General features: G+C 49.4%; 45 protein-coding genes (2 of these 45 running past the window's edge). 7 read left to right on the forward strand and 38 right to left on the reverse strand.

The window, feature by feature from the left end:
* On the reverse strand, window positions 1–673 hold the 5' portion of the coding sequence (locus AC506A_RS18720; RefSeq protein WP_495462530.1) for an MDR family MFS transporter. It extends 878 nt beyond the left edge of the window; the window shows 673 of its 1,551 coding nt (coding positions 1–673); it begins with the start codon at window positions 671–673; its stop codon lies beyond the left edge, outside the window.
* A 157-nt stretch (window positions 674–830) separates the two neighbouring features.
* Window positions 831–1,661 carry a phytanoyl-CoA dioxygenase family protein gene (locus AC506A_RS18725; protein ID WP_495462531.1) on the reverse strand — a complete coding sequence of 277 codons (831 nt, stop codon included), beginning with the start codon at window positions 1,659–1,661 and terminating at the stop codon, window positions 831–833.
* 148 nt (window positions 1,662–1,809) lie between these two features.
* Between AC506A_RS18725 and AC506A_RS18730 the strand changes: the two genes are divergently transcribed.
* Entirely contained in the window at window positions 1,810–2,682 is an 873-nt protein-coding gene (locus AC506A_RS18730; protein WP_495462532.1) for a helix-turn-helix transcriptional regulator, read from the forward strand.
* A 127-nt stretch (window positions 2,683–2,809) separates the two neighbouring features.
* Window positions 2,810–4,057: an MFS transporter gene (locus tag AC506A_RS18735; RefSeq protein WP_495462533.1), complete on the forward strand. Its 1,248-nt coding sequence runs from the start codon at window positions 2,810–2,812 to the stop codon at window positions 4,055–4,057.
* 995 nt (window positions 4,058–5,052) lie between these two features.
* Here the strand turns inward: AC506A_RS18735 and AC506A_RS18740 are convergent.
* From AC506A_RS18740 to AC506A_RS18750, 3 genes are all read right to left on the reverse strand, one after another.
* Window positions 5,053–8,151 carry an efflux RND transporter permease subunit gene (locus AC506A_RS18740; RefSeq protein ID WP_495462534.1) on the reverse strand — a complete coding sequence of 1,033 codons (3,099 nt, stop codon included), beginning with the start codon at window positions 8,149–8,151 and terminating at the stop codon, window positions 5,053–5,055.
* Between the two features lie 81 nt (window positions 8,152–8,232).
* The gene (locus AC506A_RS18745; RefSeq protein WP_495462535.1) at window positions 8,233–9,642 is read right to left on the reverse strand and encodes a sensor histidine kinase; all 1,410 of its coding nucleotides are present in this window, start codon (window positions 9,640–9,642) and stop codon (window positions 8,233–8,235) included.
* Entirely contained in the window at window positions 9,635–10,318 is a 684-nt protein-coding gene (locus tag AC506A_RS18750) for a response regulator transcription factor (RefSeq protein ID WP_495462536.1), read from the reverse strand. Before AC506A_RS18750 ends, AC506A_RS18745 begins: the two co-directional genes overlap by 8 nt.
* Before the next feature lie 127 nt (window positions 10,319–10,445).
* Here AC506A_RS18750 and AC506A_RS18755 point away from each other — a divergent pair, with 127 nt between their 5' ends.
* Window positions 10,446–11,084 carry a phosphatase PAP2 family protein gene (locus tag AC506A_RS18755; protein WP_495462537.1) on the forward strand — a complete coding sequence of 213 codons (639 nt, stop codon included), beginning with the start codon at window positions 10,446–10,448 and terminating at the stop codon, window positions 11,082–11,084.
* Between the two features lie 85 nt (window positions 11,085–11,169).
* Here AC506A_RS18755 and AC506A_RS18760 read toward each other — a convergent pair whose 3' ends face one another.
* Window positions 11,170–12,642 carry a DHA2 family efflux MFS transporter permease subunit gene (locus AC506A_RS18760; RefSeq protein WP_495462538.1) on the reverse strand — a complete coding sequence of 491 codons (1,473 nt, stop codon included), beginning with the start codon at window positions 12,640–12,642 and terminating at the stop codon, window positions 11,170–11,172.
* 140 nt (window positions 12,643–12,782) lie between these two features.
* Between AC506A_RS18760 and AC506A_RS18765 the strand changes: the two genes are divergently transcribed.
* On the forward strand, window positions 12,783–13,688 hold the full coding sequence (locus tag AC506A_RS18765) for a TetR/AcrR family transcriptional regulator (protein WP_495462539.1): 906 nt from the start codon (window positions 12,783–12,785) through the stop codon (window positions 13,686–13,688).
* Here AC506A_RS18765 and AC506A_RS18770 read toward each other — a convergent pair.
* From AC506A_RS18770 to AC506A_RS18915, 30 genes are all read right to left on the reverse strand, one after another.
* The gene (locus AC506A_RS18770; RefSeq protein WP_495462540.1) at window positions 13,666–14,631 is read right to left on the reverse strand and encodes a D-2-hydroxyacid dehydrogenase; all 966 of its coding nucleotides are present in this window, start codon (window positions 14,629–14,631) and stop codon (window positions 13,666–13,668) included. The genes AC506A_RS18765 and AC506A_RS18770 overlap by 23 nt on opposite strands.
* Window positions 14,632–14,781: 150 nt before the next feature.
* Entirely contained in the window at window positions 14,782–15,849 is a 1,068-nt protein-coding gene (locus AC506A_RS18775; RefSeq protein ID WP_495462541.1) for a Gfo/Idh/MocA family protein, read from the reverse strand.
* Between the two features lie 69 nt (window positions 15,850–15,918).
* Window positions 15,919–17,838 (reverse strand): type 2 periplasmic-binding domain-containing protein, encoded by a 1,920-nt coding sequence (locus tag AC506A_RS18780; protein WP_495462542.1) that lies wholly within the window; start codon window positions 17,836–17,838, stop codon window positions 15,919–15,921.
* A gap of 58 nt (window positions 17,839–17,896) precedes the next feature.
* A complete protein-coding gene (locus AC506A_RS18785) occupies window positions 17,897–18,820 on the reverse strand; it encodes a carbohydrate ABC transporter permease (RefSeq protein WP_495462543.1) in 924 nt (307 codons plus the stop codon).
* Between the two features lie 21 nt (window positions 18,821–18,841).
* A complete protein-coding gene (locus tag AC506A_RS18790) occupies window positions 18,842–19,798 on the reverse strand; it encodes an ABC transporter permease (RefSeq protein ID WP_177186669.1) in 957 nt (318 codons plus the stop codon).
* Between the two features lie 442 nt (window positions 19,799–20,240).
* Window positions 20,241–22,652, reverse strand: coding sequence for a beta-galactosidase (locus AC506A_RS18795; RefSeq protein WP_495462544.1), 2,412 nt, complete (start codon window positions 22,650–22,652; stop codon window positions 20,241–20,243).
* A gap of 34 nt (window positions 22,653–22,686) precedes the next feature.
* Window positions 22,687–23,811, reverse strand: coding sequence for a Gfo/Idh/MocA family protein (locus tag AC506A_RS18800; protein WP_495462545.1), 1,125 nt, complete (start codon window positions 23,809–23,811; stop codon window positions 22,687–22,689).
* Entirely contained in the window at window positions 23,808–24,593 is a 786-nt protein-coding gene (locus tag AC506A_RS18805; protein ID WP_495462546.1) for a sugar phosphate isomerase/epimerase family protein, read from the reverse strand. Before AC506A_RS18805 ends, AC506A_RS18800 begins: the two co-directional genes overlap by 4 nt.
* A gap of 26 nt (window positions 24,594–24,619) precedes the next feature.
* Complete coding sequence (locus AC506A_RS18810; RefSeq protein WP_495462547.1) at window positions 24,620–25,849, reverse strand: glucoamylase family protein; 1,230 nt, start codon at window positions 25,847–25,849, stop codon at window positions 24,620–24,622.
* A gap of 106 nt (window positions 25,850–25,955) precedes the next feature.
* Window positions 25,956–27,023: a Gfo/Idh/MocA family protein gene (locus AC506A_RS18815; protein WP_495462548.1), complete on the reverse strand. Its 1,068-nt coding sequence runs from the start codon at window positions 27,021–27,023 to the stop codon at window positions 25,956–25,958.
* A gap of 39 nt (window positions 27,024–27,062) precedes the next feature.
* Window positions 27,063–28,046, reverse strand: a complete 984-nt coding sequence (locus tag AC506A_RS18820; RefSeq protein ID WP_495462549.1) for a carbohydrate ABC transporter permease — start codon at window positions 28,044–28,046, stop codon at window positions 27,063–27,065.
* Entirely contained in the window at window positions 28,046–28,936 is an 891-nt protein-coding gene (locus AC506A_RS18825; RefSeq protein ID WP_495462550.1) for a carbohydrate ABC transporter permease, read from the reverse strand. The genes AC506A_RS18820 and AC506A_RS18825 overlap by 1 nt, the downstream gene beginning before the upstream one ends.
* Window positions 28,929–31,235, reverse strand: coding sequence for a DUF5696 domain-containing protein (locus AC506A_RS18830; protein WP_495462551.1), 2,307 nt, complete (start codon window positions 31,233–31,235; stop codon window positions 28,929–28,931). Before AC506A_RS18830 ends, AC506A_RS18825 begins: the two co-directional genes overlap by 8 nt.
* Window positions 31,225–33,285 carry a YIP1 family protein gene (locus AC506A_RS18835; RefSeq protein ID WP_495462552.1) on the reverse strand — a complete coding sequence of 687 codons (2,061 nt, stop codon included), beginning with the start codon at window positions 33,283–33,285 and terminating at the stop codon, window positions 31,225–31,227. Before AC506A_RS18835 ends, AC506A_RS18830 begins: the two co-directional genes overlap by 11 nt.
* Window positions 33,286–33,296: 11 nt before the next feature.
* Window positions 33,297–34,178, reverse strand: coding sequence for a carbohydrate ABC transporter permease (locus AC506A_RS18840; protein ID WP_090981407.1), 882 nt, complete (start codon window positions 34,176–34,178; stop codon window positions 33,297–33,299).
* A 40-nt stretch (window positions 34,179–34,218) separates the two neighbouring features.
* Window positions 34,219–35,124, reverse strand: a complete 906-nt coding sequence (locus AC506A_RS18845) for a carbohydrate ABC transporter permease (protein ID WP_090981405.1) — start codon at window positions 35,122–35,124, stop codon at window positions 34,219–34,221.
* Entirely contained in the window at window positions 35,121–38,243 is a 3,123-nt protein-coding gene (locus AC506A_RS18850) for an extracellular solute-binding protein (RefSeq protein ID WP_495462553.1), read from the reverse strand. Before AC506A_RS18850 ends, AC506A_RS18845 begins: the two co-directional genes overlap by 4 nt.
* A gap of 67 nt (window positions 38,244–38,310) precedes the next feature.
* On the reverse strand, window positions 38,311–39,753 hold the full coding sequence (locus AC506A_RS18855; RefSeq protein ID WP_495462554.1) for an ABC transporter substrate-binding protein: 1,443 nt from the start codon (window positions 39,751–39,753) through the stop codon (window positions 38,311–38,313).
* Window positions 39,754–39,849: 96 nt separating this feature from the next.
* Entirely contained in the window at window positions 39,850–40,896 is a 1,047-nt protein-coding gene (locus tag AC506A_RS18860) for a LacI family DNA-binding transcriptional regulator (protein WP_495462555.1), read from the reverse strand.
* 349 nt (window positions 40,897–41,245) lie between these two features.
* Complete coding sequence (gene bglX, locus AC506A_RS18865; protein WP_495462556.1) at window positions 41,246–43,387, reverse strand: beta-glucosidase BglX; 2,142 nt, start codon at window positions 43,385–43,387, stop codon at window positions 41,246–41,248.
* 16 nt (window positions 43,388–43,403) lie between these two features.
* A complete protein-coding gene (locus AC506A_RS18870) occupies window positions 43,404–44,213 on the reverse strand; it encodes a sugar phosphate isomerase/epimerase family protein (protein ID WP_495462557.1) in 810 nt (269 codons plus the stop codon).
* Between the two features lie 2 nt (window positions 44,214–44,215).
* On the reverse strand, window positions 44,216–45,292 hold the full coding sequence (locus tag AC506A_RS18875; protein ID WP_091213959.1) for a Gfo/Idh/MocA family protein: 1,077 nt from the start codon (window positions 45,290–45,292) through the stop codon (window positions 44,216–44,218).
* Window positions 45,293–45,311: 19 nt separating this feature from the next.
* Window positions 45,312–46,145: a phytanoyl-CoA dioxygenase family protein gene (locus AC506A_RS18880; protein ID WP_495462558.1), complete on the reverse strand. Its 834-nt coding sequence runs from the start codon at window positions 46,143–46,145 to the stop codon at window positions 45,312–45,314.
* Window positions 46,146–46,978: 833 nt separating this feature from the next.
* The gene (locus tag AC506A_RS18885) at window positions 46,979–47,743 is read right to left on the reverse strand and encodes an SDR family NAD(P)-dependent oxidoreductase (protein ID WP_495462559.1); all 765 of its coding nucleotides are present in this window, start codon (window positions 47,741–47,743) and stop codon (window positions 46,979–46,981) included.
* On the reverse strand, window positions 47,740–48,030 hold the full coding sequence (locus AC506A_RS18890) for a hypothetical protein (protein ID WP_494820461.1): 291 nt from the start codon (window positions 48,028–48,030) through the stop codon (window positions 47,740–47,742). Before AC506A_RS18890 ends, AC506A_RS18885 begins: the two co-directional genes overlap by 4 nt.
* Before the next feature lie 154 nt (window positions 48,031–48,184).
* Entirely contained in the window at window positions 48,185–50,095 is a 1,911-nt protein-coding gene (locus AC506A_RS18895; protein WP_495462560.1) for a DUF8034 domain-containing protein, read from the reverse strand.
* A gap of 55 nt (window positions 50,096–50,150) precedes the next feature.
* On the reverse strand, window positions 50,151–50,927 hold the full coding sequence (locus AC506A_RS18900) for an SDR family NAD(P)-dependent oxidoreductase (protein ID WP_495462561.1): 777 nt from the start codon (window positions 50,925–50,927) through the stop codon (window positions 50,151–50,153).
* A 29-nt stretch (window positions 50,928–50,956) separates the two neighbouring features.
* Complete coding sequence (locus AC506A_RS18905) at window positions 50,957–51,670, reverse strand: GntR family transcriptional regulator (protein WP_495462562.1); 714 nt, start codon at window positions 51,668–51,670, stop codon at window positions 50,957–50,959.
* A 264-nt stretch (window positions 51,671–51,934) separates the two neighbouring features.
* Entirely contained in the window at window positions 51,935–52,975 is a 1,041-nt protein-coding gene (locus tag AC506A_RS18910) for a Gfo/Idh/MocA family protein (protein ID WP_495462563.1), read from the reverse strand.
* A gap of 29 nt (window positions 52,976–53,004) precedes the next feature.
* A complete protein-coding gene (locus tag AC506A_RS18915; protein WP_495462564.1) occupies window positions 53,005–53,871 on the reverse strand; it encodes a phosphogluconate dehydrogenase C-terminal domain-containing protein in 867 nt (288 codons plus the stop codon).
* Window positions 53,872–54,029: 158 nt separating this feature from the next.
* Here AC506A_RS18915 and AC506A_RS18920 point away from each other — a divergent pair, with 158 nt between their 5' ends.
* The 3 genes from AC506A_RS18920 to AC506A_RS18930 all read left to right on the forward strand — a co-directional run bounded on the left by AC506A_RS18920 (window position 54,030) and on the right by AC506A_RS18930 (window position 56,046).
* Complete coding sequence (locus tag AC506A_RS18920) at window positions 54,030–54,887, forward strand: sugar phosphate isomerase/epimerase family protein (RefSeq protein ID WP_495462565.1); 858 nt, start codon at window positions 54,030–54,032, stop codon at window positions 54,885–54,887.
* Window positions 54,847–55,488: a GntR family transcriptional regulator gene (locus AC506A_RS18925; RefSeq protein WP_495462566.1), complete on the forward strand. Its 642-nt coding sequence runs from the start codon at window positions 54,847–54,849 to the stop codon at window positions 55,486–55,488. Before AC506A_RS18920 ends, AC506A_RS18925 begins: the two co-directional genes overlap by 41 nt.
* Window positions 55,489–55,809: 321 nt before the next feature.
* Window positions 55,810–56,046 carry a hypothetical protein gene (locus AC506A_RS18930; RefSeq protein ID WP_495462567.1) on the forward strand — a complete coding sequence of 79 codons (237 nt, stop codon included), beginning with the start codon at window positions 55,810–55,812 and terminating at the stop codon, window positions 56,044–56,046.
* A 20-nt stretch (window positions 56,047–56,066) separates the two neighbouring features.
* Here the strand turns inward: AC506A_RS18930 and AC506A_RS18935 are convergent, their stop codons facing one another.
* Both AC506A_RS18935 and AC506A_RS18940 read right to left on the reverse strand, forming a co-directional pair.
* The gene (locus tag AC506A_RS18935) at window positions 56,067–57,053 is read right to left on the reverse strand and encodes a zinc-dependent alcohol dehydrogenase (protein WP_495462568.1); all 987 of its coding nucleotides are present in this window, start codon (window positions 57,051–57,053) and stop codon (window positions 56,067–56,069) included.
* A protein-coding gene (locus AC506A_RS18940; RefSeq protein WP_495462569.1) for a sugar phosphate isomerase/epimerase family protein crosses the window boundary here: on the reverse strand, window positions 57,050–57,671 show its 3' portion. The gene runs 212 nt beyond the window's last position; 622 of the gene's 834 nt are visible here — the last part of the coding sequence; the start codon falls outside the window, past its right edge — the gene reads right to left on this strand; its stop codon occupies window positions 57,050–57,052. Before AC506A_RS18940 ends, AC506A_RS18935 begins: the two co-directional genes overlap by 4 nt.

Here is a 57,671-nt window from a genome sequence, read left to right on the forward strand (position 1 = left end):
TCTGATGCAATACTGGTGTGAGCAGCAGACTGACTAACGCGGCAACAAGAAGGATCGCCCCGAACCAATCGACACTTACTTTGCGTTCCACTCTCGTCTCCTGGAGTCCGAGCGATAAGATGACTGCAGCCAGAATACCGACCGGAATATTCACAAGGAAGATCCAGTGCCATGAAATATGCTGGGCAAAATATCCGCCTACGAGCGGACCGAGCAGCTGTGGGATGAACATGACAGCTCCGAATATCCCTTGTATCTTAGCCCTTTGTTCAACTGGGAACGTATCTCCGAATATGACCATCGCAAGCGGCATTAGTCCCCCTGCGCCTATCCCTTGAATACCCCGACCAATGAGCAGCACCTCCATTGATGGTGCCAGACCGCTAATAATAGAGCCGCCAATGAACAAGCCCATAGAGAGCATGTAAATTTTCTTGCGTCCGTATAAATCGGCCAGCTTGCCGAGTACCGCCATAAATGAGGTCATCGCGAGCATATAGACCCCGCCAACCCAGCCATACAGCGCTAAGCCGCCTAGATCTCGGATAATCGTGGGCATCGCCGTCGAAACAACCGTTTCGTCAAGCTCTGCGAAGATGACCCCGATCATCAACCCGATCAAGATTAATGTTTTGTTGCTTTCTTTTTGCTTCAGGCCGTTATTTTGCTTCAAGCCGTTGAGCCCCCTTTTCTTGATGTTCAAGTCACATCATAATCCATCTTTGTGAACGGAGTATTAACAAAAGACACCAGCTCATTATACAACAAAGAAAGACCAGACTCCTCCTCCCTGCGAAGGATGTTCCGGTCTTTCTTTAGGATGGCTTTTATTACGATTTTGAGTAGAGTGTCGGGAAAAATTGTTCATTATCGAATTTCATTCCTGGAACCGGGCGAGCACTGAGGTGAATCAAATTAGGATGACGCTGGCTGTGCTCGCGGAAATACGTATTGCCAGGCATCAAATGAGCAACAACGGAGAGCCTTGGATCCGGACTGTAATTGGTGCCGGAGCCGTGGAAGGTTAGCGCGTGGTGGAAACTAGCCTGTCCAGCCTTCAGAATACAAGGCTCTTCAACCCAATCCCGCGTTGCAAACTTAGCCTTCAGCTTGCCCATGTCTTGCTCGAAGAACGTATCGCTGCCTTCTACCGCGCCCCACTTGTGCGAGCCGAGAATCGTCATCATCCCGCCGTTCGTCAGATCCGTATCTTGCAAAGCAATCCAGACCGTACACATATTGGCTGTGCTGCTGCAGCGCCAGTAACCGTAGTCTTGATGCCAGCCCACATTGCCCGCAGACGTTTCTTGACCCGAAGTTCCCGGTTTGTAAATCACTTGGTCATGCCACAAACGGATCGATTCCTCATCGAGCAGCTCGGCAGCCATTTTACCTAAATTACGATCGGTTACGACGGAGCGGACCTCATCATTAATCCACCAGCCATTGTCGAATTTCCGCAATGCAAACGGATTGTCCGTTGGGTGATAATGGTGCATCGGAAGGCCGAAGCCGTCATATTTGCGGTTCCAAACTCGCTCATGTGCATCACGCAGCCGTGCAATCGTATCATCATCGATCAGCTTTGGGCTGATCCAGTAGCCATCGGTATTAAAACGTTGTTTATCCTCTTCGGTTATGGTGTAATCAATAACTCCCATTACGTAAGACACCTCTTTCGCTCTCATCAATATAATTGTAACTGCATTCATTGTAGAGCATGGCTGCTGTCGTTGACTTCCGAAAACCTATCAAATAGGATTAGAAACACAAGAGATAATTAGACACGAATGGAGCTGCAGAGCAAAAATGGTCAAAGTTAGAAACGATGCGGTTCGCTGGGAGATTAACAGTCACGCCGGTCACCGGGTTGCGGACTTTCCTGAGCTCGTGATGCTGGGCTATGACCGCTTCCAAGAAGCCTCCCCACTCACAGACCATCAGCATGACGGCTGTTATGAATTTGTGTATGTCGACAACGGACGGGTGACATGGGAGGTTGACGGTGACTATTATCCCTCAATTACAGGGCAGATCTTCCATACGCGTCCTGGCGAGTGGCATCGCGCACGTTTGAATTTCATTGAGCCTTGCAGCATCTGGTGGTTCATTTTGCGTGATCCTGCAGCGTTCCCGGGCTGGCTGTCGTTCAATGATGAAGACCGGCTTCAGATTCATCATGCCTTGTTGCAACTGCCCCGTATTGTATCGGTAGACAGCCGCGTGCGAGAGCAATTCTACAAACTCCGCAGCCTGCTGGAAGCCGAAGAACGCAGCGCGGCATTCCGTGTGCGTCATCATCTCGTCGATATTCTGCTGCAGCTGCTTTATCCTCATACAGAAGCTCGTCAAATTCCGCTCGATTTGAAGGAGTCAATGCTCGCCCTCACGGCCCAAATCGACGCCGCACCTGAGCGGCGCTGGAGCAACAAAGAGCTGGCCGCCCTCGCAGGTGTCAGCGAGTCGCACTTCTATCGGTTGTTTCATAATCTGCACGGCCAGTCGCCTGCTAACTATATCGACCGGATACGGATTAACCGAGCCTGTGAGCTACTTCGTCAGCCCGGCGCCAATGTGACGGCGGTTGCGCTTGATCTCGGCTACAAGACGAGTCAGCATTTTGCGACGGTGTTTAAGAAGTATATGGGGGTTTCGCCCTCGAGCTGGCGTTCGTCTTCCTAATAAGTAGAGATGGGGACTCGTTATGCACGTGTGGAAAATTTCGGGCACTCCCTCGAACCGTCGCAATCTAGTATAATGAAAGCTTATTGAGTTTAATTCAACTGGAGAAAAACAGGAGATCACTTCTATGCGCATACTTAATCAATACCCGAAGGAAATCAAGGTTTTTCTCGCAGCTAGTTTGATCAATGCCATCGGAAGCGCGCTGATGTGGCCGCTTGTGACGATGTTTGTCTTCGATGAGCTCGGTCGCAGCATGACCGATGCCGGATTCGTTATTCTGATTCAATCGATCGGCGGTATCGCCGGACAGCTGCTCGGCGGCGCGCTTTATCACAAGGTTGGCGTGAAGAAACTGATTATCGGCGCACTCGCACTCAATGCGGCCGGCTTGCTGCTGCTGCCTGTTCTCAGCCATAATTGGCCGATTTTTATCGCGATGATGGGTCTGATCGGACTGTTTAACGCCTTGTCGATGCCGGCCATTCAAGCCTTCATCGGCTTTCGCTTCGCTGATCAGCGCGGTGAGCTGTTCAACATCGTCTATGTCGCCAACAATATCGGCGTAGCAATCGGAACAGCGCTTAGCGGCTTCCTTGCCGATATTTCCTATTCGCTCAGCTTCTCGATGAATGGCATAACGTCGGCCGTATTCGCCATCTTCTTCTTGTTTTACTTGAAGCAAGTGGGAACCGGCAGCGATACGGCAGCTGTGAAAATGAAACGACTATCGCCGCAAAATGAAAGTGCCTGGGCACTGCTGCTCGATGTGCGAGTATATCTGTTTATGGCCATAGGCGCCATGCTGCTCAATCTAGGCAACAGCATTTGGAATACCGGAGTCTCGCCGTTTATCATCAGCGAAGGACTTCCAAAGCAAATGTTCGGCTATCTGTGGACGCTGAACGGCGTGCTGATCTTCGTGGCACAGCCGCTTATCAGCTTGATCAAGCGCTTAGCGGCTCAAACGATTACTGCTCAGCTCACCGCCAGCGCATTGTTCTATCTATCCGGTTATGCTGCCATTCTCATGTTTCACAGCTTTCCGGGCATGGTGCTCGGAATGGTGCTCACCACGTTCGGTGAGATGCTGATCGCGCCTGCAATTCCCGCATTCCTCAGCGAGAACGGCGGCAAACAAGCACCGTTCTACCTCGGACTTGCCGGCGGTATCGGCTCAGCGGGACGCGTCCTCGGTCCATATATGATGGGCCATCTGTACGATATCGGCCAATTGACACCAGTGGCTTGGCTGGCTGTTATTACAGCATCAGCATCCGCGTTATTCTTCGTTATTCATTCGCTCGTCAATCAGCGATGGATGAAGAAACAAGCGACTGCAACTCAGAGAAACACTACCGCAGTAACTCATTAAGTGGTTGGAAGCAGAGAACACGGTTATCCGTGCTCTCTGCTTCTTTTATTCAGTCCGAAATCGATGCACCTATATACTCTCCCCCTTTCCACTCCGACGACCACAGAATAGCCGCTTTCGTCACTCAACCTAACCAAACCTAACCATCTCCAAAGCCTTTGCACCCCACTTAGCCCCGCTCACATGCACCAAAAGAAGTGCACCTAGTAAACCAACCCCATCACGTATTCCACACACACTACCCACATAAAGCATCGACTAACGGACCATAGGGGGATATAGCCGAGTTACAAGAACGGGGGGATTAGAGGTTAGTTGGACGCTGAGAGTGCGGAAATCGAACTCTCAGCCTTTAGTTGCGATTAGTTTTCGTGCTGAGCGTTCAATTTGGAGACTTTCAGCCGACGGATCGGTGATTCGAGGTTAGTTGGACGCTGAGAATTCCATTTCCGCACTCCCAGCCTTTAGTCGAGATTAGTTTGGTGCTGAGAGTTCCATTTGGAGACTTTCAGCTACCGGAACGGTAGATGAAGGTTAGTTTGGATGCTGAGAGTTCCATTTGGAGACTTTCAGCTACCGGAACGGTAGATGGAGGTTAGTTTGGATGCTGAGAGTTCGATTTGGAGACTTTCAGCCGACGGATCGGTGATTGGAGGAGACGCTGAAAGTTCGATCTAGCGGCTCTCAGCTGCATGCCTCGAAATCTAACGAACCGTAGGGGTCTTATTTACCCAAATTATGGAGCTCTGAGATTCTAACGAACCGTACGGGTCTTATCTTGGGTTTATCGGCTCCCAAACACGCAAAAACCTTCAAATAAGACCTCCACGGTTCGTTAGAATTTATCCGACGCTATTTTCGGGCAAATAAGACCTGTGCAGTTCGTTAGAGCATCCCGCGTGTGAACCGAAGGGACAGAGACGGTGATGGCGCAGGTCAACCGCGAACAAAAGCACAAAAAAACGGAGCAGTAGTAAAACCTGCTCCGTTCCCACTTATAGTTCCAATTCCTTCTCAATCTTGCGACGCTTGCCTGTCAATTCATAAATGACCGGCACCACAATCAGTGTAAGCAGCGTCGACGTGGTCAAACCGCCGATTACCGTAATCGCTAGTCCGCCTGAGATCAGGCTTGTTGTCGACTCCGAAAGAGCTAGCGGCACAAGCGCCAGAATCGTTGCACATGCCGTCATCAGAATCGGTCTCAACCTTGTTTTCGAAGCTTCAACAAGCGATTCACGAAGCGGAATGCCATCCTTGCGGTTCTTCTCTACGCGGTCAAGCAAGACGACTGCGTTCGTGACAACGATACCTACAAGCATCAGCATCCCGATCATCGAGCTCATGGATAACGATTGGCCTGTGATTAGAAGCGCACCCAAGGAACCAACCGGTACGAAGAGCAGCGAAGAGAGAATGATAAGCGGCGTCAACAATCCGCCGAAGGTCATGCTCATAACCAAGAACACAAGGCCGATCGCTGCTGCCATCGCAATACCGATGCTTTGGAAACCGCTGTTAATCATATCCTGGCCACCGCCGATTTTCATTTCCACATTGCTTGGCAGTGACAAGCCGTCGATATCGTCCGTGATCGTTTTCGTTACAGCTGCCGTCTTATCGGCTTCCTTCACGTTACCCGTTACTTTCGCGGACATTTTGCCATCCTCATGATTGATTGCGATTGGGGCAATCGTTTCATTCAGTTCAACGAGATCCTTCAGCGGCTTCATGCCGGCTGCTGTCGGAATCGTAATCGCTTCGAGCTGCGCCTTGGATGTAATTTGCTGCGCATAGGACATCGTAATATCCCAGTTCTTGCTGTCAAGCACGTAGCTGCCTACATCAGTCGGACGCAGCTGTTCATTAACGGCACCCATGATTTGGAACGCAGAAACGTTCAAATCCTTCGCCGTTTGATTAAGCGAAATGACCCATTTAGGCGTCGTTTCCTTCAGGTTATTCGTCACATCTTTCATATCCGTATTAGCGGTCATGAGCTTCTCAATTTGCTGCGAAGCTGTCGTGAGCGCCGCCATATCTTCGGAATACAAGCTTACTTCTACACTAGTACCTGTCGGCGGGCCATTCTGCTCGCCTTCTTTGACATTTACTGTGGCGTCAGGCACGTCTTTCGCCAACAACGCCTTCAGATCATTGCCGACATCCTCCATCATAGTGTCCATTGACGTTCCTTCTGCGAATTGAACCGTAAATGCCGCTCTATTCGACGTAGAACCAATTTGGATGAACGGATTATCCGCGCCGCCAATGGATGCCTGGTAATTATCGACGCCTTTCAGATCCTTCAAATAGCCTTCTACTTTCTGAGCAGCCTCGTTCGTTTGCTCAATCGTGCTTTGTGTTGGCAGTTTCAATTCAATGCCGATCGATGGAACGGAGCCTGCTGGCAGGAACGCTACACCAAGAAGCGGAATCGTACCGAATGAACCAATTAAGATCACGATGGAAGCAACTAACACCAAGACTTTGCGTTTCAATGCACCACGAATCAACCTTTCATAGAAGTCCATGAACTTGCCGCCTTCTTTATGCGGCTTGATGTGGTTGAAGAATTTCGCGCCAAGCACCGGGATGAGCATCATCGCCACCAGCAAGGAGCTGACGATCGAGATGACAACCGAGATTGCGAATGGACGGAAGAACTCACCGATGATTCCAGTGACGAAAGCTAACGGCAGGAACACGACAACCGTTGCAATCGTGGAGGAACCTACTGCACCGATAACTTCCTTGGTCGCTTTGTAGGCAAGCTCCTTGCCGTTCATGTCGCGGCCTTTCTCTTGGCGCCATCTGTAAATGTTCTCAATGACGACGATACTATCATCCACAATCCGACCGATCGATACCGCGATACCGCCGAGTGTCATAATGTTGAGGGTATAGCCCATTTCGTTCATCAAAGCAATCGTTGCGAAAATCGAAATCGGCAGCGAGATGATCGAAATCAAGGTTGCCCGTATATTGCGTAAAAACAGGAATATAATGATGACACAAAACAGCGCACCATACAGTCCTTCTCGAATGAGCGAGGAAACCGACTTCTTAATTTCTGCGCCTTGGTCTTGAATCAGATGAATATCAAGGTTGGCTTTTTCCTTATAGGTTTCAAGCACTTCCTTCACATCATCGGATACTTCAGCTGTATTGGCATCCTGTGTCTTCACGATTTGTACGACGAAGCTGGCTTGGCCGTCAAAACGAGTGATTTCATTCTGCGTTGAGACCGTAGTGACCTTAGCAACATCCGACAGCTTGACCTTCTCCGCTGTTGCTTGACCGCCTGCATCAGGCGCGCCGGCACCGGCACCTGCACCGCCGCCAAGACCTGCTCCAGGGCTCAGTTCAAGATCATTAATTTGCTGAAGCTGCGACAATTTACCGACTAGGCGAATCGGAATCGATGCGCTGTCTTGACTTACCGAACCAAGCGGAAGCGCATAGTCCAGCTGCTGAATCGCCGTTTGGATCGAACTTAGCGAAATGCCGTGCTGCGCGGCTTTATCTTTATCGACTTCAATGCGAAGCTCTTGGGATACGACACCTTTAAGCTCAACTGCACTTACGCCAGTAACCTTCTTCAGCTTCGGCACCACTTGCTCTTCAAGCACTTTCTGCAAGGCAGCCGGGTCTTTATCCTTCGACGAGAAAATGGCCGCTTCATAAATCGGCGCCGCGTTGATGTTCAGACGCTGAATCGTTAATTTAGCTTTCTCAGGCGTTTGAAGCTTAGCAATTGCCGCTTCAATATCTTTTACCTTATCATCCATGTTCGTTCCGAATGGATACTGAAGGATGACGCTTGCGGAATTCTCAGAAGTGGTGCTCGTTAGAGCATCATAACCTTTGAGCCCCTGCAAGCTTTCTTCGACAGGTATCGTAAGCTCGGACTCGATTTCTTCCGTTGAAGCACCCGGGTACACGGCTTGTACGAATACAGCCGGGAATTCCACATCCGGGAAGGTTTGCTGCTTGATCTGGGTGGCGGAGAAGAAGCCAAACCCGAGCACCATCAAGCAGAGAATCACAACTGCTACACTGTTCTTTAGACTGAATCGACTTAACCAACTCATGAATGTAATCTCTCCTCTTTCTCTATCTAGAGGTCAGTATACAGGAGAAGTTTGAACTGAATATGTACTGGACATTACAAATTACGACACGTGACCTTCAGCATGCAGCGGCAGCCAAACAGTAAATACCGTTTCTACGCCCGGTACACTCGCGACAGTAATCTCGCCATGGTGCAGATCGACAATTCGTTTCACAATTGAAAGGCCCAGTCCATTCCCTTTAACAGCATAATCCCTTGATTTATCCACTTTGTAAAAAGGGGTGAAGATATGCTGCTGCTCTTCCGGTGGAATTCCTTTTCCATGGTCTCTTACCGTAATTACAGCCATTTCGCCTATTTGTTGAAGCGTGATCCCAATGCAGCCTTCATTCTGTGAAAACTTGATGCTGTTGCTAATCAAATTATGCCACACCTGATCCAAACTATCCTCGTCCCCGTGGATGGTCAAATCTTCAAGCTCCAGCTCGAATTCAACTTGTCGAATGCTCCACTGCGGTTCGCTGGCAATGATAATGCGGCGTATTTGCTCGTCCAGTCGATAATAGGTAGGATGTACCGGCCCCTGATCCTGCTGAAGGACGGATAGCCGCAGTAAATTAGCGCTCAGCCTTGCGAGCCGCTGGCTCTCCTCTTCGATAATGGTCAAATAATGATGGCGACCGGTCTCATCCATCGGCTTCGTACGCAGCGCCTTCGAAAACCCAGTAATCGACGTCAGTGGTGACTGGAACTCGTGCGCAACGTTGTTCACAAAATCGGACCGCATCTGATCCAACATCCGGAGCGACCGTGCCATCTCGCTGAAGCTGGCAGTCAGAACGCCGATCTCGTCCTTCCGTTTAGTTTGGAGCTTGATGCCAAAGTCGCCTTGTGCCATTCGTTTGGTCGCGCGCGTCAAACGTTGAAGCGGCTTGACGATGAACCGTGAGGCGAGCAGTATAAGCAGGCTGCCCATTGCAAGTACGCTGAATAAGACGGTCAGCATCACACGGCGAAAGACGTCAAGCAAATCATTCAGCTCGGGAGAAATAAACAAGGCATAAGCATGATCGTGAAATTCGAACGGCAGTCCGATCAACGCAGTTTCCGGGCCATGTCTATCCCCTGGAAACACTTCAACGGTACCTCTAAAAATGCCGCCTTTAATGACATGCTCATATTGCTCAGTTGTAACCGGAAATTGCGCGTTCGGGTCGATTTCGCTGCCGTATTTCACGGCGGCGCCATGTTCGTCGACGATTTTGACTTTAAAGACCGGAATCAGCACGATGTTGCTCGTTACTTCATCAAGGCTGGTCGCGGACTGCGCTTCGGGCGCTTTCTGAATCATCATGATGATGCGCTTGCCGCTTTCAATCAGCTGTTCTTCCCCCAGCTCCTTAATGTTGCTGCTATATAACCTCGTTGCCAGAAAGAAGGCGAAAATCAAGCTGGCGATGACAACGCCAACGAACACAAGCACCGTCCGGACATATAGAGACTTAATCATGAAGCACCTCGAGCCTGTAGCCAAGTCCGCGAAGTGTCACAATTCGGAACGCAGTTTCATATTCTGCAAAGCGTTCCCTTAATCGTTTGATATGTACATCCACCGTCCGTTCATCACCTTCATACTCGAAGCCCCATATCTGCTCAATCAATGTCGCCCTCGTAAACAATTGACCCGGATGGCTTGCCAATTTGTACAGCAGCTCAAATTCTTTCAGCGGAATGGTGACGGCCATGTCCGTGTCTTTATAAATGACCTGGTAGCCGATCCGGTCCAGAACGATACTGCCGATAGCGACCATCTGGGAAGAGGTAATCCGGTATCGCTTAAGCAGCGCTTTGACCCTGACCACCAGCTCCATCGGGTCGAACGGCTTCGTCATATAATCGTCAGTGCCAAGCTGGAACCCTTTAATTTTCTCCTCGGATTCCCCTTTGGCCGTTATCATTAGAATGGGTAAATCGCCTGACTCTCGAAGTTTCTTACACAATTCATAGCCGTCCATACGCGGCATCATAATGTCCATAATGACCATGTCCACGGCATTTCCCTTGATATAGTGCCATGCTTCTTCGCCATTTGCGAACTCCAGCATGTCAAAGCCCTCGTCGCTTAGATAAAGTCTGACCAACTCCCGGATATGTACATCATCATCGACTAGAGCAATTTTAACCATAAATGAACCGCCTCACGTTTTTGTATGCTTTTGGTGCTTGCATCCGCATTCACAATATCTTATTATTACAAGATTGCTAGATGAGTTGCTAGAGTTATCTTCATGCTTTTTTTCAGGGGAGGATCCAATGAAACGTTTTCTGCCATTGATCAGTATGCTTATTTTTCCGATTATGGGCTGGCTATACGCTTTAACGAATAGACCCGGCGCCCAAGTCTACAGCCTGGTGACTGATCTGGACCGAGCGATTCCGCTCATCAAAATTTTCGTACTGCCTTATTCCGTTTGGATATTTTATATTTATTTGTGTTTGGTCTATTTCTTTATTAAGGACCCCGCCGTATACAGACGCTCGCTGATTACTTATGTGGTTTGCGCCCTTATCTGTTATGGGATCTATCTTGTCTTCCAGACGACCGTACCAAGGCCCGAGCTCGTCGGGAACGATCCGTTTACCCGCCTGCTGGGTTATGTGTATGGGCGAGATGAGCCATTTAACTGCTTCCCAAGCATTCACTGCTTCTCCAGCTACATGGTGATGAGAGCTCTATACAGCAGCAGCTTCCGTAACCGCATCAACCAGACGCTGATATACGGAATGTCTTCGATTATTATCGTCTCCACTTTCTTTATCAAACAGCATGTCATTTTCGATGCGTTCGCCGGCATTATTCTTGCCGATGTCGTCTACCGACTTGTGACCATGATCGAACGCTCCGCTTCGGTTCGCAAGCCAAAACCAATGGCACAACGCGCAAATATGTAATAGAGCAAAAAGCTGCTCCCCTATCGTCCAATGACGCTGGGGGAGCAGCTTTTGTTTTGCATGGGCTTACTTACTGATTACAATCTTAGTGCCCCATCATCATAGCAGGATCAACCTGCTCGGTACCTGCAATATCTTTCTGCGGCTTCGGCTTGCGAAGGAATAGGCTGAACAAAATCCCGAAGAGTGTCAGACCAAACGATAGCAAGAACGTATCGCTGTAGGCGTTAACTGCAGCATCGATAGGATTGCCGCCTGCGGTCATATGATCGGTGACGCGCGTTGTCATGTAACCTGTTAGACCGGCAACGGCGAACGAGGTGACCACTTGCTGCGCTGCCGTCGTGAGCGGTGTAACACGGGAAACGAGATGACGCGGCGCGGAGTTAAGTACATGCGTATTCAAGGACATCATCGACAAGCCCATACCCGACCCGATCATGAACAACGGAATAATGATCATGATCAGCTTCGTATCGACATTAATGTTGTGAAGCAGGAACATCGCTCCGGCAACGAGCGCAAGTCCGACCAGCGCTAGCGGACGAGCGCCGATCTTATCGAACAAGCGGCCGCCAATTGGCATGAAGAGCATCGAACCGATCGCTTGTGGAAGCATAATAATACCCGTTTCAAGCGGTGAATAATGACGAATATTTTGCAGGAATACCGGCATTAGAATCATAGCGCCGAACAGCGCGATTTGAACGATCCACACCAGCAGTGTGCCGCGTGTAAAGTCAGAGGAACGGAAAACACGTAATTCCAGAAGCGGCTGCTTGTGACGAAGCTCCACGATGATGAACAGAAGCAAGGCAACACCTCCGACGATCAGAGCGGTCAGCGTATTGTCAGCAGTCCAGCTTGTGCGGCCGCCTTCGCTTACACCGTAAGCTAGTGTTGCAAACGCAATTGGCGCTAGAATCATCCCGATGATATCCAGTGCAGGTGCTTTATTTTGCTCAAAATTCGGTAGATATTTGATCCCAACAATCATGCCGACAATACCAATCGGCAGGTTAATTAAGAAAATCCAGTGCCAGGATACAGCTTCAATCAGCCAGCCCGACAAAATCGGTCCAAGTGCAGGTGCAAGCAGCATCGGGATACCAAGCATTCCCATTACCGAACCTCGCTTCTCCTGTGGCGCAAGACGGAAAATAATCGCCATACCGATTGGCATAACCATACCGCCGCCGAGCCCTTGAATGACGCGGAACGCGATAAGCTGTTCAACCGTTTGAGCAGCTCCGCAAAGTACGGAACCAATCGTAAATAACGCAATGGTGATTAAGAATATTCGTTTAGAGCCGAATTTATCGGTCATCCAGCCGGCGAGGGGAATAACAGCTGACAGGGCAAGCGTATAACCTGTGAATGTCCACTGGACCGTGTTAATGGTAGCGTCAAATTCCGTCTGGAATTTGGCCAGCGCTACGTTCACGACGGTGCTGTCCAGAATAACCATGATCATTCCGACGATTACAGCCATTAGCGGTGCGATGATGGTCTTGATTGAAAACTCGGATGATGACGGTGTTGCAGTTGGTGATGACATCTCTCTACCTTCTCTCCATAAAATCCTTATTATATATAATGTGACTGATCGTTTTTATTGAAAACCAACAAGTCACGATATATAATATTCTCAACACTGGACAGTCACTTGTCAATCTTTTTCTGAAAAGAGGAACGCCTTTGAGCTTACTTAGAGATAAAATTATCGGATCTGCGATGCGGATATTTGCAGAAAAAGGATACGCGGCTACTTCCATTCAAGATATTGCAATCGATTGCGGTATAGCTAAGGGGTCATTATATAAAATTTTTGCTTCCAAGGAAGATTTACTCGTTGAGGTGTATCGTCATCGCATTCAGCTGATGTTCGAGCAGGTGGATCGTATTAAAGCGGATCCTTCACTGTCGCCTAAAGCACGTTTCGTGCAAGAAACCCTGAACCAATTTCTCAATTTCAAGGCATTTAAATCCAGTATAAAAGACTTTTATGAACTGCCGATGAACCAAACCGGTGTTTTTAGTAAATTTCTTCAACAAATTCGATCACAAATGTTCGTCTATTTGGAAGAAAGCCTAGTACACGCTTACGGCCCTGGCATCGAGGTTCATAAATGGGATCTGATCGCGCTATATGTCGGGATTATCAAAGAATATATGGTGATGACGGAATTAATAAGCAGTCCATTCGATTATGAGCGAATGGCGGCGTTTGTAGTAGAGCGCATGGACGAAATGGTTGGAGGCATTGTTCGCTCGAAGGGGGAACCGATATTGGAATCGGCCGTTATGACGCAATTCGTTTCATGCAGCGCGAAGGGCAATTTTGTCCCTGCAGAGGAACAGTTGAGCGAAGGGCTCGCAAGGCTGCTGGCCGCCATTCAAGAGTTGCAAACTACTAACGCCAAAAAGACGGAACTGTATGAAGCCGCCGTTCTGCTGCAAGAAGAGGCTGATGCGGACAAACCCCGAATGGTGCTTGTCCGCGCGCTTATCGGTCTATTACAATCCCAGCATGAGTTAACGGCTATCCTCGGGCAGCTTGAGAAGCTGTTCGAATGGAAATTCAATAATGATTCGTCAAACTAACGAGGTTGCGCATCGGCTCTGCGTCGCCTCTCAGATAAACGCCTAAATTATGAACGAGAATATCAACCGCACGGTCGGTGTAATAGATCGAATTGCCGGAATTATGCGGGGTCAAAATCACATTTTCCAGCTCCCATAGCGGATGTGAGGCAGGCAGCGGCTCCTGCTCGAACACATCGAGCCCTGCTCCGGCAATCACACCGGATTGCAGCGCCTTCACCATATCTTCGGTAACAACCGTATGTCCGCGGCCAATATTAACGAAGAAGGCGGACGGCTTCATCTGTTTAAATTTCGCCATGTCAAATAAATGGTGGGTATCTTTCGTAATCGGCAGCGTGACAACAACATAATCGCTCTCCTGCAGCAGCGTATCCAATCCATCAGAACCGTACATGTGATCCACATTTGGCGAGGGTTTGCCGGAATAGCGAACTCCCAGCACGCGCATATGAAACACTTGAGCAAGCCTCGCAAGCTCCTCGCCGATTGCGCCGACACCGACAATCCCGAGTACCTTGCCGTGAATTTCGCCTAAGCCGCCCAGCCAGTCCCATTTCTTCTCCACCTGATTGCGCATCGTCAAGTGCAGCTTACGCGTAAAGCTGAGCATCATGCCGAGCACGGTTTCAGAAATTCCATTTGCATGAACGCCGCTGGCATTGGTCAGCGTAATGCCATGTTCCCCAAACGCCTCGAAAGGCATCTGCTCAACGCCTGCGCCCCAAGCCTGCACCCAGCGCAGCGGAGTACCCGGCCGCAGCGCGCTCGCAGCTGCTTGATCGTCCCAACCTGCTATAATTTCAGCCTCGGCCAAATGTGCCGCCATCCCCTGCTCATCGGCATCGCCGCCAAATACAAGTTCGAATCCCGGCGCAGCCTCACGAATTCGTTGTCTATGCTTCGCTTCCAAATCGTACACGCATACGAGCTTCCTCTTCATCCCTAATCCACTCTCCTTCATCTTGACCTCCAATAACAAAAGAAGAAGCCCATACCAGCCCAATTGGACGGTACGGGCTTCGATCGGAAACCAATCTGCTCTAGCAGAATGCTCCATCGAAGCTTAGCTTCGATCGGAAACCAATCTGCTCTATAGTTTTACTTCCGAACCTGTGCGAGCCGATTCATAGATCGCGGACAAAATTTTGATCATGTCTACGCCTTGATCGATTGTAAAGATCGGTTTCTCACGGCCTTGAACAACATCGACGAAGTGATAGAGGTTCGCTCCGTGTCCACCGTTGTCTTCGCCTACGTGTGGAACCATATCCGTTACGACGCCTTGGTCTTCACCGAAGATGCCAAGCTTGCCGTTGCTGAATTTGAAGCCTGCTTTCGTACCGCGAAGCTCTACGAAGTTCTCTTCTTGCTCGATGTTCGAAGCCCAGCTGAACTCGATTTGAAGCGATGCGCCGTTGTCAAAGCGGATAAAGCCGATTGCCAAATCTTCAACGTCGAACGTGCCTTCGTCCTCGGATTTAGAACCAAATTTGCTGTGTTCGGAGCCAGCGATATCTTCTGCATCCGCGAATTTCGTGTATGTTGCACCTGTTACCGATACTGGCTTCGGATTGCCCATGAACCAGATCGACAAGTCGATGAAATGAACGCCCAGATCGATCAATGGACCGCCGCCGGACAATTCTTTTGTCGTGAACCAGCCGCCTTTACCCGGAATACCGCGGCGACGTGTCCAACCACAGCGACCAGCGTAAGCTTCACCCAGGTTACCTTGGTCGATCCAACGTTTGATGTACTGGGATGCCGGACGGAAACGGTTGTTACGCATAACCATCAGCGTCTTGCCGCTTTTTTCAGAAGCTGCTTTCATGCGAAGTGCTTCTTCCGGGCTAACAGCATCTGGCTTCTCGCAGAATACATGTTTGCCAGCTTCAAGAGCGGCAACCGCGATTTCGGAGTGAAACAGGTTTGGTGTGCAAATATCGATAATGTCGATGTCAGCAATCGCGATTACTTCACGGTAGTCGCTGAAAGCTTGCGGAATGCCATGCTGCTCTGCTGCTGCTTTTGCTTTCTCAAGATCAATGTCGCAAATGGCGACGATTTCAAGCTCTGGGTGGTTTTTCAAAGGCTCGGAGTGCGCCCATTGGAAAATACCGCCTGCTCCGATTACGCCTACTTTAAGTTTCTTCGTCATCGTTAACATCCTCTCAAGATGAAATAAACAGGCTCTGGCCGAGCGGCCAGAGCGCTGCATGTTCGTTTATTAGTTTAGTTTCTTCAGGAAGCCTTCACGGAGCTTGTAATATTTCATCCAAGCATCGGTTTGTTTCTTCACGCCATCGGCAATATCGCTATCCGCCAATACGTCCGTATATTCTTTATACGTTTTGTCGAAATCAGCAACCGGGCTGGTGATCGCTTTAACAATCAGGTTGTCGAGCTCATCATTATGAGGAGCGATCAGGTTGTTGTTCAGATCGTTTGTAACGGTGTCGTACTCTGCACGGGCTTGCTGCGTAGCTTCATCAACAGGAAGCTCCGCATAAAGCGACATGTTCTTCATGTTGTGCTGCTGCCAAGCCGTGTTTACCAAAGTAGCTTGATCGTAGTTGCTTACGCTGAATGGATAAACGATTTGCGGCGAGTATACAAAGCCCATTTCGTCTGCCATTGCAAGGCCGTAAACTTCAGGGTTTGTCATCGTGTTGTCTTGACCTTGAATACCGTAGTACCAGCCATCGCCTGTCTCATCTTGCTTGCCAAGCAGCTTGTACTCTTCAACCTTCTTGAATTCCGGTTTGTAACGGCGTTCCATACCTTCGCCTGTGTACATGTCCGGCGTTCCCCATGAACGTAGATCAGCCGCTTCAAGGGAGTTGTTCCAGTCGATCCAGTTCAGTACTTGCGGAATCATGTCGTCGGTAACCTTTTTCGGGTTAATGGCTTTCGAGTTCCATTTTGTCGTCAACGGGAAGTACTGATTGGCTGCATCTTGATTACTTGGATCAAGCTCGTTTGCAAAGATTGGATAGAATCTCCAGTCGTAGTTCTTGCCTTCTTTTTTCACTTTCTCTTGGTTCGCAGCAATTGGAGCCCACATGTTAACAACCGCATATTCGCCGTTGATCACTTTCGCATCGCGCTGCTCGTTCTTCTGGATGTAGAACTCTTTGCCGAACAAACCTTCTTTGAAACCTTTGTTCATGAACGAAATGTATGCTTTCCATTCCGGAGTAAGCTGGTAGTCCGAGTATAGGTTCTTGGACTCGTTAATTACAAGCGGGTAAGCTTGGCTCATATTCAAACCGGAAGCTGTGAACAAGGACCATTGAAGCGCGCCTCTCGTGTTATCCAATTGAAGGTGGCCCGGTGTAATGGTCTTGCCGTTTTCTTTAATGTCCAATGCTTTTACTTTGTCCAAGTAAGCATACAAGTCATCCAGATTTTTGATCGGGATATCCATGATTTGCTCAAGTGACAATTTTCCTTTGTTCTCGATGGCCAGCTTCTTCAGATCAGCTGCGCTCATGGCATTCGGGAAGATTTTTTTCAAAATATCATCGCGCATCCATACGCCGTATCCGCCGTTACCCAGACGGGAATCGCCGTAAGGTGTTTTGCGGTACTCTTCTTTCAGCAGCGGGCTTGGCAGCGAAGGAATGGCCCAAAGCTTGCCATCCGTTGGATCTACGCTTGCTTTGTACCATTGTTCCATCGTAACGCCAAGCTCAGTTAAACGAGCAGCTGTCAGCGGCATGTATTTCGTCATTTCATCAAGCGTGATTTCACGAGCCATGCCTGCTTTCTTGAGCATTTCCATGTTGTCCGCATCATCTGCGATACCATTTTGGTTCGCGATTACCGCTGGAACGGTGTCAGCAAGAATTTGCATTTGAAGCCAGCTTTTATAGTCAGTGCCTGCCGGAATTTCAACGAAATCAGGAATCACTTTTGTTTTCTCGCGCCAGATTGGCGTTAGTTTGTCTTCAACCGGCTTACGCGGGTTTGTCGGCAATTGGCTTAGAACTTCCAAATGCATTTCCTTGAAATTTGCCGGATCAACCGGTGCGCCTGCGTTAGTGCCCGTATTATTCGGTGCGTTGTTTTCGTTCTTGGAGCCGCCGCATCCAGCCAGAGAAACAGCCAGTAGAACAGCAAACATAATCATGACTACCTTTTTCATAATACCGTAAAGCCTCCCTTTGATGGTGTTTAATTAACTATGGAAAAGCAGTGACTAATTAAGCCTTAACTGCTCCAGTTAACATCCCTTTAACGAAATACTTCTGGAAGAACGGGTAAACGAATAGCAGCGGGAACGTGACCACGACCATAACCGTCATTTTGATAACCTCAGGCGTTGGAACCGTGTTATTGCGTTGAGCCAGAAGTCTGCGAGCAGCAGCCCCTGAAGTCTTCGTGAAATCGATCATCGTATTCGCTTCTGCACGGTTGATGATTTCATACAATACGAACTGCAGCGTACTCAAGCTGCGGTCTGTAACGTAGATCAAGTTCGTGTAATAATCCAGCCAGTTGCCTACAACTGCGAAGAACGCAAACGCGGCAATAACCGGCATACACAGCGGGAAAATAATTTGAAAGAAGATGCGGACATAACCGGCACCATCGATGAAAGCCGATTCTTGCAGCTCAGCCGGTAGATCTTCAATGTGCGTACGCATGATGATCATGCTGAAGAATCCAAACGCACCCGGAAGAACGTAAACCAAGAAATTGTTAATCAGATCCAGCTTCGAGATGACAACGTAGTTGGAAATGATCGTTCCGCCGATAAACATCGGGATCATAAAGAAGAAGAGAATCGACTTACGACCCGGCAAGAAACGCTTCGAAAGTGCGAAAGCAGCCAGCATCGTGACGAATACGGACAGAACAGGTCCGATGATACAGCGCAGCGTCGTAACAATAAACGCCGAGTGGAGCCGATCATACTGAAACACAAAGCCATAATTCTCTAGCGTAAATACGCGAGGGAAGAACCAAATCGGGCCTGCGGCCGCGTCAGCTCCTGTATTAAAGGACATGACCAAGATATACCAGAACGGATATATCGCGGTTATCGCCCAGACCAGCATGAGAAGGATGTTGAAAACATCAAATGTGCGTTCACCTGTTGTTCGTTTAATTCTGTTCGCTTTCATAGGTTCCGGTAACCCCTTCCTTTAAATGATACCTACGTTACTAAGTCGCTTCGTCGTGTAGTTTGTAGCCATAATCAGAATAAAGGAGATTACGCCTTGGAATAAACCAACCGCGGCAGAGTATGAATACTGTCCGCTAACCAAACCTTGATAGTACGTATACACGCCGATGGTGTCCGTATCCAGACGAATCATCTTATTTTGCAAGTTGAACACTTGGTCGAAGTTTGTTGCAAGCAATCCGCTTAGCGAGAAGATGAGAAGGATACACATCGTTGGAATCAAGCCCGGAAGCGTAATATACATCAGACGCTGCCAGCGGCTCGCGCCGTCCACTTGCGCTGCTTCGTATTGCTGCGGGTCAATGCTCGTTAGTGCGGCGAGATATAAGATCGTGCCCCAGCCTGTTTCTTTCCACACTTCGGAGATTACGAGGACAGGAAGGAAGTTCTTCGCATCCTGCATAAACGAAATCCGCTCAGCGGCTGGATCAATCAGTTGGCGCAGGTTATTGATAATCCCAGTAGCATCCACAGTAAGGAACATGTAGAACAAACCGGCAACCGTAACCCATGATACGAAATGCGGAATATAGGAAGTGGTTTGAACGATACGTTTGAAGCGCTCGCCCCGAAGCTCATTAAGCAGCAGCGCAAAAATTAACGGAGCCGGGAATGTCGCGATCATCATCGTCACGCTGTACAGCAGTGTACGGCCGATCAGTGTATAAAATTTATGATCCGTCAGGAACTTGGCGAAGTTGTCAAACCCGACAAACTCACTGCCAAAGCCGAACCAGCCTTTGTTAAAGTCATAATCCAAGAACGCAATGTAGTTGGAGAACATGGGCAGGTAAGCGAAAATGAATGTTAATACCATCGCAGGAACCAAGAATAGATACAGAATCTTTATATTCTGCGTTTGCAGCCCACTGCGTTTTTTGGGCCTTACGTTTTGTTTGCTTGTTGACATAGCCATCGGTAAATCCTCCTATTTCAGTTGCGTATTAACCACACCTATTATGTCCCAAACCCGCAGGTCTGACCGACTGCCGACACGACATTTTTCATCGAAACGATTCGATGAATTTATAAGATAAAGCGATCCAAATGAACCGCTTTCACAACCAATAGACGTATTTTCATCGGTAATTCTATTCAATTCACAGGTTACGATAATTTTCGCTACTCAATCTGTCGAAACGTTTCACAAAACCCATATTAGCACATTGTTCTCGATGGGAAAAGGCTTTCACTTCAAATATTATGACTTTTTTCGTGAAAATTTGTCACGAACCAGCTGTTAATACCTACTTTTAGTGAAACGTTTCGACAATAAATACGAAAAAACCCCGCTTTCACGGGGTTTCCAGGTTATTTCGCGTTAGATGCCACTGCGTACAGGTGCTTAATGAATTAGACTACCTAAATCCAATGGTTAGTTGATCATCCACTTTGGCATGCTTTCGTGAAACAACGAGCTTCAAGCCGCCTTGTTCCTCTACCGTGTAATCTGCACTCGGAGCGATCTCAACCTCTGTTTTCAGTGCGATGACATCCTCTGCTTGCGTCAAACGGAAGGAAATCGCTTGCTCTGATACGGCTGTAATCTCAGCAGTCGAGTAGGCAATGCGTACTTCGCCAAACGTGATACCGATCGGCAGCATAATCCCTTCTTTACTGGCGATCGTAATGCTGCGTCCGCCAAACAACTGCTCGCCGCGATCCGTGAGACGAAGCTCTTTATCGAAACCGTCCAGATTAAGCATATGCACGAAACGTTCGCCTTCGCTGTTTACCGTTGATGTCGTGAAAACACCTAAGTAACGATTATCATGAGTTAAGCCGGCTTCAGCACCAAGCTGTTCAAGTGCAGTCTTGAACAAGGACACATCGCCGCTGTAAGCTGTCGCAATCACAATGGCACGGCCGCGTCCTGCTTTCGCATCAACGCCGCACACAACTCCACTGTCATACAAACGCATGATGACATCGTTTTGTCCCGGAATCAGCTTCTGGGCAAAATGGGTATGCACCTCAGGTCGGCCCGCCGCCCAGCCTTCAGTGATGATGGAGGGCCACGAATGCGGGCCATTCTGTACGAAGCCATCTACCTGAATACCAAGTGCATCGCTAAGAATTGTGCATGGCCTACCTTCCATATCAAACTGCGGCACCTCGCCGTACAGCAGCAAACCACCACCGGCTGTCAAGTAGTCAGCGACCTTACGCTGAATTTCTGCGCTCAAGTAACGTGCGCATGGCAGCGCAAGTACAGGCGTAACTACTGGATCAAGCGGCTTATTCTGAATATCGACGGAACCGAATCGGTAGCCCGCCAGCAGCATGCCGCGGCCCATGATTTCCCAGCCGCCATACGCGCGGTTCGCTTCGATATTCTTCAGAATTTCATTCATCTTCTCGCTCTTCGGATACCGATATTCCGTCATGTAGTAGTCCGGAATAAATGCAAAAGCAACCCCGTCAAGCTCTTCGTTCATAACAGCCAGCTTATCCTTCACAGCCATCATCGTCTTGATCGCACGCTGCATTCGCGGGAATGTGTAATTGTGCTCCCCTTCCGGGCTAATCGGAGCCGCGAAGCCATGACGTTCGCCTGTGAAAGCGACGCGATCATTGCCATCGCCGAGCTTCTGATCCATCCGGTAATTGATCCCGCCGGTCATCAGATAGTAGTTGATCATCCGGTTGCCTTGCGCGATACACATCCGTGTCTTGAAGTCAGCGGCAGAGACATCGTAGCGACCGCCGTAATTATTGCCATAATTGCCGTCACCGCATTCGAACTCCAGCGAAGTGAGAGGCTGATCCGGCAGATGAACAGCATCCATAAACCCGTTAATCAAGTACAGGTCTTGGAAATTACTCACTGTCAAATCGCCAAAATAAATATCTGAACCGGACAGGTAGCCTGGCGCCTGCGTATACGCTTCATACAATTGGCTGATACCGATTGGATACGTGAATCCACGACCGCCGCCGGTACCGTGAATGTTCACAAAGAACGGCACATCACGAACGCCGAATTCTTCCGCATATTCGCGCAGTACTGCGACATACCGTGCAAATCGGTTGCGCATATAGTAGCCCAAATCATGCAGAAGCTCAGCTGCATAGCTTTCCTTCGGTGAACGAATGGCAGCCAAGCGAACAACCGCATCATTCAGATTAAACGGATACCGCTCTTGCAGCTTGCCTGCCTCATAAGTACGGCTCAGCCATTCTGTGAAATCGCCAACGACATGCTCCGTCAGATCTGGGCAGTTGCTTACCCAAGACAGCATGCCAATCTCATTATCAAGCTGAACGCCAATGATGCTTCCGCCTTGTCCATGCAGTCGAGGTGCTACGACAGCCATAACAGCCGCATACCAGCTTCGTGCCGCCGCCAGGAAGCCCGGTGCCAGATAGTCCAGTGTACGTGTAGTCGCCTCTGCACCATCCCAGCCATACGGAATCACTTCCGGATGCTTCTCGTATACCCAGAATGGAATCCCTTCATTTTTCATTTCCGCCATAATGAACGGACCCGGACGAACGAAGAAATAGAGCCCATTCGCTTCGCAAAGATCGATAAATCCGCCCAGATCAAGCTCTGGGCGCGTATGTCCGTCCAGATCGAACTGTCCTTCGAGCGGCTCATGACAAAGCCAAGGGACATAAGAAGCAACTGCATTGCAGCCTGCAGCCTTCAGCTTATCAATCCGATCCTGCCAATCGCAGCGAGATAGGCGATAATAGTGTACCTCGCCGCACATAATAAGCTCAGGCTTACCATTAATAACAATTTGTTTATTTATAATTTCAATCATGGGTTATGATTCTCCTGACTCTGGTTGGTTATGTTTATAGTTGTAGCGACACCGATTTGGAAGCAGCAATTACTTCTTCGGCTGTCACTTCACGTTCAAGCTGGTCGGACAGATAGATTCCCTCGCTGACCAGAATGGTTTGCAGCGCAATCTCCGCAGTCGGCATCAGCTCTACTCGCCCTTGCAAAGCCGCAATCCAGTGCTCCTGTGATGAATCGTAGGCATCCGTATTCTCCCGAAGCTGATGCCAGCGGTAATTGGCATTGCCAAGATCAAAGGTCGCGTCCATATCCATATCGCTTAACTGAGTATGATAGCTAAATGGTGTTTTGCCTTGACTTGTATGTCCGGGAAGCCTCAACCCGCCGATGTTGCCTACGATGCTGCTTCCTTCGAAGCCATTGAGATGAATCGCCCAAGCTTCGATAATGTCGAGCGTCAATCCGCCTTCGAACCGAACGAATCCGACGCCAAGCTCCTCCACATCGAAGCCGCTTATCCCTCTGCGCGTCTCGTCCATCGCAACTTCCTGATACGTCTTTCCTGTAATGGTTTTCACTTTCGGCAGGTCCATCAAATAGAGCAGCTGCGAGATGCGGTATACACCCATATCAAATAAAGCGCCGCCGGATGCCGTATCTTTGCGATTAAATTCCTTCGTTGCATACCCGTCAACGAACGGGCGCCCGCGTCTGCGGTGACCGGTCGAGCGGGCATGATAGAGCTTGCCCAGCTTCCCATCTTCAATGAGCGTCTTTGCCGCAACCGTCTCGATGAGATAGATGAAGCTCAGCTGCACATGCAGCATTAGGCCGGCTTGTTTGGCAGCATCGATCATGCGTTTGCCGTCCGCGTAAGAACCTGCAATCGGCTTCTCGCAATATACATGCTTGCCTGCTTCAAGCGCGGCTATTGTAATCGGCGCATGGAGGTTGTTGTGCAAACAAACATCAACCGCATCAAGATCATCACGCGCAATTAGCGCTCGGAAATCCGTATAGGTATTCGGGACGCCGAACTGCTCTGCCATCTTCTTCAGCTGCGTTTCATTGGTGTCGCAGAGCGCTACTACTTCTGCACCCTCGATTTTCTCGTATTTCTCCAAATGATCCTTGCCGATCAGCCCTGCGCCAATAATACCGATTCTAATTTTCTTCACGCTTCTTGCACCTCCGCCTGTTTCGCTTGCATCAAGGTCCAGGTATTGCGCGCTGATGCAAATTGCCACGCCACTTGCGAGTATTCGTTCTTCGCCGAATGATGCTCAATGCCAAGATGCCCTTGGTATCCAGCCTCCTGCAGGATCGTGATCTTCTCTTCACAAGCCGGAATGACCCAGGCCGCCAGATGCGTGTGGAAGGCATACTTCGCACAGAGACGATCGCCGTTATCCTTGTCCACATCCCAATTCTCAAAGTGCAGTAGAATGCCGAAGTTAGGATGATCGACGGCCTCATATAATCTGCGAATGTTCTCAGGTACTCTCGATGAACCCCAATGGTTCTCCGGTCCGACCTTAAAACCATGCTGAGCTGCAAAAGCCGCATATTCCTTATACCGCATGACGGTATACTCGAACTGCTGCTCCGTCATTTCATTCTCGCGACCGCCCATATCAATCCGAACCGTCTGCGCGCCGAGGATGACCGCAGCACGGAGATTCTTCAGTCCATTCTGATAAAACTGCTCGCGTCTACTAGGATCAACATCCCATACCTCAGCCGCATCCACGCAAAGGTTGGCTACATACATCTCCTTCTCATCTAACGCTTCTCTCAGTTTCCGCAAATAATCCTCGTCATAGCTCTCAAACATCATGTTCCAAATATCAGCCGCGTTCAGGTGATACCGGTATTTTACCGTTTCGAAATAGCCAAAGAGGTCGATCTTGCCTTCGCTGTGTAAACCGTGAAACGAATAAGATGGGATGGAATATTTCATATGCATGCCAGCCTCCAATGATCGTTCTATGAGTGCTGTCTCTCACGAATTTCACATTTCATCAAGCCCTCTTGCACATAACGGTTTTTCATAAAATAGTTCCACACCAGCCCGCTTCTGTAATTCTCAATCATGAGCAGCGTGATCCCCTTATCAATGCCGATGACATCGTCCGCGAACCACGCAGGCGATACGTCGAGATTGTAGCTGTCCTTGAAGCCATATTTGCCCCATAGCTGCGGGTAGTTCTCATAATAATTCCGCATCGCGCTAATGACTTCCTGCGGCATAAATACGATTGATCCCGCTGCACCGGCTGGCGGCACCGTACCGTCGGGCACATGCTGATCATTCGCGCTGTTACGACCGGAAGGGGCGACACCATAGCGGCCGCTGTAGCCCTTTGGGCCATCGCATGCGGTCAATCCCCAAGCATTAGGGCCGAATGTGCGGAATGCCGCACCATTGGCGATACAATAATCTCGGTTAACCTTCGTCGCCACAACGGAGTTTTCCCACCAATCCATCCCATCGCGATCTTCCTTGCCTCTTAGATCGAACCAAGCATGGGAGAATTGAAAGGCAAACAGCGAACCCAACCACGTGTAAATAAAAGGCGAATTGCTTCCGTACTTGCCATATTGACGGCCAAAATCATAGAACATGCTCGGATCTACCGGATGCGTCGGCGATGCTGCAGCGAGGAAGTACATCATGAACTGTTCCGCATATAGATCCCATCTGCCGAAGAATCCGCGTTCCGGCGCATACCCCATATAGAACTGGTTCGTTTGCGGGTCCCGATACCAATGCCAGTCGATCCGCTCATAGAGCTTCTGCGCTTTCTCCCGAACATCGCAGCCAAAATATTCGCCGGCGGCAATGGCTCCGCAAAGCGCGATAGCCGTGTCAATGACGGAAACCTCGCAGTCGCGATATCGCTTGCCTGTTGTCATATCGAGGAAATGATAGAAGAACCCGTTCACCTGCTCCGCATGCTCCAGCAGCGTGTTCAGCGTGCCTAACGCCCGTTCATAGCCTTGGCTGCGAGCAATCCATTCGCGCTCCACGCCGATCATAAGCGCTGTCAATCCAAATCCGACAGAAGCTACACTGCACATGGAGCCGTCGCCTGGCGCACGGTCTACGATTAAACCGTATCCCGAGCTCTGTTTATCACAATTCGCCTCTTCCCAGAAGAAATAGAAGCTCCGCTTGCTTTCCAGATCCAGCAGCTGTTCATCCGTTAATGTCACCTTGCATCCCTCCTTTACACATAAAAAAAAATCCTTGATGCGGCTGATGCACGGGATCGCGCTCAATAGGTCGAGTGCGATCCTGGAACATCAATAACGCATCCCCTTACAGTTTAACTTCTGATCCTGTACGGGCGGATTCATAGATAGCAGATAAAATTTTGATCATATCCACGCCTTGATCGATGGTAAAGATCGGCTTCTCGCGGCCTTGCACGACATCAACGAAATGGTACAAGTTCTCGCCGTGCCCGCCTGTGTCTTCACCCAGATGTGGAATTGTATCTGTCACAGTGCCATTGGATTCACCGAAGATACCAAGCTTGCCGTTGCTGAATCGGAATCCGGCTTTCGTACCACGGAGCTCAACAAAGTTCTCTTCTTGCTCGATGTTGGATGCCCAGCTGAACTCGATTTGGAGCGATGCGCCATTATCGAAGCGGATAAAGCCGATCGCAAGATCTTCCACGTCGAACGTGCCATCGCCTTCGGCTTTCTCACCGAATTTGCTGTGCTCGGAGCCTGCGATATCGTCAGCGTCCGCGAATTTCGTGTAAGTCGCGCCAGTGACCGATACCGGCTTAGGGTTGCCCATGAACCAGATCGACAAGTCGATGAAGTGGACACCAAGGTCGATCAGCGGTCCGCCGCCGGACAGCTCTTTCGTGGTGAACCAGCCGCCTTTGCCCGGAATACCGCGGCGGCGAGTCCAGCCGCAGCGGCCTGCATAAGCTTCGCCGAGATTGCCTTCTTCAATAAACTGCTTGATGAACTTCGATGCCGGACGGAAGCGGTTGTTACGCATAACCATGAGCACTTTGCCGCTTTTCTCCGCCGCTTGCTGCATCCGGATGGCTTCTTCCGGATTCACCGCATCCGGTTTCTCACAGAATACATGTTTGCCGGCTTCAAGCGCCGCTACAGCGATTTCGGAATGGAACAAGTTAGGCGTACAAATATCGATAATGTCGATTTCGTCCATCTTGAGCACATCGCGATAATCACTGAAGGCTTGAGGAATGCCGTGCTGCTCGGCTGCAGCTTGCGCCTTAGCCAAGTCGATGTCTACGATGGCGACGATTTCAAGCTCTTCATGGTTCTTCAGCGGGGCTGAATGCGCCCATTGGAAAATCCCACCCGCGCCGATTACTGCAACTTTCAACTTCTTCGTCAACGTAAACCACCCTCTCCATATCGTCTATGAATCCATGAATTACTCGCCTGTAATACCTGTTTTATCTACTACTTCTACGAATCGTCTCTGAGCGAACATGTAGAGGATAAGCAGCGGCAATACGATTAGCAGCGTGCCTGCCATACGGATCGACTCATTGATATTCTTCGTCTGACCTCCGCCAACTGCTGCTCCGCCTCCATACAGCTTCGTGAACGAGTCATTGAACGTTTTCAATTGCAGCGGAAGCGTCGTCATGCTTTCACCAAGATAAAGAGATGTCAGATACGTCTCGTTCCAATGCCATACCGTCGAGAACAACATAACAACGACGATAGCAGGCATGGAGATCGGAAGAATGACCGTAAAGAACGTCCGAATGAAGCCGGCGCCATCCATTTGTGCTGCTTCTTCGAGCGATGCCGGAATTGTCCGGAAGAACTGCGTATAGATCAGAATGAACAGTACGCCCTTAATCCCTTGGGCAAATATGGTCGGAACAATAAATGGCAGCGATGATCCGAGCATATGATACTCGTTGAACATCAGATAGAGCGGAATCATAACAACTTGAGAAGGAACGATGAACGTAATCATCATCAGGCCAAGTATGATCGATTTGCCCGGGAAGCGGAACTTGGCAATGCCGTATCCGACCACTGCACAAGAAATCGTCTGTCCGATCGCCGGAACAACCGAATTCAAGACCGAATTCCAGAATGTATCCATGTAGTCAAGAACATGCCAGGCTTGCGTGAAGTTATCGAGGTACAGCTTCTGTGGAAGCCATAGCACCGTCGGATCCAGCAAGTCTGATAGACTCTTGAAACTTTGCGATACAAGATACAGAATCGGATACAAATAAACGAACCCGATGCTAATAAGCAGCGCATAGACTAACAATTTGAATACGATTCCGTCGTTGCCTTGTCTTCCCATTAGAATACGTTTGCCGCGATTGAAGGCACGAATCAGAAAAGCTTTCTGCAACTTCGATGTCTGCAACTTCGATGTACGTTCCATTAAGCTCTCCTCCTCTTCGGTCTCACATTCACGTCATCGTTATTACGGAACAGCAGCAGAATCAATAGCAAGAATACAAATATGACACCGAAGTAGATCCAGGCAATTGCGGTCGCATAACCGAAACCTGTCGTCAGGTTGAACATATTTTCCTTGATTAACTCAATGACATCGCTGAACGAGTTCGTGAACAAATCAACTGTCGTATAAATCATATTGACCGCGATAAACGGCTTGATAGCAGGCAGTGTTACTTTCCAGAAGCTTACCCACGGCGATGCGCCGTCGATAGCAGCCGCTTCGTATACTTGCTTGTTAACCTTCTGCAAGCCTGCCAGGAAGATCAATATTTGTACGCCGGAGAACCATAGAATCAAGATGAGCTGTTGAATAAGACTAATGATCGGTGATGACCATGCCGGGCTCAAATTGTCTTTAATAATCTCGATAATCCCGTACTTCTCCACGAGCGGAATCGCCGTTGCGCCTTGGCTGAACAGCTCATTGACAACCTCACCGCTCGTAATGACGACCGGTAAGAAGAAAATCGCTCTGAACAGCCCTTTCATCTTGATCGGCTGATTGATCAATAGTGCGACGAGCATCGAGAAGACAATGATGATCGGGATCATACCTACAGCTGATTTCACAAATAGTAGCAGCTTCTCTACGAATTCCGGGTCAGACAAGAACGCATATTTGTAGTTGTCCCCACCGGTATAATCGGTCACAATGCCTTCCGCGCTGATCGTAACTTTGTGTAAGCTCAAATAGACCGAGTAATAAATCGGATAGGCCATAAACAGAATGAAGCCAATTATCCAAGGCGATACCAGCGCATAACCGGTGAACGCCTCTCTCATTTTTTTGGTTACTTTCAACTTACTCACCCCCGATGACAGCGAAGCTCTTCGCCTTGACGCTGACTTCGTTGTATGTGTAGTCGCTTGATGTGTAATTCACGACAATTTCCACGCCGTTGGAATATTTGACTGCTGAAATGCCGTAGTCCGGCACTAGACGTGCTTCGATTGTTGCATCCTGCACCTTGTTCAGCGCTTGGTTTACGGCTTTGTAGGTTTCTTTGATCGGCTGTTCCAAATCGGTATATTGCGTTGTCAGCAAATCCACCGAAGGCGTATCTCTCAGCTTCCAATACGGCTCATGCGTGAGCAGGTACGTAGGATATTGACCGAAATCGATCATACGCAGCGTATCCTCGCGAGGACTGGAGGCCGAGTTGGACGGCCAGCCGAAATAGTCGATGTAGCCATGCAGCACGATTTGCAGGAACGGTACCGTATCCGTTTCGTACATGTACTGCGAAGCGCCTGAGCCCATGCCGAACATCGTATCCGTGTATTTCCACAGGTAGTCGTTCGCCTGAACAATCGCGAGCTCATTCAGTTGTTCCTTGAAGTTGGCGGCGAGCTCGCGGTACGCATTCGCGGTTTGCTCACGCGTAAACGGATGTTTCTTGTTATAGTCGGAAACGAGCGTGCTTCCCGTAATGTCAAGCGCCAGCCCATCTACGCCAAGCTCCTTCATTTCCTCGGCATCGTCCTTCGCAATTTCAACCGATTTGACCGGGCTAATGTCACGCGCCATGATATCGTCGAAGAAACCACCGTCGCCCCAGCCGAAGAACGGAAACTCGTTAATTTCGTTGTTGATCGCCCGAACCGCATCGGATCTGAAATTCATCAAATCGGAATTTCCGAAGGCAATCGTGTAGTTATTGTACAGATAGACCGGAATGTCTTTACTAGCCAAGTACTTCTTCAGATCCTTAAGACCCGAAGCGCCGCCTAGCTTGGACTCCACCGGGAACTCGGCAGGACGCGCGCCGTTTAAGCCGCCGTCATTCCAGCCCTCCAGTACCGTCTTCAAGTTCGAAATGCCGTTCTTCTCCAGACTGTCGACAATCGACTTCGCCTGATCAAACGTCGTCATCGGAACGACCTTGGCGCCGAATGCGCTCGCTTCCGTCTCGCCGCCCAACAGGCGAAGCTGCAACGGAACGTCCGCTTTGCTCTTCGTCGTCTTCTCTTTGGTCAGCTCGCCTTTTTCCTGCAAGTACGTTCTGTACGTCTTCGCCATCCCAACATAATCCGCTTCCTTACCGCCAAGGAACTTATAACGAACTTGACGGTCCGTCTTCAGCGCATCTTTCTGGAACGTATTATAGCCGCCCATCGATTTACTCGTCGGCTGGAAGTAGCCGTAGCGGATTTCGAATTTCGGAGCGACCCAATAGAAGTCCGTGCTTAGCCCGCTTGGATAAGCGACAATCTTGGCATTGAATCGCCCGTCCTCGACGATGCCGAGTACGCCGTTTTGCCCTGCGCCATGCACGACTCCGAATACCGGAACCGATGTGCGGCCGGTATTCATGTTGCCGTCCGAGGTATAGTCGGTACCGTAAATCTTGCCGACATATGGCTCGTCAAATCGGGAATGCGCCTTGTTAAAGCGAATGAGCGCGCCGGAACGGTCCGGAATAAACAGGTAGCCTGGGATATCCGCCTTGTGCACGGCGCCGAGAAACGGATACGCCTGGATGGAAGCCAACTTGCTCTCGCCTTTCTCCCACATCGAATCCGCGGGCATCGAAACAACGAGCGAATCGTTCTCGATCTTGACCTCGAGTGCGAGGCCTGCATTCAACGTTTCGAACGAAAGCTTCACGCGCACCCCTTGTTCGATCGGCTCGATACCGTCGACTTTGCCGCCGAGCGACAAGTAATTCCCTGTGCTCAGCATCTCTTCGGCGTTATAGTATTCGAGCAGAACCGGCGATTTGACAGCGGTCTGCCACTCATCGTTTAACTCGGCCGATTGCAGATCGGCATCGTTTGGCGTGGAAGCCCAAACATAGCCGTTCTCCTTGTTCTTCACCATAATGGCAAGCGTTGCATTCGTCATATAAAGCTCCAGCGAGCCGGACTCGCCGATCTTCTTATAGTCAGACGGAATCGTGCGATTCGCAATGGCGCCTGCAGTCTTCTCCGGCATCGTATAATTGTTCGATCGGTAAGGGAATGAGCCTTCCGTCTTATTAAGAACGATCTTGCTCTGACCTTCAGTGGATTGTTGCTCAACTGTAGCCCCATATGCGAACTGATACAACCCAACCGCTGCAAGCGCAGCAGACGCGACCAGGACAATCGGTTTCTTGTTAATGGACACGCAGATTCACCTCTTGGAATAACGAGTAAACAAATTCCCACACCTGGTTCGACAGACCGAACAGGATAAATGCAACAAACGCCATAATAAGCATGCCGATGATCGTGAGAACGATGTTTCTAACAGTCTCCTTAATTTCGTAGCCGTGGATCTCCTTCACCATAATGAAGAGCAGGATTGCACACCACAGAATGACGATATTGTAGGAGTAGTTATAAATGACACCCTCCATAAGGGTAAGGCCACGTGACATAATCGCCAGCGGAATTGCAAAAATAATGTAAGGGGACAGCGCGTAAATCGTCCCTTTATAGATGTTCTTGAAGCTGCCTTCTCCATCGTTGATAACGCTGACGAGATAGTTGGAAATCACCCATGCGAACAGCGGGATGATCAGCTTGAGAAGTTCGGTCACGATGTTAATCTGCAGCGGCTCAATCGTTGCGAACAGGAAGTTGGTCGTATACAGACTGAACAAACGAACGCCGAACAGAATGACCAGCAAAACTGTGGCCGATTTCACTGAAGCTTTGTTGTTATGCTCCAGTTCGTAATAGCCTTCGATCGGATGCCGCAGCATACGGAAAATATGTAGCAGCTGCGCCACGAACCACTGTCTTGTCACCTTTAGCCAAACAATGACGACTGGTTTACCGAATTGGTACTTCCGGTAAGAGAAGCGAATCGCCATCAAGGCGATAATGGCGCCGATAATGGAGAACGCAACGTCGACTGCGTGATTCATGATCCACTCGCGGCGGAGCTCCCAATACGCATTGGAATATTCTTTTTTGTTTTTGGAAAACTTGAATTTCTCGAACGCTTCCTGGTATTTGCCTTCTTTAAAATAAGCAAGACCGATACCGGTGTGTGCTAGCGAGAATAAGCTGTTCTGACGCAGCACTTCATTCCATGGTTCACGGCTCTGTACATATTTGCCGTCCAAGTAAAGCCCAAGCGCTTCGTGAACCAGCTTCGTAAATGCCGTTGGCTGGTAAACTGTAACGTTGCCGCGCTCGCCGCTCAGAACAAGTAACCTACCATCTGAGGTGACTGCAATTCCTGTCGGTGCTGCCAGCAAGCCGAGACGTTGTTCACCCGTGTCGCTGTAGCTGAAGAGGAACATCAGGTTACCGTCGCGATTGTATTCCAGGATCATGCCCTCACCGGCATCGACCGCATAAATATTTCCCATGTTGTCGGTAGTGATGTCGGAAACCTGATTAAGCGACCATGTTCCGCCCAGCAAATCCTTGCCCGCTACGTTCAGCTTCTTGATGGCGCCGCCGTTAATACCTGTCGTACTCGTATAGATAAGGCCCTCCGAGTCAACCGAGATATTCGTCGGCGAGATCGGCATTTCGCGAGTCATTTTGCTTAGCTGAGCCTTTGTATAGAACATGCGTTGCAGCGTCTTCAGCAGGTTGAAGCCTGCCCGGTTACCACCGAAGTAGCCAAGGAACTTGCCTTCCTTGTCCAATCGGACAAGACCTTGGATAAGACCTTCGCCGATAATATAAATGCTGCCGCGTTTGTCGACAATAACCTTCTGCGGCTTGAACGGCGTATCTTTGCCGTACAGCTTCGATTTCGGCTTGCCGATCGTCTGCTTCAATTTGCCGTCCTTACCGAACACGACGACGCTTTGTTTGCCGTAATCCGCAACGTAAATATCTTTCTCTTCCGTTACGAATACGCCCTTCGGCTGCTTCAGATCTCCATCGCCGATAATTCGGATGAAGTTCCCCCATGAGTCCAATTCCACAATTCGGGCGTTGCCGGTATCGGCAACGTACACATGATCTTCGTTATCTACGAAGATGTCCTGCGGGTTATTCAACTCTACTTTCCCGTTGCTTAGCGCTTCATTCTCGCCAAAGATGCTATACCCGTCGATTGCGCCTACAGGCATGTAGGCGTTCTGCATCATAATGCCATGACCTTTTTCATCGATCGTGAAGGTAGGATAAGGCACGTCCGCATAAGCAGTAGACGAACCAACCAATAGCGCAGCCGCAACGAGAAGTGTGAGCCATCTGAATCTGAACATTGTTCTCCTCCTCACTTCAAACCGGAATGCGCCATCGTATCCATTACTTTACTTTGCATGAATATGAAAATGGCCAAGTTCGGAATAAACATCAGAAGCGCTGCCGCCGCTGCCATCCCTTGACCGGCAATATTATTTTCCATCGCGGTAGTCGTCGTAAGTGTACTCATGTAGAAAGCAAACGTCTTTAACGTTTCTTTGCTCATGAATAACGAGGAAGTTTCCGCGTTGTTCCAAGCCAATTGGAACGAAAGAATCGCTACGGTCGCAAGCGCCGGCATAATCATCGGAATGACGAGCTTACGGAACACGTAATAATCGTTCGCTCCGTCCAGCTGCGCTGCCTCGATGAGCGCATTCGGGATTTGATCGACGAATTGCTTAACCAGAAACACCCCTACCGGCAATGAAAGCATCGGTAAGATATGGCCTAGGAAGTTATCTGTCAGCCCTAACTTTTCGATGACCAAATACCGCGGAATCGTAACGGCCGCCGGTACGAACATTAGCGCGATAATGTTTACTTCGAACACGACTTTTTTCATTTTGAATTCTTTCTTGGACAAAGCGAAGCCTGTCATGGAACAGATCACGATGGACAGGAATACGACTGAGCCGGTTACAAGAATACTGTTGAACAAATATTTCGTCTTCGGAACCGCTGAAACGTCGCCGACGCTGAACAATGTCGCAAAGTTACTCCACGTCGGATGCTGAACAAACAGCTTCGGCGGATATAGAAACAGTTCGTCTACAGGCTTAAGCGCCTGAGAGAAAATAAAGATAATCGGCAAGATCATGAACACGGACAAAGAAACAAGGAAGAGAAAGAACTTCCATTGACCGAAACTGAACCGATCCGGATTGATTTTATTAGCATGAAAAGAAGCCATTTACGCCATCACCTTCTCCCAATTCGTAATACACTGCGGACTAGTCGGAGTCGCCGAACAAGCGCCAGCACAGTTTAGAAAATCCGTAAACAATAATGAGCAAGACTACGGAAACCGCTGAAGCGTAACCCATATCATAGCGCAGGAAACCATAGTCCTCGATATGATTGATCATGAGTTGACCGGCATTTTGCGGTGTAGGATTGGCGCCCGAGAGCTGCACGCCAATCGCTCCGGCTTGGAATGTGCCGACGACAGCCATTACGGCGCCGAATAGCATTTGCGGCTTCATGCTCGGAATGGTAATGTACCACACCTCTTGAAGACGGTTGCGAATGCCATCGATATAGCCGGCTTCATACATCTCCCCGTTAATGTTGAGGATACCCGCGAGCATCGCTAGGAAGCCAACGCCCATACTGTTCCAGAGCGATACGGTCACCATGATCGGCATTAGATAATGCGGCGATTGTGTCCACTGAATCGGCTCGTTGATAATCGCAAGACTCATTAAGAAATGATTCAAATAACCGGAAGCATTACCGCTGAAAATAACGAGCCACACGACAGCCATTGCAATTGCTGCAGTCAGTGAAGGCGAATAGATCGCGAGGGCAATAACTGTACGCGATTTCTTCGGAATTTGCGCCAGCAGCCAAGCGAGCCAGAAGGATAATAAATATCCTCCCGGACCGACCAGCAGTGCAAATTTAAGCGTGTTCGGCAAGACGTACATCATAAAGGCATTATCTTGTGTAATCAGGTTTACATAGTTGGTCAGTCCGATAAACTTAGGCGTTTGAATCGAGTTGAAATCCGTAAACGACAAGTAAATGGCAGAAACGACCGGAACTACGACAAGCAGAGAAAAAATGATAAAAAACGGACTAATAAACACAAAGGCGTTAAATTCGTTTTTTATTGCTTTTGCAGTCGCAGGCTTCACTTCTCATCACCTCGTTTGGCCATGTCTGACATATTCGGCATAATCGGCACATGAAGCGGTTTGACAACTTTACCGTCCTTGAGATAACCGAAATCCGTAAGCTGCTTCTTAATTTCGCGATTGCCGTTAATGACGGCGTCTTCCATCGCCCTTCGCGCGTTGTAGCCGTCGAAGACGACTTTGTTCCAAGCGTCGCTGATTTCCCGCTCTACCATGTAGTCACCGAAGAAACGTGGAATATCCCATAGCCATTTCCATTGCTCTTGAATGACCTCAATATCTTCTTTCGGCCAGGAAAGCTGGCTGAACGCTTCGACATTGGCCGAATTCCATTTGTAAGTCGGTCCATAGATCGCTTCCAGATTGTTACCGAAACGAACTTGAGCCTCTTCGGAAGTCCACCATTTCAGGAACTCCCATGTATCGTCTTTCTTCTTGCTGCTGTTGAACATGATTCCGGTTGCGCCTGTTCCCGGAGCGGTCCGGTTTACGACGCCGTCCTTGCCTTTAACACCAGGGTAAGGAGCAATCTTCCACCAACCGGCAAGCTCAGGAGCTGCTGCGGTCAACTGGATATAAGTAGTAACATCTGCAATCCCGATCGGCAGGCTTCCATCGCGGAACTGGTTGTAGAAGCTCGGTACCTGCAGCGGAACGCTGTATACCGTAAACATGTCCGTCATTTGTTTCAGTCCAGCCAATGCCTCATCCTGATCGATCGCAGTGTGAAGGCCATCGTCGGTGTACAGCTTGCCGCCGGTTTGATAAATAAAAGGAACGGTGTTGTTATAAGGCTTAAATCCGCCTGTTTGCGACAGCGGCAGATAGAAATTCATCCCGAAACGCTGCAGCTCCGGCAAGATTTGCTTCACTTCTTCCATCGTATCGGGAACAGGAATATTCAGCGCATCGAGAATATCCTTCCGATAGAACATGACCCAGAAGCTTTGTGTTTCCGGCAAAGCATACAGCTTCTGATCGAAAGTGACCGGAACGAGTGCACCAGGGGAGAATCGTTTCTGCACTTCGTCAAAGCCTTGGAATTGATTCATGTCCGCTAACGCTCCGCGCGCGGCAAGGCGGAAAGGAATGTAGTTGCTGACGCCAAGTGCTGCGTCAGGCGCATTACCAGCGGCGCTGGCAAGTACAAGCTTTCCTTCGTCTGGCATAATGGAGAGCGTTACTTTAATGCCGGTTTTCTTCGTGAATTCTTGATTGATTAGCTGCTGCATTTGGGTTACGTTCTGACGCGAACGGTTTACCCACACCTGTACGGCATCTTTATCGTCCGCGTTTACTTTGGAATAATCACGAGTAAACGATTTGAAGAACGCAGCGATGCTGTTCATAAATGATTTGAAGAAGCCTACCTTTTCACTCGGCAGCTTGCTGTCTGAATAGATATAGAACCGATCCAGCTGCAGTGGCTGTCTTGGCAGCTTCGTGTTAATGACACCAAGCGTCTGCAGCACGGAGCCGGAGCCTTCGGACAGACGGTTAAATTGATAAGGGATTTTCTCCGGTTCCTTCGACATCCGCTCAAGCGTTTCCGCCGCAACGAGCAAATTGCTCGCTTGGTCCGGATTAGCGCCGGCAAGCTTCTTAAGCGCGGCGTATTGTTTGCGCAGAATAGAAGCAAATTCTTCCAGTTTCTGCGGCAAATCAGGCATCTGTTTGGTAATATCCCAGTCCCGATTCACGTCCATCGTGTTACCCGTTGCCATCTTAATCTCTAGCGCCAATGTGTTAATATCCCACATAACATTCTTAATCGTTTGAATGACTTGTCCATAAGGAGCAGCGTCGGCGCGGAGCGATATTTCATGTTCCCCCGCTGTAAGCGCAAATTGATACGCTTTGCCGTCTTTGCCTGACAATGTTTCATTGCGCCATTCATCCGTGTAAGGGAAGGCGTATTCATTCACTTCTTTGAATGGCACTTTACCATCTATCATTAAAGTGCGATATACGGGCATGCTCGTTTTTCCAGTCTGCAAATACTTGAATCCCAGTTGGTAAGAGCCTGCCTTATCCACTTTCACTTTCCAAGTAGCACGCTGTCCACCTACTTGCCACGCCTGCTCGTTCTCTTCGGCGTTTCCACTGGTTGCAATCGTTTCTCCACCGAGCGTGTTTAACGTGACTTTACCGTCTCTATGAGGAACAACAGTTGCATCTCCGCTTGCAATCGCGCGGATCGACGGCTCCGATTTGGAAATTGGATGCTCGGCTTCCACGACAATGATTGAAGATTCTGCTTTAGACAAGCTGTTCGCTTTCGCGTATTGCTCGTATTGCGGCAGTACCTCTGGGGAGGAAATGACGATTCGGCCAATTAGGGCCGCTTCGCGCAAATTCATAAGTTTAATACTGTTCGTGCCTTGTTTCAGATAGAACCGCAGCGGTTCTGCTGTGAAATAACTGGCATCCATTAATGGAGCCGTTTGCCATTGCTTAATTTGCTTCTGGCTTGCCGGCGTCTCATTCCCGAGCGCGTCCCGGTCGAATGTCGCGTTTTCATCTGTCCACAGCTTCGGAAGCACAACTCTTCTGGATTCAAAAAACGGATATTTTCCGTTTACTTCAATAGCCCGCTCAATCGGAATAATCTTATCCGACGTCGAGTAATAGTCGATTTTAACTTGGTAGAGCCCATCTTGCGGCGCAGTTACATTCAAATCGATCGAATTCAAGTCGTCTGTCCATGAAAACACCGGCTCATCATAGCCGTTTGAATCAGAAGTCAGTGAAGCTTTGCCGTTAGGCGTCATAAACTGATTAGGATGAATAATGATATCAGCTGCCGCGTCTTTGATCCCTTTGGCCTGCCATGCTTTGAGCACGTCGCTGTAGGCATCCTCTACGACCTTCTTAACAGGGGAGTCTTCTTCCTCGTCACCTGCTGTGTCCTTTACTTCATCTTCCTTACCGGCGCCAGAAGAAATATCGCTGCCACCGCCAAATAAACCATCTAAAATATCGTCGTTTTCTTGTTTATCTTTGTCAGGCGTAGTAGCCTCAGCAGCATGCGCAATGGACTGACCATGGTACGACACAGGCATAGCTGTCGCCAGAAGCGATACAAATGTAATAGCAGCTAATAAAGGTTTGAACTTCATGCTTTCACCCCAGTAGAACAATTTTTCCTCCCCTAATATAGAGGAGGAAAAATTGTGATTACTTGCTTTATTTTGTTGCTTCTTTGATTTTTGCTACCGCGTTGTTGTAGTACTCCATTGATTTCTCTTGCAGCTCAGCAGCTACGTCTTCCGGTCTTGCTTCACCTTTTTGGAACTTCTCGTTGTACTTGTCTTTCACTTTAGAAGTGAAGTCCGCAAAGCCCGGTTGGTATTTGAATGTTTCAAGCACACCTGTTGGGATTGCTTTTACGATATCTTTAACGCCAGGAGTTACGAAATCCTGTGCCAACCATGCTTCCCATACTGTAGGATCGTTGACAAGCGGCATCGAAGCTAGTGGAGACTCGTCTTTAATACGTGCCAACCAGCCGTCTTTGGAATACGTCATCCATTTCAGGAACTCTACTGCTTCTTTCTTGTGCTTCGAGCTCTTCGTTACGCCTGCATAGTCCGTAACCAGTCCGGCTTTTTGTTGTTGACCGTCATAGCCCGGAACCGGAAGGATATCCCAGTTGAATTTCAAGTTTTGTTTGTACCAAGTCAGGCTCCAAGTTGCATCGAACACCATACCGACTTTACCGATGTTAAAGCCGCTGATGTCTTTGCCGTACCATTTGTCTTTTTCTTCTTTCTTGTAGCTTTGAAGCGATGATTTGTCTTTCATACCGAAGTTGTTCGCCCAGTTAACGGCTTGCGCCCAAGCTGGGTTTGTGTAGTTATACTGAGTGCCGTCCCATGTGGAAGCACCAAGCGTATTGTCAATGTTAGGGATCAGGACGTCGCCCATGCCCGCTGCACCATCTATACCGAATTGCTGTTCGTTAAAATTCGTAAGCTTCTTGGAAATATCCTCGAGTTCAGCTACTGTCCAGTTAGCACTAGGAATTGGAATATTCGCTTTTGCAAATAAGTCTTTGTTAATGTAAACGCCCCATGAGAAAAGTCCGTGTGGCAATGCAAATTGCTTGCCCTCGTATTTACCTGTGTCGGCTAAGTTGCCGTAGATTTTGTCAGGAGCAAAATCAGGATCTTGTTCCAGGTAAGGCGTCAAATCTTCAAGCCAGCCGCTGCCTACAGCGAGAGGCACATTAAACAACCAAGTTACATCGGGAAGTTTGTTAGCTGCTGCTGCAGCTGCCAATTTCTCATCCCAAGGCCAATCCATCGATTTATCGATGACTACTTTAATGTTCGGGTGAGCAGCTTCGAATGCTTTGATACGTTTCATCTCAGCTCCGTTATCTGCTTTATCGCCCCAAGTTCCGTATGTGATCGTTACAACTTCATCCGTTGCTGCTGGCTCTTCAGCCGCCGGCTCTTCAGCTGGCTCCGTTGTCGTGTTTGTCGCTGTATTATTGGTCTCTGTTGTGTTGCCCGTATTTGTGTTTGTTGCTGTGTTGTTCGCATTGTTGTTGCTGCTGCCGCAGCCGGCAAGTACAAACGATAAAGCCAGTACCATCAAAAGCAACATATTCATTGACTTTTTCATTCCAATTCTCCCCCAGCTCATGAATGTAGATTTGGTGATTCTTAGTCGACTTCCCCATAAACACAATAAAGCTCGACTTGCTAATGTACTGCCCGGTTAACCCTGGTTTCGCCTCCCTTCATGGAATATCGAAATTTCATCATGTTCATTGTGAGTGCCTTTGTATCCACAGGATTGACGGATGACGAGCTGTGTTGGGAGTAAGATGGAGTTCTCTTCCTTCTGTACATTGAACACAAGCTGTGTCGCTATCGCTCCCATTTCATATTTAGAATGGCCGATTGTCGTTAACGAAGGTCGAACGAACGGTCCAAAACTAATGTTGTCAAAACCTACGACTGCGACATCCTCTGGCACTCGCACGCCGCCTTCACGCAGCGCTCGCATGGCGCCGATCGCCATCTCATCATTCGCTGCGAAGATCGCGTCCGGCAGTCGTTTGCACGCCATCATGACCTTCACGGTTTGATAGCCTCCTGCTTCCAAGTAACGCCCTTGCAGGCTGATCTTCGCCGGCACTTGAAGGTTATGTTCCGTAAGTGCACGCTTGTAGCCGTCATAGCGTTTGGAATTGTCATACGCGGCGAGCGGCCCGCTAAGGAATTCAATACTCTTGCGACCTAATTTGATGAGATGCGTGACCGCATCATAAGCACCTTGTTCGTTCGTGATCAGTACGCTGTGTACATAATCGCTCTTGAGCTCTCGGTCGAGTACGACGATCGGGAATGACTCTGCCGCCACCTGAAGGATTAAACTGTCCGGAATCGCAGTACCCATAATAATGGCGCCATCTACGAACTTTTCTCTCAGGAAGCGATTCGCTGAGCTGTTCTCACCGCCATATGTACTGCAAACAATGAGATTGTAATCATGGGAGGCAACTACCTCCTGCACACCTTCAATAACTTGACTATAGAAAGGTCCGCCCAGATCATTCAGGAACAGTCCGATCGTTTCACTCTTACGTTTCTTCAAATTTCGTGCCGCGCCGCTTGGCCGATAGCTTAACTCTTCCGCAGCTCGAATGATTTTCTTTCGCGTTTCCTCACTTATCTTCGGTGAGTTATTCAGTGCGTAAGAAACAGTTGATACGGCAACTCCGGCCATTTTTGCAACATCTTTGATCGTAGCAGCCATCATCAATTCCACCTCGGGTTCAGCCTGTTGAAACGTTTCGAAAGAATAAAGTAAAATTCCCCCATATGAAACGCTTACATTACCGATCAGCGCTCAGATTCAGATTCACAATCGCAGAGGGATATTAAATTACAGAACTAGCCTTTTCTGTCATAGAAACGTTTCACAAACACATAATAGCATAAACTTTTGGAAGTGAAAAGGCTTTCAACTGATAAAATGGCTATTTTTTTTGTTAGAAATTTGTTAGAGGATGGGTCGGATTTCCAATTACATTCCTAACACTGTCGAAACGATTCGATTGAAAATGGAAAAACCCCCGAAATATCGGGGGTTTTTCCAAAATGATGATTTATATGACTTCGAACTGCCCTTCCAAGCCTTCAGCACTGCTTGGACCGATCCAGAGCTTGAACTTCCCTGGCTCAACTACAAATTGATGCTCATGATTAATAAATCCGAGTTCTTCCTGCGACAGTTGGAATGAAACCTTCGTGCTCTCGCCGGCTTTCAGCGTAATTCTGCGGAAGCCTTTGAGTTCCTTGACTGGTCTGGTGACGCTTGCTGCTTCATCGCAAATGTACAGCTGAACAATTTCGACACCATCGCGTGTTCCCGTATTGTGGACCTTGGCGGATACGTTCAGCGTTTGGCCAAGCGGGAGCTCGGCTTGCTCGATCTGCAGCTCCTCATAGCTGAAACTCGTATACGTCAGACCGTGTCCGAACGGATACAAAGGTGTAATTTCGGCGTCGACATAGCGTCTCATATGCGGTCTGCCTGTTTTCTTCGCATTGTAATAGATCGGCACTTGTCCCGCATGTCTTGGGAATGTCACAGGCAGCTTGCCGCTAGGGCTGGCAGCGCCAAACAGGATGTCAGCAATTGCCGGACCTGCTTGAACGCCAAGTTGCCACGCCTCAACGATAGCCGGAATATTCGCATCCGCCCACTCGAGCGTGAGCGGACGTCCATTTGCAAGCACAAGTACAACCGGAACGCCAGTCGCATGAATCGCTTCAAGCAGCTTCTGCTGGCTTGCCGGAATGTCGAGCGATACGCGGCTGTTGTTCTCGCCGCTCATATCCGCATTCTCCCCTAATACGAGAATGGCAACATCACTGCTCTTAGCAGCCGACACGGCTTCCTCAAGCTCTTCAGCCGTTCCGTCCAGCACACCTGAACCTCGTGCATACTCAACTTCGGTTTGATGCTGATGAGCAAGCGCCCGAATGCCCGCCAATACGGTAATGACATCTTCCGGTCTTCCTTGTCCACGCCAGCAGCCGAGCTGTGCCTCTCTATCCTCAGCAAACGGACCGATAACAGCCAATTTGCGATTGGACGACTTCAGAGGAAGAAGATCGTTCTCATTCTTAAGCAGCACGATCGACTGACGCGCCATTTCGCGCGCGGTTTCCACATGTGCGGTATGAAGCATAAAGGAGCTTGCCAATTTATTGTCCACATACGGATGGGTAAACAGGCCAAGCTGGTGCTTCACACGCAAAATACGACGAACCGCATCATCAATCTCGCTCTCGTTGACCTCGCCTCTCTCGATCAGCGCGGCCAGATGCTCATGATAAATTAGAGAATGCATGTCCATATGCATACCTGCTTTGATTGCAAGCAATCCTGCTTGCTCCCGGTTTGCGGCATAACCATGCTGAACGAGCTCATCTACAGATTCCCAGTCACTGACGACGAAACCCTTGAAGCCCCACTCATCTTGCAGCACATCCTTCAGCAGCCAGCGGTTGCCGGAAGCCGGAACACCGTTGATTTCATTAAACGCCGCCATAATCGTACCGGCGCCGGCATCAAGTGCCGCTTGAAACGGCGGGAAATACGTTTCGCGCATACGCGTCTCCGATACGTCGACCGTGTTATAGTCACGTCCGCCTTCAGCCAATCCATATGCAGCAAAATGCTTCGGACATGCCATTACATGCGGCCGATCCGTCCAATCATTGCGCTGAATCCCTCTGACGCGGGCTCCGGCAACGGAGGAAGCTAGGTATGTATCTTCCCCTGCACCTTCCGCGATTCTTCCCCATCTTGCGTCGCGGGCAATATCAACCATAGGCGCAAGAATCCAGTTGATGCCGTCAGATGAAGCTTCACGCGCAGCAATTGCCGCTGTTTCTTCGAGCAGTTCCGGATTCCAGCTGCACACCTCTGCAAGCGGAATTGGGAACGTCGATCGGTAGCCGTGGATCACGTCATCTGCAAACAGCAGCGGAATGCCAAGTCTGGACTCTTCAATCGCAATACGCTGCAGCTCGTTGACCGTATCCGCTCCTCGAACGCCAAGAATGGAGCCAACCATACCTTCTTCGATCAGCTCGCCATCAGACTCTTCGTCAAATGTACCCAGCTGTGTCAGTTGGCCGATTTTCTCCTGCAGCGTCATCTGAGCCAGCAGCGATTCGATCGCAGCTTCCTTCTCCGCGTCCAGCTGGAATGGAGTTTTCTTCACGTTGCTATCCATAGAGTAAGCCGCCTTTCTATTCGAGTTCTGCGATGCAAGACTTCATGTATGCAATGGAATTAACCGTCGCTTCAGCGAGGTTTCCTTTTGCATTTGTGCCTTCTTCATGCACTAACTCGAAAGTAAGCCAGCCATTATAACCGATATCGGATGCAGCTTGCAGTACTTGTTTCATATCGATATCGCCTACACGCAAATCTTCACTGTAGATGCGTCCGATTTGATTACGGAAGTGGAACGCATAGATACGGTCGGAATAAGTGCGAAGCAATTCCACAGGGTTCAAACCTGCAACATGTGCCCAGCCGGTATCAACGCAAAGGCCTACTTCTTTGCTTGCGTACTCGATAACGGCACGCAGATCGCCGTCTGCATTATGCTTATCCGAAGCATGATTGTGCAAGCTTACTTTAAGGCCAAGTCCGCTGATTGCAGCCGCAATGCGGGACAAATTGTCGCCGATCTGCTTAAATTCATCTTCCGTCTTCGCCTGCGGTGCATCCCAGCCGCCTTTCGGATCGGCATTAATAATCAGGTCCGTACCGCCTGCTTCTACTACACGCTTAGCAACAGGGATAACCGTTTCTTCGATGTTCAACGTTTCGAACGGCTCATGCAGCTGCAAACCAACGTAAGCACCGGAAATCGCTAAACCGAATTGTTTCGCCAGTGCTAACATCTCCGGAGTCGGATCCAGTTCAAGCGCATTCATGCCTGCTTCCGCACAGTTGCGGAAAATGTCTTCCATGGACGGATCTTTGCCATCCTTCCAATATTCGCTCTGGTATCCATAGAGCCCCGTGGAGAAGCCTTTATTCGTAATCATGCTTATTTCCTCCTCAGCACTACTGCTTGTTGACTTGCAGCAGCATCATAGATCGATTGTAAACATAAGAAATTGAAGACAGCCTGCTCGTTCACTACCGCAGGTGACTGCTGTCCTTTTACTTTCTGGTAGAAGAAGTGAATCGGGTGGTCCATATAACCGATCTGACCTTCGTACGGAATCGTATTTTCGTTAGTTATAACTTCACCATTCTTGTCCGATTTAACCAAAACTTGGTCGGTTTCGAAGTACGGCGACCATTTGACTGCGCCTTTCGTGCCTTCGATTTCAACCGTGTAATACGGTTCGCCATGTGTACAGGAAGCACGCTCATACTGTACCCAGACCGATTTTCCGCTGGCTTGCTGGAATTTCAGCATAGCACCGACATGTCCTTCGATGTCATACACAACATCCTTCGGATCGATGTCCGTTTCCGGCTTTGCTGTCCAAGCAGAAGCAACCTCAACGCTAACCGGCTGCAGCATATCATTGAGCAGCGTGAAATCATAGGGACCCCAGTCCATGACGATGCCGCCTGCAGCTTTCGATTTATCCAGGAACCAGCGGCTCTCTGGTTGATGTTCAATACCGGGACGACCGCGTTGACCGCGGAATACGAATGAAATTTTGTAGACATCGCCGAGCTCGCCCGAATTCAAGATTCGTTTCACTTCGTCAGTCTTCGGCACCTGCAAGAATCGAACACTGCAGCAGCCGAGCATGCGGTTATTCGCCTTAGCGATTTCAAGCAATGCTTCTGCTTCTTCGCGATTCATCACAAGCGGTTTCTCGCAGAGCGTGTGACGACCGGACTCCAGCGCCATACGTGACAATGGGAAATGCGTAAATGGAGGTGTGCCGACGATCACGATATCATCTTCTCGCGGCTCCTCGTTCAGCATTTCTTTCGCATCGGTAAACGTCGTCACTTGCGGGAAACGCTCAGCGAAGCTCGCAAGCGCCGCTGGGTTCGGATCAGCTACTTTAATCTCAATGACTTCTTCGCCTTCGATTTTGTAAATCGCTTCGGCGTGGGTCCGGTTAATGACACCGGCCCCAATTAAATAGAATCTCATGATCGAATAATTCCCCTTCCTATTCCCAAGGCATTGCTACTGGTTGACCAATGCGGAAGTTACGGTACACTTCTTTTTCTTTCGCCGTCATCGCATCGTAAGTCTCACGTGGAATTGGAGTGTGCGTGCTGGAATTGTACCAGTGACGGTTGAAGATCATAGCCAAGTTCGTACGACGATCGTCCGAACGGTTTGGCGTGCCGCGGTGCCACATACGGATATCGCGGATGACGATAGAGCCTGCAGGCATGAATACTTTCTCCGAAAGCATGCCTTCTGCTGCGCGAACGATGTGCAGGTTCGGGTTGATGCTGCCATCAAGCGTATCGTGGTTCGCATTATCGGGATTCAAGTGAGTACCGCCCGGCCAAATTTCAAGTGGACCATTCACTTCGTTTACATCAACAAGCGGGATGTTCACAACTAAGCTGAATGCCGGAAGCGGAACAGTCAGCTCTGGGAACAGCGGCATGATATCGCAGTGTACTGCTTGATAATCAGAGCCTGGCATAGGCGTATCGGACGCAAAATAGGAACAGTGGAAACCTCTGCCTAGAACCTTCTCGATAACGCTCATCACGATCGGGTGAGCAATAACTTCGCTGTCATTGAACGGCTCCATGAACGGCAGGAACATTTGCGCACGGTTCGTGCCTGTGTTGTAACCGCGTTTCTCGATAAACTCGTCGAAGATCGGGTCGAAAGAATCACGGATCGTTTTGATTTTCTCATCGCTGAGTACTTTCTCAAACAAAATATAGCCATTAACTTTCACTTGCTCAGCTGCTGTTTCCAGCGTTTCCGGACTAAGCTGCCCACTTGCCAATTCTTGCTCAGTTAATTTGATTCTCATATCAATCGTCTCCTTTAGGTGTGTTTATAAGATCAATGGCGGTTAGCCAACGATTCCAATCAGATAAATCGGGTACAAAAGTAAGAAACCATATCAACCATTTAATCCCTCGATTAGCATCGACATCGAGAAGAACAGATATGCGGCGCTCGCAGGGAAGAGTGCCTTGTTTCATGGAGCAGCAACAAATCGCATCGGGATTGCCGAAACTATGATATGCAGAATGGACTAGCCACAAGCGGACCTACCGTGATGTTGTCATCTCCCTATGAATAATATACATGTTTTTCTCGCTAAGTGAAACGTTTCGACAACCAGAAATTGAGACTGTCATAAATGACTTCAGTTAGCAGGTGTAAGGAAGTCGTTTAGAGCGGTGATTTTAAAGGCAATTTCACCATAGAGCGGCTATCAACTCTGAAAGCGTTATCTTACTTCACAAATCAGGATATTGGGAACTCATGAGATACAGCGAATAGAGAAGTCCACATTCCACACACTCAACATTCCACGTTCTGCCTTCAACTATGTTCCGAAATTCTAACGAATCTTACAGGCCTTATTCGGCCGAAAATCGAGGCTTGGAGATTCTAACGAATCATACCGGTCTTATTTGGGGTAAATCAGCTCCATTTCACCAAAAAAAACAAAATAGGGCTTCTACGATTCGTTAGAATTTTTTCGGAGCTATTTTTGCTCAAATAAGCCCTGTACGATTCGTTAGAAGTTATCCACCTAATCCGCCGGGCGGCCGGTAAACAACACAAAGACCATCCCCTGCTAGGGATGGTCTCCGTCTCAGTCACTATCGATGATGAGAATAAAAAGTTCCTTTAGATCGCAGGCATGACGTTTCCGCCGCAAACGGGAATATAAGCCCCGGTAATGAATCCTGCCAGATCGGAAGCCAGGTATGCGACCGTATTCGCAATATCCTGATCGGTTCCTCTGCGCTTCAACGCTACACTTTTCTCATAAGCTTCGTTGTGCTCCGTCCCGTTTGCACGATCGCGGTCCGAAATGGTCCACCCCGGCGCCACTTGGTTGACCGTAATCTGATCTTTGCCAATCTCCTTGGCCAATATCCGATAAACGCCGTCCATCCCCCGTTTGCCAGCCACATAGGCGGACTGGGTTTCGAAGTTTTGCATCGCGCATTCGGTGTTGATGCCAATGAAACGGCCGGCTTGTTTCTCAATCATGGCTGGGGCGAAAGCTTTTGCCAAATAGACGCTTTGCATCACACAGGAGTCAAACTGGCCGCGATAATCCTCGGGCGCCTGCTCTAGGATCGATGTCCATCCATACTGAATGACGGCGTTAGCGACCACGATATCAACATGGCCCAGCTCTGCATTCACTTTGTCTCGCATGGCAATAACAGAATCCAGATTCGTAATGTCAGCTTGTACAATGGCTGCACGTCTGCCTGTGGCGATAATCTCCTTCTGCAGCTCTAAGGCTTGTCCCTCATTACGGTTGTAATGAATCGCAACATCCGCTCCGCAAGCAGCGAGAGTTCGAACCATTACTCGGCCCAGCTCTCCCGTTGCTCCGGTGACAATTGCGGTGCGTCCGGTTAAATCGATTCCAATCATGATTGTGCCTCCTCTTCTTCCGGTAATGTAGCAGCTGCTGCATCAATTAGGCTGTCAAACAGATCATCATCCTGCTCGATTGCGGCTTCAACCGCATTGATTTGCTCTTCCGAGCCCGGCTCTTTTGCGAAGAGCAAGCTATAATCCCATGTCGTGCCACGCAGACTGTTCAGCTGAAGCGTGATTTCGTAGGGATGTTTATGGCCTTCAACCTCGAATTGCACGCTTCCTTTGTAGCCATTTTCTTTGTCATGTGTCATCGCTGCTTGAATAATCGTAATGTTCATCGTTCGTTAACCTCCAAAATGGTGGACATGCTTCCGCTGATATTCACCTGTTACGATGCCTGCCAGCGGAATGACTTGCCTAAATTATACCATGACCGATGCAAAATGCGTAAAAGCGGACAGCCTCGGCCGCCCGCTCGCATGATTTAATTGATCATTCGGTCCTTCCTGTAAGCAGCGACTCCCCTGATTGGGGGGACCAAGGACCGTCATATGTAGGCTCATTCACATAGCGAGCCATACAGAGTGAGAGACGGATTGATGCACCTGGAAGCAGCTCAATCTGCAGCCATTTGCTGTTGACCTGCACGGTTTGCTCTGCCTGATCATCAGTACCCAGCACCGTGGCAGAAATAATGTCATGCTCCCCGAATGTTCCGCCTTGAATGACTAATGTATGCGACTCGAACATGGACGTATTCACCACATGCAGCACTGCTGAGTCTTCACCCAGCTGTTCGACCAATGCTGCCGTATCTTGCGGAAGCCCCACTCGTTTGCGATCCCCATCGAAGTAGCGGAATCTGCCGTGCTGGAAACCGCCGTGTGAGATGTGCATCGGTGCACCAAGTGTCAGTTGCACAAGACTTTCCATATAAACCGGGCATAGTTCCTGCCAAATGTGGATACTGGAGAAGTCATCATCATTGTACGATGCCGACCACTGCGCCGGATCACCCATTGGGGAATCCATCCGATCCAGCTGCTTCATAATGAGCTTGAAATTCGCATCGAGTATACGATCCGGATAATCCGGCAGCTCACCATTCATGTAGCGGAACCAAGGCTCCGTATTGCTGATGAAATGTTTCGTGTCACGTCCTGTCAGCGCGTCCTTGCCGGAGACGTTCGGGATCACCACTTCATCCCAGTTGTAGCTCTTCGGAATGCGATTAATCCGCTCCAGATCCTCATCCGCCATCGAGACCGTCCATAGATAGATTGGATATCTAACGCTTGCTTCACGGAAATCAGTCCAGCCTGCATCAAAATGTTTGTAAGGTACGACTGTCCTGCCATCCTCCGCCTGCTTGCGAAGTGACCAGTTCAAATCGATCTGCCTGCGCGCAAGTCCAAGCTGCTCCATATCGCCCGTGAGCAGAACCGCGTTCATTGTCGCATTCGTGATCGGCTCAATAATCGTCATGTATCCATGCGGCCAGCGGTAGCCATAGTAGCCGCCCCACCATTTGCCGTCGTTATACTCCCCGATTTCATCATTCAAGCCTACGTTATCAGGGATCAATCCCCCGTTGCGTTCAGCCCGCTCACACCAAGCCGCCAAGTAGTCCAGTACCCATTGTTTATACTTGCCATCGGCTGTATGCATGAACGCGTTCGCGACAAGCCCGGTCGCATTTAAGTTCAGTGGCACATCGCCGCGGTTCATGCGCTCATTCATCATTGCGAGCAGATGACCATAGATCGTATCGTCACTCCACTTACACTTTCTCGATGCAAAATCCACACCCGGAATATCTTCATACGGCGCTAAATAGTTATCCAGAATGCCCCGATGCGTAGACCAATCCTCGGCGGACGCGATGAAACGCGGTCCTTTGCTGCCATTGAGCGGAGAACGAATAAGCTTCTTCTCCTTGTCGTAGTTCAGCGCTTCCGAATCATCGCCGGTATACATATTTGCGAATCGCGCAGCCCGCTGCCGGTCTTTCAAGAGCGCAGGTCCCGAGAGTCCGAGAAAATAAAAATAGAGATACCCTTCCCCGTGATGCATCCAATCATAATAAGCGTCAAATTCGCGATGAATCTGACCATATTCCGTCCACTGGAAGGTAATCCCTTCCCATATTCGGCGTGATGCCTCGTGCAGGAAATCGTCACCGCCCAGTGCGTGGAGCAGCGCCAAGTTCATGAAGCCTTCGTACGGATCGTCAGAGCCATCCATGCCCGGCCAATCATTTCGCCAAATAAGTGTGCCGTCAGGCCTAGTATATTTCTCGATGAAGCGTTTCGCAGATTCGTTCAGGAGGTCAAATAATTGCCGTTGTTTCACAGCCCAACTAGGTGCGGTGCTGCGACTTGCTGCCTTAATACTTGTTTGCACTTGAAACACATCCTTCTTATGGATTTATGTGATTCATTCCAGAGCAGTGATTCGTTCAATCCTTGGTGTTCCCAAGTGTAAACCCGCCCTCAATCGGGAGGATCGCTCCGTTCACCCAAGAAGACTCCTGGCTGACGAGAAACGCGACAGCGCTTGCAATTTGCTCCGGCTTACCTACACGGGGATCGTCATAACTTCGCTCAGCCGCTTGCTTCGCTGCTGCAGGATCGCCGAGTTTCTGCTGCAGCCACTGCTCTAAGAGCGGTGTTGCGACCCCCGCCGGAAGTAAGGCATTAAACCTTACCCCTTCCTTGCGCAGTTCAAAGGCAAGTCCGCGTGTCATATGGTTCAAAGCGGCCTTCATCGTGTCATAGACGAGATTGTCATGCGCATTGATTTGTCCGTTGATCGAGCTTACGTTGACGACAGCCCCTTGCTTCTCGCGCAAATAAGGCAGTGCCTCCTGAATCAGAAAGAAACCTGCCTTCACATTGACTGCAAACAGTCGATCCCAGTCTTGATGGGTCACTTCAGCCAGCGGCTTGCTGCAGACCAGAGCTGCATTATTAACGACGATATCCAGCCTTCCCCATTGTGCAATCGCTGCCTGCACCAGCTTGCCCGGCACCGAAGGATCACTGAGATCTGCTTGCACGAACAATGCTTCCCCGCCGCTTCGGATAATCTCTGAGACGACCTTCGATCCTCGTTCTTGATCTCTACCTGTAACCAATACTTTGGCGCCAAGCTCAGCTAGCTTATATGCCGTTGCTTCGCCGATTCCGCTAGTAGAGCCTGTAATAATAGCTGTCTGGTTATGTAAGTTCATCATAGCTAATCTTCACCCTGCTCCTTCTGTTGCTAGATTTCCCCGCCACTGCGAATGATGACATTCAAAATATTTTGCCTGGAGTACGCCAGATGCTTCGTGACAGCCTCCTTCGCCGCTTGAAAGTCTCGTGCCCGAAGCGATTCGTAGATTTCCAGATGCTGGCGAAAAGCAAGCATCATCATCTCATCCGTCACATGCGGCTCGCCAAGATTCAAGTAACGATAGTGCATCAGCGATTTGTAAATCTCTACATTTTTACGATTGCCGCTCATCCGGACAAGCTCCAAATGAAACATCAGGTCAAAGTTGGATTGCAATTCTTTGTTGATGCCTTGTCCCTCTGAAAAGGATGCAGCAGCATGATCAACTAGCGCATCTAACGCATCGAATTTGGAGGCAAACAGTTCCTCATCCATGACGCTAAGCTGTTCAATGGTCCACAAATCGATCATGAGTCGACTGTTCATGATGTCATTGACGTGATCCTCCAGTACGGGATTAACGAAAGTGCCTACCTTGGATATGGTGCGGACAAGCCCCTCCATCTCAAGCCGGTTCAATGCATCGCGAATGGGAGTACGGCTGACACCGAGCTGTTTGGCCAGCTCCGGAATGAGCAGCTTCTCGTTCGCGCCGAAATGCCGGGCTAGTATTCGCTCCTTAAGCACTTGATAGGTTTGATCCCAAATATTACTGACATCCAGTTTAGCTAACGGCTGGGGTGGAAGATGACTCGAGGACACTCTACTAACCTCCTGAATTCTATATGTGTTCAATCATGTTGTATGTTGTATACAACATTATAGTAAAGAAGCTGGATAATTCCGTCAATCCTTTTCTTCGCGAGCAATATTCTATAAGTCGAGAAAAACCCGGGAAGCAGCACGCTGCCTCTCCGGGCTCTCTCGATTTATATGACCGTAAAATTTGCGTACTATCATCGCTCTATCATTTCCCCGGAAATATTCGACTATTTCTTCCGTTGCAAGATGTCGAATTAACTATGTCTAAATGAATGATATCGTCCTATGCTCTGCTGCACTCTCATAGACAGAGAAGGCCAAACGAAGCGTGATCAAGTTATCCTCGCCGCTTGTTTGGAACGGTTCGCCGCTTGATAAGCATGCGATAAAATGCGACTGCAGCCGGAAGTGGCTCTCTTCATGATCAAGGGTTGTCTCCGCTTTCACGACTTGCTCCGATGCTCCGTCCTTCGAGACAATGGTGATTTTGCCGTCCGTGTACATTTTCAAACTTCCCTCGCTGCCATCAATGACAAACTGCTCCAAGTGGACAGCTCTAACTTGCTCGCCAAGTGGACGGTCCAGCTTCTGCCTAGTCGCCCAGCTCATATCCATAAACCCGAAGAACCCGTCATGTCCAAGCATGACTATGCCGCTGTCTTCACCAATAATATGGTCGCTGACGCGCGTCAGCTCTGCCGTTAAACGCTGCGGTGTTCCGAAGAGAAAACGCCACGTATCAAACCAATGTACACCCATCTCATAGAAAAGCAGCTTGGGCATCGTGCGGAAAAACGGCTGCGGCAGCTCCGCTTCGGGTTCCATCCGTGGGGTGTAGTAATCCGTATGGATGTATCTTGCAACATGCAGCTTACCTAATGCACCGCTGTCGATGACTTCTTTAATGGTTTGGAACGGCTCAAGCCACCGCCAATTCTCCGTAACCATGAGCCGCACGTTGTTTCGTGCCGCGAGCGCGACCATTTCCTCAGCTTCTTCTAATGTTGGCGCAAACGGCTTCTGGCACATGATATGCTTGCCCGCCTGCGCAGCCTTCCGTACGAATTCCACATGTGTTTCTGCACCTGTAACGATATCTATAATGTCTAAATCAGCGTTAGCCAGCATATCGTCGATATGGCTATACAATTGATCTGAAGAAATGTTGTATTTTGCAGCGGCTTTCGTTAACTTCTCTTGTGAGCGGTTGCAAAGCGCTGTAATTTGAACACCCGGAATTCGGCTCCACGCCTGCAGGTGCTTATCCGACCAGAAGCCGGTGCCGATTAACCCAACCTTCCACATGGGGCTATCTCCCTCTCTGTCTCGATGATTTATTTCAGAGCCGGCTTCTCATCCAGATGCAGCATGAGGCGCAGCACTTCATCTAATGATTCCTTCGTAAACACTTGCTTCCAGTCCGGTTTGAAAATCTTATCGTAGCCGTAATTAATCGCAATCTTAGCCGCATCGGAGAACGGATTCACATTATTGAACGCAATGGCCAGCGGAATTTGGATATGTCCAAGCATAAACGATCTGGCGGCTGCTTCCGGCACGCCCATGCGAATGACTTCATCCATCGCTTCTTTCATAATACAAGCTGCCGCTGCCGCTACCACTTCTGCTGCCGCAGGCTCGAGCAGTGCCATATGCTCGACTGTGATCCGGTGGCATTGTGTGACAGGCGCAAACATAAGAATGCAAATCTGCTCCGCGATATCGAACTTCTCTTCGCTGCCTTGTTGAAGCGCAATTACAATATCCTGCTTCGCCGCAATGCCGCCGAACATGTCTTGGCGTGCTTCCGGTGAATCCTGCTCTTCGAACAATGCAGGGTGACATGGATGCGTAACAACAAACGTACAATCATCGCGCAATGCGACTTGCCTTGCATAGGCTGCAGCAGGATCGAGCAAAATGACAGTCGCACCGGACTTCAACTGCGATACGATCTTCTCGCTAAGCGGTCCAATTACCGCATCGGGAACAGCTAGGATGATGAAGTCAGCTACAGCAAGCGCTTCGTCATTAGGTGTTATGGACAATCCTCGCTCAGCGATGCGGGCAATGCCATTCTCAGCTTGCTCACATAGAAGGAGACGGTAATCCGTTTTCTTCAAGTTATCCGTTATCCGGCAGCCCATTTTGCCACCGGCACCAAGCACGGCAATCGTAATTTCATTGGGTTGGTTGCTCATCCATCCTGCTCCTTATAAATAGAATAAGTATTATTGAAACTAGCATAACTGATCGACATAAGACATTCAATACAAAATGTATACAATACATATATATTTATTGCCGTCCTTGAAAATACCTGTTATTCTAAGTTCACAAATGCTAGGGAGGAATCTGTGTGAGACTTGGACTTAGCTCTTTCACTTTCACTTGGTCGATCGGCATTCCCGGCTATGAGCGGCCGGTTGAACCGCTCACGCACGAAGGACTTGTTAAACTTACACGAAGCTGCGGACTCGATCTCGTACAAATCGCGGACAATCTGCCGCTCCATCCGCTTTCGTCAGATGAACTCTTAAAGTTGAAGCAAACCGCTGACGAGCAGAACGTCTCGATTGAGGTCGGCACACGGGGAACGGAACCCGCACTACTGCTGACTTATCTAGCCATTGCTCGGACGCTTCAATCCCCTATTATTCGAACGATTATTACAACTCCTGACCTTGCTGCCGCAGAACAACAGCTGCGAGAGGTGCTCCCCGCCTTCGAGGAAGAAAACATTACGCTTGCCATTGAAAATCATGGCTTGCATACGACGCAGCAACTGGTACAATTATTTGAGAGCTTAAACCATCCACTCGTAGGCTGCTGCCTGGATACGGTTAATTCTTTTGGCGCGCTTGAAAGTCCGGACGTCGTCATTAAAAGGTTGATTCCCTATCTGGTAAACCTGCATATTAAAGATTTTGATATTAAACGGGTTGACCACCAGCTCGGCTTTACGATCCTCGGCGCACCTGCCGGAGCAGGCCGGCTCGATTATGAGCTTCTGCGAGCATCGATTCGGGAGTATGACAAAACATCCGTCACCGCTATCCTCGAATTATGGACACCTTTCACGGAGTCTGTGGAGCAGACGGCTGCACTCGAACGAAGCTGGATGGAGCAATCGATCGCGTACTTGAAATCCATTCATTTTATAGAAGAAAAGGAAAATGGCTATGGCAACCGTAACGTTGAAAGAGAAAGCGTATGAGCAGCTGCGAGCTTATATATTAGAAGGCAGCATTAACTCCAATGACCAACTGACGGAGAAATATTTGGTGGAGCTGCTCCAAATGAGCCGCACGCCGATCCGATCCGCTCTTGAGAAGCTGGCTGCAGAGGGGCTGCTTAACATTGCGCCTAATAAAGGGCTCAGCCTACCCGAATTGTCGCTGCAGCGTGTCGGGGATTTCTTCGATTTCCGCATCGCACTAGAAGGGCATATCGTGCAAAAGCTTGCGAATCGCAAGCTTCCGCAGGATGAGATTGCATGGTTTCGTGCCAATTTGCTGATTCAGGAGCAGACAGCCGCGCAGCATGACTACCTGGCATTCACGCATGCGGACTCCGAATTCCATCGCCGCCTTGCCCTCGTCTACGACAATACCGAGATGGTGCAGATGATGAATAATTTGCAGGATCGGCTGTTTCAGATGGCACTTAAAGTGCTTCGCAAGGACATAAACCGAATCGGGATGTCCTACCGGGATCACCTGGAAATCTTCGAGCTTATTCTCGAAGGCAATGCGGAAGAAGCAAGTCGGCGGATGGTCGAGCATCTGGCATATGGGGCTCGGATATTGGTTTTGTAATAAATGACTGGATTTAGGATACAGAGTTGCTGAGGGGCTGTTCCTGTCATCTTTTCGATGATGGGAGCAGCCTTTTCTATTGTTAATGTTCAATTAGAGGTATTAGGTACCGCATATATTGGCTAGCGGAAATTCCGGGAATTGAGAGAATGCAGCTCACCCTACCGAAGCTTAGACAACCAAAGGCAGGGCTAAACGTCTACTTCATTGACGTTTAGCCTGCTTTATTTATGTTGCTTACTACGGACACGCGCCAATACGGGCAGGCTATCCGGTTCATATCATAGACCAGCAGGTTTGTCAGGAGGAGGTATCGCGGCCATGTTCTGCTGGATCGGCAAAGTAATCATCGTGAAGAACAATGGTACCGTCCTGTTCGGCGATGCCAATATTTTACCGGAGTTCGGTGAGAATCCAGAGTCCGAGCAGGAAGTGGATGAAGAACTGGACGGAGAAGATGTCGTCGTCGATGAAGAGGTTACTGCGAATCGGCGGAAGTCGAAGAAAGGCAAGAAAGCCCCTTCTGCTGTTGGCAAGAAAAAGACCAAGAAACGCTGATGGATGGTCAGCGAAGTGATTTAAACAAGTGACCAATCAAACACAAGGCCAAGCGATTGGTTCTGCTGCTCGGCTAATTCTTCATACACGGCAGCCGCTTCTCTCGGCGAAACGACTTCGTACAAGCCCTCCACTTTCACTTTCCCAACTGCAAGCCAATGCAGCGCCCCTTCTAGATTAGCGAAAATCGCGGGCTCAACCGCGCTGCCGGCATGCAGCGGAATATCCCACTCCCACCCGCTGCGCAGTACAACATAGTTATGGAAAACCAGATGCAGCAGCTCATGTGCGTATGCTTCGGTCTGCCGTCTCCATGGCACGCCTACCATGACGACCTCGCCATTCTTGCCAACCATACGACAGCCGTCAAGCACGGCCTGCTCATGTCCCGAGCATTCCACTACAAGCGCGAACTTCCCATTAAGGGCACGATCATCCACCGGTGGCAGACTCGATATATCGGCTCCGCGGGCTACCCCAGCAGCAGCTTCACGTTTCCACGAAACCGGATCGTAAGCCGTAACTTTATAACCACAAGCTGCGAATAACTGCGCCGCCATATTACCGACCAGACCCAGCCCGCTTACCATCACCTGCTGCGGCGGTCTTGCCTTCGTCGTCGAAAGCGTCGACATGCTGACATTCATCATTCTCGCGAAGACAGCCGCTTCCGGAGACAAGCCCTCCGGAAGCAGCAGAGCATCCTTCTCACCAACTCGCTGCACGGATCGATGCGGTCCCATGCAGAATGCCAAATCACCGGGCTTGAAGGATTGTACTTCACTACCAATCTCTTGCACCCGAAACACCGCGGCATAGCCAGGAATGCTCGTAAAATCAGCTCGCCCCAGATACAAGGCGAGCTCGGTTCCCGTACTAATTAACGTGAACAAGGTTTCACCGATAATCTCGTTCTCCTGCAGCAACTCTGCTCCACGATCCATAGATTGAAGCTCAATCTGGCGGACGCCTGTTAGGACAAGCCCAATATCCTGCCTAGTGGTCATTTCCATTTCACCCCAATCGAATCTGCTGTTGCTCGAATATAGTCGGCAGCCAATAGGTATTCGGCATCACTGTCCAGATGCTCCAGCATGAGCGGCACATCACGGTCAAGTTTCACTAATTGGCGGAGATATTGGACATAATCCAGCTTCCCTAACCCTGGGCGCGTTTCATCCAAATGAACCATCATCGAAGAGCCGAGCACAATATCCTTGGCATGGCAGCTTCGAATATAGGGGCCGAGCTTGGTGAAACATTCTTCGATTAAAGCCCCATTCCGATAAAACAGCTGCGGGCTCGTTATGATGTTTACCGGATCCAAATGAACGGCAAACGCCGTCCGATCAATGGCCTTAATGAGCTGCAAATAGCTGTCGACCGTATCGGGATACATCCATGGCATCATTTCCAGCGTATAATACGTACGCTCCGGCTGAACATGATCAATTATTCCGCGAACGGTTTCGACAATCAACTCGAAGGTCTCCTCTGTCAAATTCGCCGGATCATGTCCGTCCCACTGCTCGCCTAACGAACCGGCGATATTGACGCAGCAGCGTGCCCCTGCCAGCTCCGCCGTCTCCAGCTTCTTCTTGCAGTAGCGGATCGCCTGCTCCCGC

This window comes from Paenibacillus sp. N22P23 (assembly GCF_059383735.1).

Bases quoted from the DNA above. Each gene is read 5' to 3' on its own strand.
- AC506A_RS18935 (WP_495462568.1), bottom strand. From the start codon at position 57,053: ATGACCACTAGGCAGGATATTGGGCTTGTCCTAACAGGCGTCCGCCAG.
- AC506A_RS18725 (WP_495462531.1), bottom strand. From the start codon at position 1,661: ATGGGAGTTATTGATTACACCATAACCGAAGAGGATAAACAACGTTTT.
- AC506A_RS18930 (WP_495462567.1), top strand. From the start codon at position 55,810: ATGTTCTGCTGGATCGGCAAAGTAATCATCGTGAAGAACAATGGTACC.
- AC506A_RS18835 (WP_495462552.1), bottom strand. From the start codon at position 33,285: ATGTTCAGATTCAGATGGCTCACACTTCTCGTTGCGGCTGCGCTATTG.
- AC506A_RS18900 (WP_495462561.1), bottom strand. From the start codon at position 50,927: ATGATGAACTTACATAACCAGACAGCTATTATTACAGGCTCTACTAGC.
- AC506A_RS18795 (WP_495462544.1), bottom strand. From the start codon at position 22,652: ATGATTGAAATTATAAATAAACAAATTGTTATTAATGGTAAGCCTGAG.
- AC506A_RS18790 (WP_177186669.1), bottom strand. From the start codon at position 19,798: ATGGCTATGTCAACAAGCAAACAAAACGTAAGGCCCAAAAAACGCAGT.
- AC506A_RS18840 (WP_090981407.1), bottom strand. From the start codon at position 34,178: ATGGCTTCTTTTCATGCTAATAAAATCAATCCGGATCGGTTCAGTTTC.
- AC506A_RS18730 (WP_495462532.1), top strand. From the start codon at position 1,810: ATGGTCAAAGTTAGAAACGATGCGGTTCGCTGGGAGATTAACAGTCAC.
- AC506A_RS18735 (WP_495462533.1), top strand. From the start codon at position 2,810: ATGCGCATACTTAATCAATACCCGAAGGAAATCAAGGTTTTTCTCGCA.
- AC506A_RS18745 (WP_495462535.1), bottom strand. From the start codon at position 9,642: ATGATTAAGTCTCTATATGTCCGGACGGTGCTTGTGTTCGTTGGCGTT.
- AC506A_RS18780 (WP_495462542.1), bottom strand. From the start codon at position 17,838: ATGAAAAAGGTAGTCATGATTATGTTTGCTGTTCTACTGGCTGTTTCT.
- AC506A_RS18870 (WP_495462557.1), bottom strand. From the start codon at position 44,213: ATGATTACGAATAAAGGCTTCTCCACGGGGCTCTATGGATACCAGAGC.
- AC506A_RS18915 (WP_495462564.1), bottom strand. From the start codon at position 53,871: ATGAGCAACCAACCCAATGAAATTACGATTGCCGTGCTTGGTGCCGGT.
- AC506A_RS18890 (WP_494820461.1), bottom strand. From the start codon at position 48,030: ATGAACATTACGATTATTCAAGCAGCGATGACACATGACAAAGAAAAT.
- AC506A_RS18855 (WP_495462554.1), bottom strand. From the start codon at position 39,753: ATGAAAAAGTCAATGAATATGTTGCTTTTGATGGTACTGGCTTTATCG.
- AC506A_RS18755 (WP_495462537.1), top strand. From the start codon at position 10,446: ATGAAACGTTTTCTGCCATTGATCAGTATGCTTATTTTTCCGATTATG.
- AC506A_RS18875 (WP_091213959.1), bottom strand. From the start codon at position 45,292: ATGAGATTCTATTTAATTGGGGCCGGTGTCATTAACCGGACCCACGCC.
- AC506A_RS18750 (WP_495462536.1), bottom strand. From the start codon at position 10,318: ATGGTTAAAATTGCTCTAGTCGATGATGATGTACATATCCGGGAGTTG.
- bglX (WP_495462556.1), bottom strand. From the start codon at position 43,387: ATGGATAGCAACGTGAAGAAAACTCCATTCCAGCTGGACGCGGAGAAG.
- AC506A_RS18770 (WP_495462540.1), bottom strand. From the start codon at position 14,631: ATGAAGAGGAAGCTCGTATGCGTGTACGATTTGGAAGCGAAGCATAGA.
- AC506A_RS18860 (WP_495462555.1), bottom strand. From the start codon at position 40,896: ATGATGGCTGCTACGATCAAAGATGTTGCAAAAATGGCCGGAGTTGCC.
- AC506A_RS18775 (WP_495462541.1), bottom strand. From the start codon at position 15,849: ATGACGAAGAAACTTAAAGTAGGCGTAATCGGAGCAGGCGGTATTTTC.
- AC506A_RS18910 (WP_495462563.1), bottom strand. From the start codon at position 52,975: ATGTGGAAGGTTGGGTTAATCGGCACCGGCTTCTGGTCGGATAAGCAC.
- AC506A_RS18885 (WP_495462559.1), bottom strand. From the start codon at position 47,743: ATGATTGGAATCGATTTAACCGGACGCACCGCAATTGTCACCGGAGCA.
- AC506A_RS18880 (WP_495462558.1), bottom strand. From the start codon at position 46,145: ATGAGAATCAAATTAACTGAGCAAGAATTGGCAAGTGGGCAGCTTAGT.
- AC506A_RS18850 (WP_495462553.1), bottom strand. From the start codon at position 38,243: ATGAAGTTCAAACCTTTATTAGCTGCTATTACATTTGTATCGCTTCTG.
- AC506A_RS18925 (WP_495462566.1), top strand. From the start codon at position 54,847: ATGGCTATGGCAACCGTAACGTTGAAAGAGAAAGCGTATGAGCAGCTG.
- AC506A_RS18740 (WP_495462534.1), bottom strand. From the start codon at position 8,151: ATGAGTTGGTTAAGTCGATTCAGTCTAAAGAACAGTGTAGCAGTTGTG.
- AC506A_RS18760 (WP_495462538.1), bottom strand. From the start codon at position 12,642: ATGTCATCACCAACTGCAACACCGTCATCATCCGAGTTTTCAATCAAG.
- AC506A_RS18785 (WP_495462543.1), bottom strand. From the start codon at position 18,820: ATGAAAGCGAACAGAATTAAACGAACAACAGGTGAACGCACATTTGAT.
- AC506A_RS18820 (WP_495462549.1), bottom strand. From the start codon at position 28,046: ATGGAACGTACATCGAAGTTGCAGACATCGAAGTTGCAGAAAGCTTTT.
- AC506A_RS18805 (WP_495462546.1), bottom strand. From the start codon at position 24,593: ATGAAATATTCCATCCCATCTTATTCGTTTCACGGTTTACACAGCGAA.